General features: G+C 72.2%; 49 protein-coding genes. 29 read left to right on the top strand and 20 right to left on the bottom strand.

Annotated elements, in window-relative coordinates; genetic code table 11:
- Positions 1–588 precede the first annotated feature (588 nt).
- The 6 genes from ACIBVL_RS42430 to ACIBVL_RS42405 are packed head-to-tail and all read left to right on the top strand — an operon-like array spanning position 589 to position 5,877.
- Positions 589–2,049 (top strand): sensor histidine kinase, encoded by a 1,461-nt coding sequence (locus ACIBVL_RS42430; protein WP_399106505.1) that lies wholly within the window; start codon positions 589–591, stop codon positions 2,047–2,049.
- Positions 2,046–2,468, top strand: coding sequence for a roadblock/LC7 domain-containing protein (locus tag ACIBVL_RS42425; RefSeq protein ID WP_399106503.1), 423 nt, complete (start codon positions 2,046–2,048; stop codon positions 2,466–2,468). Before ACIBVL_RS42430 ends, ACIBVL_RS42425 begins: the two co-directional genes overlap by 4 nt.
- On the top strand, positions 2,465–2,827 hold the full coding sequence (locus ACIBVL_RS42420; protein ID WP_399106501.1) for a DUF742 domain-containing protein: 363 nt from the start codon (positions 2,465–2,467) through the stop codon (positions 2,825–2,827). The genes ACIBVL_RS42425 and ACIBVL_RS42420 overlap by 4 nt, the downstream gene beginning before the upstream one ends.
- The gene (locus tag ACIBVL_RS42415; protein WP_399106500.1) at positions 2,799–3,425 is read left to right on the top strand and encodes a GTP-binding protein; all 627 of its coding nucleotides are present in this window, start codon (positions 2,799–2,801) and stop codon (positions 3,423–3,425) included. Before ACIBVL_RS42420 ends, ACIBVL_RS42415 begins: the two co-directional genes overlap by 29 nt.
- Complete coding sequence (locus ACIBVL_RS42410; protein WP_399106498.1) at positions 3,422–4,660, top strand: cytochrome P450; 1,239 nt, start codon at positions 3,422–3,424, stop codon at positions 4,658–4,660. The genes ACIBVL_RS42415 and ACIBVL_RS42410 overlap by 4 nt, the downstream gene beginning before the upstream one ends.
- Complete coding sequence (locus tag ACIBVL_RS42405) at positions 4,657–5,877, top strand: cytochrome P450 (RefSeq protein ID WP_399106496.1); 1,221 nt, start codon at positions 4,657–4,659, stop codon at positions 5,875–5,877. The genes ACIBVL_RS42410 and ACIBVL_RS42405 overlap by 4 nt, the downstream gene beginning before the upstream one ends.
- Positions 5,878–5,995: 118 nt before the next feature.
- Here ACIBVL_RS42405 and ACIBVL_RS42400 read toward each other — a convergent pair whose 3' ends face one another.
- Positions 5,996–7,528: a helix-turn-helix domain-containing protein gene (locus tag ACIBVL_RS42400; protein ID WP_399106494.1), complete on the bottom strand. Its 1,533-nt coding sequence runs from the start codon at positions 7,526–7,528 to the stop codon at positions 5,996–5,998.
- Positions 7,529–7,947: 419 nt separating this feature from the next.
- Positions 7,948–8,124, bottom strand: a complete 177-nt coding sequence (locus ACIBVL_RS42395) for a hypothetical protein (RefSeq protein WP_399106492.1) — start codon at positions 8,122–8,124, stop codon at positions 7,948–7,950.
- Between the two features lie 99 nt (positions 8,125–8,223).
- On the opposite strand from ACIBVL_RS42395, the gene ACIBVL_RS42390 reads away from it, so the two are divergent.
- The 4 genes from ACIBVL_RS42390 to ACIBVL_RS42375 all read left to right on the top strand — a co-directional run bounded on the left by ACIBVL_RS42390 (position 8,224) and on the right by ACIBVL_RS42375 (position 11,659).
- Positions 8,224–8,820, top strand: a complete 597-nt coding sequence (locus ACIBVL_RS42390; RefSeq protein WP_399106490.1) for a TetR/AcrR family transcriptional regulator — start codon at positions 8,224–8,226, stop codon at positions 8,818–8,820.
- A gap of 9 nt (positions 8,821–8,829) precedes the next feature.
- Positions 8,830–9,450, top strand: a complete 621-nt coding sequence (locus ACIBVL_RS42385) for an L-threonylcarbamoyladenylate synthase (RefSeq protein WP_399106488.1) — start codon at positions 8,830–8,832, stop codon at positions 9,448–9,450.
- Between the two features lie 124 nt (positions 9,451–9,574).
- A complete protein-coding gene (locus ACIBVL_RS42380; protein ID WP_399106486.1) occupies positions 9,575–10,330 on the top strand; it encodes a dienelactone hydrolase family protein in 756 nt (251 codons plus the stop codon).
- Positions 10,331–10,474: 144 nt separating this feature from the next.
- A complete protein-coding gene (locus ACIBVL_RS42375) occupies positions 10,475–11,659 on the top strand; it encodes a glycoside hydrolase family 64 protein (protein ID WP_399106484.1) in 1,185 nt (394 codons plus the stop codon).
- A gap of 77 nt (positions 11,660–11,736) precedes the next feature.
- Here the strand turns inward: ACIBVL_RS42375 and ACIBVL_RS42370 are convergent, their stop codons facing one another.
- Entirely contained in the window at positions 11,737–14,142 is a 2,406-nt protein-coding gene (locus ACIBVL_RS42370) for a M4 family metallopeptidase (RefSeq protein ID WP_399106482.1), read from the bottom strand.
- A 323-nt stretch (positions 14,143–14,465) separates the two neighbouring features.
- On the opposite strand from ACIBVL_RS42370, the gene ACIBVL_RS42365 reads away from it, so the two are divergent.
- The 3 genes from ACIBVL_RS42365 (at position 14,466) to ACIBVL_RS42355 (ending at position 17,642) form a co-directional block, all read left to right on the top strand.
- On the top strand, positions 14,466–15,971 hold the full coding sequence (locus ACIBVL_RS42365) for a metallophosphoesterase family protein (RefSeq protein ID WP_399106480.1): 1,506 nt from the start codon (positions 14,466–14,468) through the stop codon (positions 15,969–15,971).
- A 67-nt stretch (positions 15,972–16,038) separates the two neighbouring features.
- Complete coding sequence (locus tag ACIBVL_RS42360; RefSeq protein WP_399106478.1) at positions 16,039–17,100, top strand: LLM class flavin-dependent oxidoreductase; 1,062 nt, start codon at positions 16,039–16,041, stop codon at positions 17,098–17,100.
- 5 nt (positions 17,101–17,105) lie between these two features.
- Positions 17,106–17,642 carry a hypothetical protein gene (locus ACIBVL_RS42355; RefSeq protein WP_399106476.1) on the top strand — a complete coding sequence of 179 codons (537 nt, stop codon included), beginning with the start codon at positions 17,106–17,108 and terminating at the stop codon, positions 17,640–17,642.
- A gap of 3 nt (positions 17,643–17,645) precedes the next feature.
- On the opposite strand, the gene ACIBVL_RS42350 is transcribed toward ACIBVL_RS42355, so the two are convergent.
- Positions 17,646–18,614 (bottom strand): TauD/TfdA dioxygenase family protein, encoded by a 969-nt coding sequence (locus ACIBVL_RS42350; RefSeq protein ID WP_399106474.1) that lies wholly within the window; start codon positions 18,612–18,614, stop codon positions 17,646–17,648.
- Positions 18,615–18,764: 150 nt separating this feature from the next.
- Here ACIBVL_RS42350 and ACIBVL_RS42345 point away from each other — a divergent pair, with 150 nt between their 5' ends.
- The 3 genes from ACIBVL_RS42345 to ACIBVL_RS42335 all read left to right on the top strand — a co-directional run bounded on the left by ACIBVL_RS42345 (position 18,765) and on the right by ACIBVL_RS42335 (position 20,876).
- Complete coding sequence (locus ACIBVL_RS42345) at positions 18,765–19,595, top strand: aldo/keto reductase (protein ID WP_399106472.1); 831 nt, start codon at positions 18,765–18,767, stop codon at positions 19,593–19,595.
- Positions 19,596–19,638: 43 nt separating this feature from the next.
- Entirely contained in the window at positions 19,639–20,223 is a 585-nt protein-coding gene (locus ACIBVL_RS42340; protein ID WP_399106470.1) for a DNA polymerase ligase N-terminal domain-containing protein, read from the top strand.
- Between the two features lie 218 nt (positions 20,224–20,441).
- Positions 20,442–20,876 carry a cupin domain-containing protein gene (locus ACIBVL_RS42335; RefSeq protein WP_399106468.1) on the top strand — a complete coding sequence of 145 codons (435 nt, stop codon included), beginning with the start codon at positions 20,442–20,444 and terminating at the stop codon, positions 20,874–20,876.
- Here ACIBVL_RS42335 and ACIBVL_RS42330 read toward each other — a convergent pair whose 3' ends face one another.
- The 9 genes from ACIBVL_RS42330 to ACIBVL_RS42290 all read right to left on the bottom strand — a co-directional run bounded on the left by ACIBVL_RS42330 (position 20,877) and on the right by ACIBVL_RS42290 (position 29,267).
- The gene (locus tag ACIBVL_RS42330; protein ID WP_399106466.1) at positions 20,877–23,219 is read right to left on the bottom strand and encodes a SpoIIE family protein phosphatase; all 2,343 of its coding nucleotides are present in this window, start codon (positions 23,217–23,219) and stop codon (positions 20,877–20,879) included.
- Between the two features lie 99 nt (positions 23,220–23,318).
- Positions 23,319–23,786 carry a peroxiredoxin gene (locus ACIBVL_RS42325; protein WP_399106464.1) on the bottom strand — a complete coding sequence of 156 codons (468 nt, stop codon included), beginning with the start codon at positions 23,784–23,786 and terminating at the stop codon, positions 23,319–23,321.
- Positions 23,783–24,163: a MauE/DoxX family redox-associated membrane protein gene (locus ACIBVL_RS42320; RefSeq protein WP_399106462.1), complete on the bottom strand. Its 381-nt coding sequence runs from the start codon at positions 24,161–24,163 to the stop codon at positions 23,783–23,785. Before ACIBVL_RS42320 ends, ACIBVL_RS42325 begins: the two co-directional genes overlap by 4 nt.
- A 237-nt stretch (positions 24,164–24,400) precedes the next feature.
- Complete coding sequence (locus ACIBVL_RS42315) at positions 24,401–24,913, bottom strand: MarR family winged helix-turn-helix transcriptional regulator (RefSeq protein WP_399106460.1); 513 nt, start codon at positions 24,911–24,913, stop codon at positions 24,401–24,403.
- A 149-nt stretch (positions 24,914–25,062) separates the two neighbouring features.
- Positions 25,063–26,235, bottom strand: coding sequence for an NAD(P)/FAD-dependent oxidoreductase (locus tag ACIBVL_RS42310; RefSeq protein WP_399106458.1), 1,173 nt, complete (start codon positions 26,233–26,235; stop codon positions 25,063–25,065).
- Positions 26,232–26,435, bottom strand: a complete 204-nt coding sequence (locus ACIBVL_RS42305; protein WP_399106456.1) for a ferredoxin — start codon at positions 26,433–26,435, stop codon at positions 26,232–26,234. The genes ACIBVL_RS42310 and ACIBVL_RS42305 overlap by 4 nt, the downstream gene beginning before the upstream one ends.
- A 55-nt stretch (positions 26,436–26,490) precedes the next feature.
- Positions 26,491–27,720 (bottom strand): cytochrome P450, encoded by a 1,230-nt coding sequence (locus ACIBVL_RS42300; RefSeq protein ID WP_399106454.1) that lies wholly within the window; start codon positions 27,718–27,720, stop codon positions 26,491–26,493.
- A gap of 180 nt (positions 27,721–27,900) precedes the next feature.
- Positions 27,901–28,746 carry a response regulator transcription factor gene (locus tag ACIBVL_RS42295; protein WP_399106452.1) on the bottom strand — a complete coding sequence of 282 codons (846 nt, stop codon included), beginning with the start codon at positions 28,744–28,746 and terminating at the stop codon, positions 27,901–27,903.
- Complete coding sequence (locus ACIBVL_RS42290) at positions 28,746–29,267, bottom strand: MarR family winged helix-turn-helix transcriptional regulator (protein ID WP_399106450.1); 522 nt, start codon at positions 29,265–29,267, stop codon at positions 28,746–28,748. The genes ACIBVL_RS42295 and ACIBVL_RS42290 overlap by 1 nt, the downstream gene beginning before the upstream one ends.
- A 332-nt stretch (positions 29,268–29,599) precedes the next feature.
- Between ACIBVL_RS42290 and ACIBVL_RS42285 the strand changes: the two genes are divergently transcribed.
- The 9 genes from ACIBVL_RS42285 to hemC all read left to right on the top strand — a co-directional run bounded on the left by ACIBVL_RS42285 (position 29,600) and on the right by hemC (position 40,355).
- The gene (locus tag ACIBVL_RS42285; RefSeq protein ID WP_399106448.1) at positions 29,600–30,544 is read left to right on the top strand and encodes an SGNH/GDSL hydrolase family protein; all 945 of its coding nucleotides are present in this window, start codon (positions 29,600–29,602) and stop codon (positions 30,542–30,544) included.
- 32 nt (positions 30,545–30,576) lie between these two features.
- On the top strand, positions 30,577–31,620 hold the full coding sequence (locus tag ACIBVL_RS42280) for a zinc-binding dehydrogenase (protein ID WP_399106446.1): 1,044 nt from the start codon (positions 30,577–30,579) through the stop codon (positions 31,618–31,620).
- Between the two features lie 98 nt (positions 31,621–31,718).
- Positions 31,719–32,870: a histidine kinase gene (locus ACIBVL_RS42275; RefSeq protein ID WP_399106444.1), complete on the top strand. Its 1,152-nt coding sequence runs from the start codon at positions 31,719–31,721 to the stop codon at positions 32,868–32,870.
- Between the two features lie 144 nt (positions 32,871–33,014).
- Entirely contained in the window at positions 33,015–35,204 is a 2,190-nt protein-coding gene (locus tag ACIBVL_RS42270) for an MMPL family transporter (protein ID WP_399106442.1), read from the top strand.
- A gap of 116 nt (positions 35,205–35,320) precedes the next feature.
- Positions 35,321–36,529 (top strand): sensor histidine kinase, encoded by a 1,209-nt coding sequence (locus ACIBVL_RS42265; protein ID WP_399106440.1) that lies wholly within the window; start codon positions 35,321–35,323, stop codon positions 36,527–36,529.
- Entirely contained in the window at positions 36,526–37,239 is a 714-nt protein-coding gene (locus ACIBVL_RS42260) for a response regulator (RefSeq protein ID WP_399106438.1), read from the top strand. The genes ACIBVL_RS42265 and ACIBVL_RS42260 overlap by 4 nt, the downstream gene beginning before the upstream one ends.
- A gap of 75 nt (positions 37,240–37,314) precedes the next feature.
- Positions 37,315–38,298 carry an ATP-dependent DNA ligase gene (locus tag ACIBVL_RS42255; RefSeq protein ID WP_399106436.1) on the top strand — a complete coding sequence of 328 codons (984 nt, stop codon included), beginning with the start codon at positions 37,315–37,317 and terminating at the stop codon, positions 38,296–38,298.
- A gap of 143 nt (positions 38,299–38,441) precedes the next feature.
- Positions 38,442–39,218 carry an NPP1 family protein gene (locus tag ACIBVL_RS42250; protein WP_399106434.1) on the top strand — a complete coding sequence of 259 codons (777 nt, stop codon included), beginning with the start codon at positions 38,442–38,444 and terminating at the stop codon, positions 39,216–39,218.
- 201 nt (positions 39,219–39,419) lie between these two features.
- Positions 39,420–40,355, top strand: coding sequence for a hydroxymethylbilane synthase (gene hemC, locus ACIBVL_RS42245; RefSeq protein ID WP_399106432.1), 936 nt, complete (start codon positions 39,420–39,422; stop codon positions 40,353–40,355).
- Between the two features lie 39 nt (positions 40,356–40,394).
- Here hemC and ACIBVL_RS42240 read toward each other — a convergent pair whose 3' ends face one another.
- The 4 genes from ACIBVL_RS42240 to ACIBVL_RS42225 all read right to left on the bottom strand — a co-directional run bounded on the left by ACIBVL_RS42240 (position 40,395) and on the right by ACIBVL_RS42225 (position 43,190).
- Positions 40,395–40,913 carry a hypothetical protein gene (locus tag ACIBVL_RS42240; protein ID WP_399106430.1) on the bottom strand — a complete coding sequence of 173 codons (519 nt, stop codon included), beginning with the start codon at positions 40,911–40,913 and terminating at the stop codon, positions 40,395–40,397.
- Positions 40,914–41,102: 189 nt separating this feature from the next.
- Positions 41,103–41,951: an ABC transporter permease gene (locus ACIBVL_RS42235; protein ID WP_399106428.1), complete on the bottom strand. Its 849-nt coding sequence runs from the start codon at positions 41,949–41,951 to the stop codon at positions 41,103–41,105.
- Positions 41,911–42,738, bottom strand: coding sequence for an ABC transporter ATP-binding protein (locus ACIBVL_RS42230; protein WP_399106426.1), 828 nt, complete (start codon positions 42,736–42,738; stop codon positions 41,911–41,913). Before ACIBVL_RS42230 ends, ACIBVL_RS42235 begins: the two co-directional genes overlap by 41 nt.
- Positions 42,735–43,190 carry a MarR family winged helix-turn-helix transcriptional regulator gene (locus ACIBVL_RS42225; RefSeq protein WP_399106424.1) on the bottom strand — a complete coding sequence of 152 codons (456 nt, stop codon included), beginning with the start codon at positions 43,188–43,190 and terminating at the stop codon, positions 42,735–42,737. The genes ACIBVL_RS42230 and ACIBVL_RS42225 overlap by 4 nt, the downstream gene beginning before the upstream one ends.
- A 267-nt stretch (positions 43,191–43,457) precedes the next feature.
- On the opposite strand from ACIBVL_RS42225, the gene ACIBVL_RS42220 reads away from it, so the two are divergent.
- The gene (locus ACIBVL_RS42220; protein ID WP_399106422.1) at positions 43,458–44,249 is read left to right on the top strand and encodes an RNA polymerase sigma factor SigF; all 792 of its coding nucleotides are present in this window, start codon (positions 43,458–43,460) and stop codon (positions 44,247–44,249) included.
- 30 nt (positions 44,250–44,279) lie between these two features.
- On the opposite strand, the gene ACIBVL_RS42215 is transcribed toward ACIBVL_RS42220, so the two are convergent.
- Positions 44,280–44,615 (bottom strand): ANTAR domain-containing protein, encoded by a 336-nt coding sequence (locus ACIBVL_RS42215; protein WP_399106420.1) that lies wholly within the window; start codon positions 44,613–44,615, stop codon positions 44,280–44,282.
- A gap of 108 nt (positions 44,616–44,723) precedes the next feature.
- On the opposite strand from ACIBVL_RS42215, the gene ACIBVL_RS42210 reads away from it, so the two are divergent.
- The gene (locus ACIBVL_RS42210) at positions 44,724–45,527 is read left to right on the top strand and encodes a VOC family protein (protein ID WP_399106418.1); all 804 of its coding nucleotides are present in this window, start codon (positions 44,724–44,726) and stop codon (positions 45,525–45,527) included.
- A gap of 63 nt (positions 45,528–45,590) precedes the next feature.
- Here ACIBVL_RS42210 and glgX read toward each other — a convergent pair whose 3' ends face one another.
- Positions 45,591–47,738, bottom strand: coding sequence for a glycogen debranching protein GlgX (glgX, locus tag ACIBVL_RS42205; RefSeq protein ID WP_399106416.1), 2,148 nt, complete (start codon positions 47,736–47,738; stop codon positions 45,591–45,593).
- The gene (locus ACIBVL_RS42200; protein ID WP_399106414.1) at positions 47,735–48,247 is read right to left on the bottom strand and encodes a pep a2; all 513 of its coding nucleotides are present in this window, start codon (positions 48,245–48,247) and stop codon (positions 47,735–47,737) included. The genes glgX and ACIBVL_RS42200 overlap by 4 nt, the downstream gene beginning before the upstream one ends.
- 226 nt (positions 48,248–48,473) lie before the next feature.
- Between ACIBVL_RS42200 and ACIBVL_RS42195 the strand changes: the two genes are divergently transcribed.
- Together ACIBVL_RS42195 and ACIBVL_RS42190 are read left to right on the top strand one after the other, a co-directional pair.
- On the top strand, positions 48,474–48,773 hold the full coding sequence (locus tag ACIBVL_RS42195; protein ID WP_399106412.1) for a DUF5133 domain-containing protein: 300 nt from the start codon (positions 48,474–48,476) through the stop codon (positions 48,771–48,773).
- 83 nt (positions 48,774–48,856) lie between these two features.
- Positions 48,857–49,434, top strand: a 578-nt coding sequence (locus ACIBVL_RS42190; RefSeq protein ID WP_399106410.1) for a maltotransferase domain-containing protein, incomplete at its 3' end; no start/stop codon positions are given.

Genomic DNA, 49,434 nt, shown 5'->3' with positions numbered 1-49,434 from the left:
GTCAGCCGAAGGCCGCCTGCACATAGGGCAGTTACCGACGCGAGTGATCAAGTACGACGAGCCGTTCGAGACCCGAGGTTAAAGATCAAGCTAGGTGGTGCTTCGAAACACCCCGTGCACGTCCGGACGGGCGGGCACGGTCCGCCCGCGGGCGCGCCACTCCGCGACGAGTCGCGCGTAGATCGGAAGACGGCAGGGCAGGCCGCCGCGGGCGAAGGGGGCATACAGGAGGCCGGAGGGGCAGTCGCCCATGGGCGGCGCGGGGGAAGGTCGGTCCATGCCGGGGGAACGCGAGGCTCACGCCGGTGGTACACGCCCATGCCGGCACGCTCACCGGGAGGGGTGACCGCGGCCCCCGTTCGGCGGCACCCGCCGGTCCGACAGTAGGGCCGCCCAGTGGCGCCGCCGGCCGTCGGCTCAACTCGCCCATGGTGCATGGCATTCCCGGCACTCGGCACAGAAGCGAACAGATGCCGAGCAGTTTCGGACCCGAGTCTCGCTCGACCGTGCGAGATCGACCAATGACAGTGTGTACTGTGCTGCGAGCACCCCCCGGAACGACGTCCGACCTCCCTGGAACCCGAATCGATGATCGAATTACCGGATCTGGTGGCCGGCGGCCTGACCGCCGGCACACTGTCCGCGCTCGCCCTGGGCGGCGGGCTGTTGCGGCTGCGACGCCAACGGACCCGGCAGCTCGCGGAGATCGCCGCCCTGCGCACCCAACTGGACGGCACCGTCCGGGCGTTCACGGCCGAGGTCGAGCATCTGGCGGCGCACCGCGTACCCGCCGCCGCCCGGCAGGTCGCCCATCCGCATCTCGACGTGCCCGGCCCCCTCCAGCCGCTGACCGTCGGCACCCCTCTGGGCATCGCCCTCGAGAACGTGCTCCTCGCGCTGCAGTCCGAGGTGGTCGCCCAGCGCACCCGGGTCGACGCCGCGGCGCAGGCCGGGATGCGGGGCGCCACCCGGGAGATCCAGGCGGCTCTGTACCGGCTCCAGGACGCCCTGCGCGTCCTCCAGCAGCGCTATGACGACCCGGAGCTGGCCCAGACCCTGTTCCGGCTCGACCACGAGAACGAGCAGTCGCTGCGCCGGGCGCAGGTCGCCGCCGTGGTGTGCGGGGCCTGGGTGGGACTCGCCCGCGAGGAGTCCCACGTCGTGGACGCGGTGACGGGCGGCCAGGCCCGGCTCGCCGGTTACCAGCGGGTCCGGGTCCACAACCATCTGGAGCCCGGCACAGCCCTGGTCTCGCACGCCGTCGAGCCCGTCGCCGTCATCGTCGCCGAGCTGCTGGACAACGCGCTGCGGCACTCCTCGCCCGACACCGACGTCGTGGTCAGCCTGGAGCACGTCCACCACGGGGTGTGCGTGACCATCGACGACGCGGGCCTGGGGATGACCCGTGACGAACGCGAGCGCGCCCAGCGGCTGGTGGCCGGGGACGAGCCGATCCTGCTGACCGCGCTGGGCGATCCGCCGCGCATGGGGCTGGCCGCGATCGGCCGGCTCACCCGCCAGTTCGACCTGGACGTCGACGTCTCCTCCGCCTCCCCGTACGGCGGGGTGCGCGCGGTCCTGCGGGTCGACAGCCGTCTGATCAGCCGCATCGACCCCGAGCAGCGGCCTCCGGCGGTCAGTGCTCCGCGAACGACCCGCAGGACGGTCCCGGAGCGGGCGGCGCCCTCGCACACGTACGGGACCGAGAACCCGGCCCCCGAGGCCGCCGGGCACCACGGCACGCCGGACGGCGACGGGCTGCCGCAGCGCCGCCGCCGTGTCCGGGCGGCCGTCGTCCCGGAGGAGTCCGCCGCCCGCCCGGCACCCCGGCCGGAGGAGGCCGCCGCCGCGCTGGGCGCGTTGCAGTCCGGGACCGCGGCGGCCCGCGCGGGCGCGGCCGAGGCGCCCGCGGAGGAGCTTCGAGCCGGGACCACGCCGGGCTCCGCCGACCCGGCCAGGGTGGCCGACGACGACACCGGCGACCCGGCCCCGGCGGCCGACGACGACACCGACCAGACCGACCACGTAGAAGGGGGAGCGACCCGATGACCAGCCGCAACACGGGCGACACCGCATGGGTGCTGGAACCGATCCTGCAGGTGCCGCACGTGATGGCCGCCGTCATGCTGACCCGGGACGGGCTCGTGACGGGGTACACCGACGCGCTGTCGCAGCCGTCGGCCGAGCGGGTGGCCGCCATCACCAGCACCGTGCAGGGGGCCTGCCGTACGGCCGCGGCCGCGTTCGCCGACCGGGAGCGCGCGGAGGTACGGCAGATCGTCATCGAGTCCGACCACGGCTACGTGCTCATCGTTCCGACCGATCACGGCACCTGCGTGGCCGCGTACGGCGACGGCGAGGTGCGGCTGGACCTACTGGCGCACCGGGTGCACTCCCAGGTGGCTCGACTGGGCGAGAAGGCCATGGCGGCCGCGCCCCGAGGAGCCGACGACAACGCGTCGGCATGACCGGCCGCCCGGCCGGCCGTCCCCTGGTCCCCGCGTATCTGTCGACGGGTGGGGTGGCCCGGCCCAGCCGCCCCCACATGGAGCGGCTGACAGTGCTCGCTCTCAGCGGCGAGCACCGGCCCGCCGGACTGCCCGCCGCCGAACTCGCCCTGCTGGACGCCCTGGAGGGCGGTTCGCTGGCGGTGGTGGAGGCGGCGGCGCTGCTCAGGCTGCCGGTGTCCGCGGTGCGGGTGCTGGCGGCCGACCTCGTCGACCGGAACCTGGTCCTCGCCCGTGCGCCGATCCCGCCCGCCGGGCGGTTCGACCCCGACCTGCTGAAGAGAGTGGCCGATGGCCTCCGCGCCCTCAAGCACACCTAGTGCCGCCCGTGACACCGCCGGCGTCCATCTTCCGGACACCGCCCGCGACCTGGTGAAGATCCTGGTCGCCGGACCGTTCGGGGTGGGCAAGACGACCCTGATCGACTCGGTCTCCGAGATCCGGCCGCTGCACACCGAGGAGCACATCAGCGAGGCGTCCGCGGAGGTGGACGACCTCGCCGGGGTGCGCGACAAGTCGACGACGACCGTCGCCATCGACTTCGGCCGGCTCAGCCTGCCCGGCGGGGTGGTGCTGTACCTGTTCGGCACGCCCGGGCAGGAGCGGTTCCGGGCGCTGTGGGACGACATCGCCCACGGGGCGCTCGGGGCGCTCGTCCTGGTGGACAGCCGCCGGATCGACGCGTCCTTCGACGTGCTGGGGCTGGTGGAGGAAAGCGGGCTGCCGTACGCGGTGGCCTTCAACGAGTTCCCGGACGCGCCCCGGCACCACGGCGTGGAGCGGCTGCGCCGGGCGCTGGACCTGGAGGCGGCCACACCGATGGTGACGTGCGACGCGCGGGACGCGCACTCCTCGATCGACGCCCTGCTGGCGCTGGTCGACCACCTGATGGCCCGTGACGCCGTGGAGGCCCGGTGACCACCTATCCCCCGGATCGGCGGGACTTCTCGCGCTCGGCGCCGGTGCGACTGTGGGAGGACGGCTTCGCCTCGGATCCGCACCATTACTACGGCGCCCTGCGCGCCCAGGGGCCCGTGGGCTGGGCGGAGCTGGTGCCGGGTGTGCCGGCCTACGTCGTGACGGACCGGCGGGCGGCGCTGGACGTGATGCAGGACGACGAGACGTTCTCGCACGACCCCCGGGCGTGGGAGGAGACCGTCCCGGCCGACTCACCGGTGCTGGGGATGATGCGCTGGCGGCCCAACGCGCTGTTCGCCGACGGGGCCGCCCATGTCCGCTACCGCCGCACGCTCATCGACGTGTTCGACCTCGTGGAGCCGCACGACCTGCGGGAGCGGGTGCATCGGGCGGTGCGGCTGCTCGCGGCCCGCATCGGCCCGCGCGGCGAGGCGGATCTGGTCGGTGACTTCTCCCGGCCGCTGATGGCGCTGGTGCTCAACGACCTGTTCGGGCTGCCGGACCACCAGGGCGACCGGCTCAACGAGGGCCTGGGGAAGATGATGGAGGGCGGCGCGCAGGCGGCCGAGGGCGAGACCCAGTACGTCCAGTACGTCCTGGAACTCATCGCGGCCAAGGCCGAGCGGCCCGGGGACGATCTGCCGAGCCGGCTGCTGGACCATCCCGCGCGGCTCACCCGCGAGGAGGTCACCTGGCAGGTGTTCCTCACCCTCGGCGCCGGCTACGAGCCGACCGCGAACCTGCTGTCCAACACCCTCTCCCGGATCCTGGGCAACCCCGCCTACTACTCCACCCTCACCAGCGGCGCCCGCCCGGTCCTGGACGCGGTGGTCGAGGTCCTGCACCACGAGACACCCCTGGCCAACTACGGCGTCTACTACGCCCGCGAACCCGTCTCCTTCCACGGCGTGTGGCTGCGGGACGCCGTGCCGGTGGTCGTGTCGTACGGGGCCCTGGGCCACTTCGACGAGCAGGAGGTCACCCGTGGCCGGCACCCGAACGACGCCTCGCACCTGTCGTGGGGTGCCGGCCCGCACGCCTGCCCGGTGAAGCAGCACACGCTGCTGATCGTCACCGAGGCGATCGAGCAGCTCACCCAGTGGCTGCCCGACCTCGACCCGGTCCTGCCCCGCGAGCGGCTCACCTGGCGGCCGGGGCCGTTCCACCGCTCACTGACCGCCCTGCCCGTCCGCTTCAGTCCCCGTGCCGCCGACCGTCCAGGAGAACGCTCATGACCGTGACCGACCGCATCGCCCTCGACCCCCTCGGCGCCGACATCGCCGCCGAGAGCGCCCGGCTGCGCGCGCTCGGCCCCGTCGTGCCCGTGGAACTGCCCGGCGGCATCCCCGCGTGGGCACCCACCGGGTACGACACGCTCAAGCGGCTGATCCTGGACCCGCAGGTCAGCAAGGACCCGCGGCTGCACTGGCGGTTGTGGCCGCAGCTGGGCGAACACCCGTCCTGGGGCTGGATCCTGGGCTGGGTCGGCGTGGTCAACATGCTCTCCACGTACGGCGCCGACCACACGCGGCTGCGCAGGCTGGTGGCGCCGAGCTTCACGCACCGGCGCACCGAGGCGCTGCGGGAGCGGGTGGAGGCGATCACCACCGAACTGCTGGACGCACTGGAGCAGCAGGACGGTGACGTGGTGGACCTGAAGGCAGGGCTCGCGCACCCGCTGCCGCTGCGGATCATCTGCGAACTGTTCGGTGTGCCCGAGGAGATGCGGGAGGCCACCGCCCGGCTGATCACGGCGATCATGGACACCTCTGATCCGAGTCCGGAGCACGCCGCGTTCGTGCAGGAGCAGATCGGCACGGTCCTCGGCGGGCTCATCGCCCACAAGACGGACCACCCGGGCGACGACATGACGACCGAGCTGATCCGGGTGCGCGACGAGGACGGGGACCGGCTGAGCGACGAGGAGCTGCTGTACACCCTGCTGCTGGTCATCGGAGCCGGGTTCGAGACGACCGTGAACCTGATCGGGAACGCGGTGGTGGCCCTGCTGGGGAGGCCCGAGCAACTGGCGGCGGTGCGCGGCGGGAAGATCTCCTGGGACGCTGTGGTGGACGAGACGCTGCGCGCACACCCGTCGATCGCCTCGCTGCCGCTGCGGTTCGCGGTGAGCGACCTGAAGGTCGGTGACGTGACGATCCCGGCCGGGGACGCGATCATCACGACGTACGCGGCCGCGAACACGGACCCGGCGCACTACGGTCCCGACGCGGACGTGTTCGACGCGACGCGCGCGGCGGAGGACCATCTGTCGTTCGGGATCGGGGTGCACCGGTGCATCGGCGCGCCGCTCGCCCGGATGGAGGCGCTGACCGCGCTGAGCGCTCTGTTCGACCGTTTTCCGGATCTGCGGCCGGTCGGCGGGGAGCTGGAGCAGGTGCCGTCGTTCATCGCCTTCGGCTGGCAGGAGATCCCCGTCCGGCTGCGCGGCTGACGGCCCGCGCGGGTGCGACCAGTCCCCCGTGCCGGTCGCACCCCGCGGTTCCACGAACCTACGTGCCTGGTGACCGGGTTGTGAATCGTGCCGGTGCCCGCTCGCGGGCGCCGAGGACTCACCTGTGCACAGGTGAGTCCGGATGGCCCGATTCCGGTACCTGCCGGTGGTCCCCGTGCAGGTCCGGCTGGTCGAGGTCGCGGGTCGCGAGGTGGGCGAGGACGACCTCGTAGAGGTCGCTGCCGGCGGCGAGGAGCTGCCGTTCGAGGACGGGTTCGGCGCTGCGCACGTGCTCGCGGACGGTCTGGGCGTGCACTCCGAGGAGGTGGGCGGCGCGTTCGGCGTTGCCGCCGACGGCGATCCAGGCGCGCAGGGTGCGGCGCAGGTCGCGGGCGTCGGAGTCCAGGCGGGCCAGCAGATCCCGCGCCCAGGTGCGCAGGGCGGGACCGGTGAGCAGGTCGCCGAGCCGCACGGGGGCCGGCGCGCCTCCGGTGGGGTCCTCGGCGATGCCGATCTGGGTGTTGAGGGCCAGGTGGACGGTGGCGCGGACGGTGAGATCGGAGAAGTCGGCGCCGAGCAGGTTCTCGACGCGGTCCATGCGGGCGCGGACGGTGTTGCGGCTGACGCCGAGGACCTTGGCCGCGTTGACCGCGGTGAACTCCAGGCCGAGACGGGTGGTGGCGAGGAGTTCGGCGCGGGTGTGGTGCGGGAGGGTGTCGAGGGGGCGCAGCAGCCTGGTGGTCCAGGAGCGCAGCACCTCGGGGTCCATCAGGCGTTCGGGGTGGGTGCGTTCGGCGTAGACGGCCGTCTTGTCGGGGCGGAAGTGTGCGACGGCGAGGGCACTGACGGCCTGTCCGTAGGCGGTGGCGGTGCGGGCGAGGCTCTGGCGGGCGCTGCCGCCGAGGAAGGCGTGGGGGTTGCGATCGCACAGGGCCCGCAGGTCGGCGGCGGTGGTGTCGTCGGGGACGACGACGATGACATGGCCGTCCATGGCGGGGCAGCGGACGACGAGGGCTTCGTCGTGGGTGGCGGCGACGCACTCCTCGGCCAGGCGGTCGCGGTCCTCGGGGGCGCTCTCGACGACGTACACGCAGGCGGTGTCGGTGTCGAGCAGGCCGGGCCACAGGCCGGCGGCGACGCGCCGGGCGGCCACGATGTCCTCGACCATGAGCAGTTGCAGGATGGCCAGGCGCAGGTCGGAGGTGGCGCGGGCGAGGCGGTCCCCGGTGGCGACGGTCTGCTGGGCGCGCAGCAGCAGTTCCAGGACGGTGGCGGTGTGCGTGAGGATGTCGGCGGCGCGCCGGTCGAAGGGCGCCGTACGGCTCACCGCGAGCACACCGGCCGTGCTCGGCCCGGGGAGTTCGACCCTGACGAGACGCAGATGGCGGCCGTCGCCCTCCCAGGCTGCGGAGGCCAGGCGGCCGCAGACGAGGTCGGCCACCAGCTCCTCGTCCAGCGGTATCGGCGCTCCGGCGAGCGGAGTGCCGTGGGCGTCGCGCAGGGACACGGTCGCGTCGACGCTCGCGGCCAGCCAGCCGACGATCTTGCGGATGCCGGAGCCGGTGGGGCGCAGGTGTTCGAGGAGTTCCTGCGCCCATGTGGGGTCGGCGCCGCCCGTCATGTGACGGTTCCCGTCGTCGTGGCCGGCCATGTCGGCGCTCTCCTCGTCCCTCCCGGCCCGCGCGGGCCGAACCAGTCATATCGGTCGGGGACGTTACCTCACGCGGGCCGGGCAGTCGCAGGTCAGTCCCACCGGGGCGGCCGGGCGCGAGGTCATGCCGGCGGCGGCCAGGACCGCCGCGCCCGCGACGCAGAGCCGCCCGGTGACGACGACGGCGTGCGGGCCGTTGACGCGAGCGCGGTCAGTGCGCGGCGGTGTACAGGTGCCGGGTGAGGGACGTCAGCGCGGCCGGTGCGGCGCCCGAGGGCGTCCGGCTCGCCGTAGTGAGGGCCGTCGGGGCCTCGGCGAGACAGGCCGTCTCGAGGTCGCGGACCTCGGCGAGACGGGTGCGCGAGGTGGCCGTGGGACACAGATGCGCGACACGCTTGTCGGCGCTGTCCTGCCGGCGCTCACTTCGCCGGCTTCGGTGAGCCGGGAGGCCAGGGGAGCCGGCCCTCGGGGCGCTTGGGATGCCCGGGGGCGGCCGCGACCCGGCGGCGCAGGGTCCGGTGCAGCGCGGGGAGGCAGACCGCGAGCTCGGAGGCCAGGCGGTCGATGCCGCGGGTGGGCGTGCCGGCGTCGGACACGTGGAGAATAGAACACGTGGAGAATAGATATGACCTCATATGTATGTAAAGAGAGATATTCGCCCCGCGGGCGGCCCGGCCCGGACGTACGATGTGTCCGTGCCCCATCTGCGCGCCGCTCAGAAGGAGATGACCCGCCGGCTGTTGCTGTCGACGGCGCTGGAGCTGTTCGAGGCGCACGGCTACGCGGGCACCACGGTCGACGACATCGCCAAGGCCGCCGGCACCACCCGGGTGACCTTCTACGCCTACTTCCCGTCGCGGACGGCGCTGATGAAGGCGCTCTTCGGCCAGCTCGAGGAACTGTGGGCGCGGGACGGCTCGCCGGATCTGGTGGCCGTCGTGCGCGAGGGCGGCCGGGACGGGATCGCGGCCTGGCTGCGCGCCACCGCGCAGCAGTGGCCCCGGATCCGCCCGTACGTCCTGGCCGCGCACGAGGCGGCGGCCGTGGACCCGGAGGTGCGCGAGCTGGTCGAGGGCCGGCTCGACGGGCTGGTCGCGGATGTCCAGGCGGCCCTCGACCGGGCCGGCCGGTTCGATCCCGGCTCCCGGCGCATGCGCGCCTTCCTCGCCCTCACCCAGCTCGACCAGCTGTCCCGCCACTGGATGCGCCACGGCTGGCAGAGCGACCCGGTGACAGCGCTCGGCCTGCTCACCGACAGCTGGGTGCATCTGCTGGGCCGCCCCACGGCATAAGCTCAGCCAATGGCCAAGTACTACGACGTGCACCCCGACAACCCCCAGCCGCGCACCATCGCACAGGTCGCGCAGGCCATCCGGGAGGACGCGCTCATCGCGTACCCGACGGACTCCTGCTACGCGTTGGGCTGCCGGCTGGGCAGCAAGGACGGCATCGACCGGATCCGGACCATCCGCAAGCTGGACGACCGCCATCACTTCACCCTCGTCTGCCAGGACTTCGCGCAGCTCGGCCAGTTCGTGCGGGTGGACAACGACGTGTTCCGCGCGATCAAGGCGTCGACGCCGGGCAGCTACACCTTCATCCTCCCGGCGACCAAGGAGGTGCCGCGCATGCTCCAGCACCCCAAGAAGAAGACGGTGGGCGTGCGCATCCCGGACCACGTCGTCACCCAGGCCCTCCTCGCCGAGCTCGGCGAACCCCTGCTGTCGAGCACGCTGCTGCTGCCGGGCGAGGAGGAGCCGATGACACAGGGCTGGGAGATCAAGGACGAGCTCGACCACGTGGTGGACGGGGTGCTGGACTCCGGGGACTGCGGCACCGAGCCCACGACGGTCATCGACTTCTCCTCGGGCGAGGCCGAGATCGTGCGGCGCGGGGCCGGCGACCCCTCGCGGTTCGAGTAACTCCCACCACCCCAGGCGCAGGGGGCCCGAACGGGCGGCTCGGTGGTGCATGCAACGATGAGCGCGGACCGGCCCGGCCGGACCGTCGACCGCTCGTCGTGAACCGCGCAGAGAGGCACCCCCCATGACCTCCGTACAGGGAACAGCCGTGGACATCCCCACCGAGGACGGCGTCGCGGACGCCTACCTCGCGCACCCGGGTGACGGGACGCCCCGGCCGGGCGTCCTGTTGTACCAGGACGCCTTCGGACTGCGCCCGCACCTCGAGGCGATGGCCGACCGGCTCGCCGGGGCGGGCTACACCGTGCTGGTCCCCAACGTGTTCTACCGTCACGGGCGCGCCCCGGTCGTGGAGATGCCCGAGTTCATCGACCCCGCCGCACGTCCGGAGATCTTCGAGGCGCTGCGTCCCCTCATGGAGGGCCTCACCCCGGAGCTGATCGTCCGGGACGCCGACGCGTATCTGCGGTGGCTGCAGGAGAGCGCGCTGGTCGCGGACGGCCCGGTCGCACTGACCGGATACTGCATGGGCGCCCGGCTCGTCCTGTACACGGCCGGCGCCCACCCGGACCGGGTCGCGGCGGCGGCCGGCTTCCACGGCGGACGGCTCGCCGTCGACGCGCCGGACAGCCCGCACCTGATGGCCGACCGCGTCACCGCCGAGCTGTACTTCGGGCACGCCGACAACGACCCGTCGCTGCCGCCCGAGCAGATCCAGCTCCTCGAGGACACCCTCACCGCGGCCGGGGTACGGCACACCTGCGAGGTCTACGAGGGTGCCCCGCACGGCTACACGCAGGCCGACACCGCCGCGTACCACGAGGAGGCCGCGGAGCGGCACTGGGCGGCGCTGCTGGACCTGCTGAAGCGGACCTTCTGACCGCCAGGGCGCCCGAGGCCCGGTCACCGCAGCGGGCGCCTCTTTCGTCCGGATCCGTTGACATGAGCACATCGCGGTGCGATTTTGAGAGCGCTCTCACAGGTATGGACCAACCCCACAGGCCTACCCGCTCGGAGGTGGAGAGTGCTCTCCAGGATCACCACCGCACTGCTCGGAGCCGTCGCCCTCCTCGGCGCGCTGCTCACCCTCGGGCCGCCGGCCGGCGCCGCCGTCCCCGACACCCTTCAGCTGAAGATCACCAACAACTCGGGCCGTGCCGACGCCCTCTACGTCTACAATCTCGGCACCCTGCTGACGACGGGTCAGCAGGGCTGGGCGGACGCGAACGGAACCTTCCACGCCTGGCCGGCCGGAGGCAACCCGCCCACTCCCGCGCCGGACGCCTCCATCCCCGGCCCGGCCGCCGGCCAGTCGGCAACCGTCCGGATCCCCAGGTTCTCCGGCCGGATCTACTTCTCGTACGGCCAGAAACTCGTGTTCAGGCTGACCACCGGCGGTCTGGTACAGCCGGCCGTGCAGAACCCGAGCGACCCCAACCGGAACATCCTCTTCAACTGGTCGGAGTACACACTCAACGACTCGGGCCTGTGGCTGAACAGCACCCAGGTCGACATGTTCTCCGCGCCGTACGCGGTCGGGGTGCAGCGTGCCGACGGAAGCACGGTCAGCACCGGGCATCTCAAGGCGGGCGGCTACAACGGGTTCTTCACCGCCCTGCGCGGTCAGCCCGGCGGCTGGGCGAACCTGATCCAGACCCGGTCCGACGGCACCGTGCTGCGGGCACTCTCCCCGCTGTACGGGGTGGAGACCGGGGCCCTTCCGGCGAACGTCATGGACGACTACGTCAACCGCGTCTGGCAGAAGTACGCCACGACGACCCTCACGGTGACGCCGTTCGCCGACCAGCCGGGCACCAGGTACTACGGCCGGGTCTCGGGCAACGCACTGAACTTCACCAACGCCTCCGGCACGGTCGTCACCAGCTTCCAGAAACCGGACGCCGCCAGCGTCTTCGGCTGCCACAAGCTGCTCGACGCCCCCAACGACGCCGTGCGCGGCCCCATCTCCCGCACCCTGTGCGCGGGCTTCAACCGGTCGACACTCCTGGTCGAGCCCAACCAGCCGGACGCCACGACGGCGAACTTCTACCAGGACGCGGTGACCAACCACTACGCCCGCAAGATCCACGCGCAGATGGCCGACGGGAAGGCGTACGCGTTCGCCTTCGACGACGTCGGACAGCAGGAGTCGCTCGTCCACGACGGCTCCCCGCGCCAGGCGTATCTGACGCTGGACCCGCTGAGCTGAACGCGACGACGTCCCGCGCGCGGGGGGAGCCTGCGTGCGGGACGTCGGTCGGGTGGTGCGGATCAGGTGGTGCCGGATCAGCCGGTCGTCACGGCGGTGTCGTCGATGACGAAGCTGGTCTGCAGCGAGGAGTCCTCGACGCCGGAGAACTTCAGGCTCACCGTGGAGCCCGCGTAGGAGCCGAGGCTGAAGGACTTCTGGACGTACCCGGAGGCCGCGTTGAGGTTGGAGTACGTGGCCAGGGTGGTCGACCCGGCGGTGACCGTCAGCTTGTCGTACTGGGTGCTGGTGGTGGTCTCGGCGGTGTCGATGTGGACGTAGAAGGTGAACGTGGTCTTGGTGCAGCCGCTCGGGATCGTCACCGACTGGGACAGCGTGTCGGTGTGGGTCGAGCCGTAGCCGTCGAGCCACGCCTTGTAGGAGCCGGTGCGGGCCGCCTGGCTGCTGGAGTTGGTGATGACGCCGCTGGAGGCGGTCCAGGTGGTGCTGCCCGACTCGAAGCCGGCGTTGCCCAGCAACTGCGTCGAGGTGCAGGAGCCGCCGCCTCCGGAGGAGCTGACCGTCCAGGTGAAGGAGGCGGTCCCGGTGGCGCCGGTGCTGTCGGTCACCGTGACGGTCGTGCTGTAGGAGCCGGCCGTGGTCGGCGTGCCGGAGATCAGACCGGTGGAACTGCTGATCGACAGACCGGTGGGCAGTCCGGTCGCGGCGTACGTCAGGGAGCCGCTGTTGGTGCTGCCGGCCGAGATCTGCAGGCTCACCGCGCTGCCGACGGTGGCGGACTGGCTGCCCGGGTTGGTGACCGTGACGCCGGTCGACGGGACCGTGATGTGGCTGCCCACGTTGATGCCGGCGAACGCGTTGCCGACCCCGGCGTACTGGGTGGAGCTGGAGCCGTACAGCGCCGCGGCCGCGTTCAGGGCGGCGGTGCGGGCACCGGCGTAGTTGGTGCTGGACGTCATGTACGTCGTCAGCGCCTTGTACCAGATCTGCAGCGCCGCGGCCCGGCCGATACCGGCGACGGCGACACCGTCGGAGGTCGGGCTGTTGTAGGTGACGCCGTTGATCGTCTTGCTGCCGCTGCCCTCGGAGAGCAGGTAGAACATGTGGTTCGCCGGGCCCGAGGAGTAGTGGACGTCCAGGTTGCCGACGCCGGAGTACCAGCTGTCGGCGGAGCCGCCGTCCTTGTCGGGCTCGTCCATGTAGCGCAGCGGGGTGCCGTCGCCGTTGATGTCGATCTTCTCGCCGATGAGATAGTCACCGACGTCCGAGGAGTTGGCTGCGTAGAACTCCACACCGGTGCCGAAGATGTCGGAGGTGGCCTCGTTCAGACCGCCCGACTCACCCGAGTAGTTCAGGCCCGCGGTGTTGGAGGTGACACCGTGCGTCATCTCGTGCCCGGCCACGTCCAGCGAGGTCAGCGCGTGGGTGCTGCTGGTGCCGTCGCCGTACGTCATGCAGAAGCAGTCGTCGTCCCAGAAGGCGTTGACGTACGCCGAGCTGTAGTGGACGCGCGAGTAGGCGGCGACGCCGTCGTTCTTGATGCCGCTGCGGCCGAAGGTGTTCTTGTAGAAGTCCCAGGTGACCTGCGCGCCGAAGTGGGCGTCGACACCGGCGGTCTGGGTGTTGGAGCCGGAGCCGGTTCCCCAGGTGTCGTCGGTGTCGGTCATCAGGGTGCCGGTGCCCGACGTGCCGTTGTTGAGGCTGTACGTCTTGTGGCCGCCGCGCGTGGTGTCGTACAGCTGGTACGTCGAGCCGGACAGCGTGGTGCCGATGGTGACGGTGCCGCTGTACTGGCTGTTGCCGGTGCCGGTCTCGACGCCCTCGAACTGGGAGAGCTTCGCGCCGGTGAGGGCGTCGGTGATGACGTGCAGCTTGCTGGGCGTGCCGTCGTCCTGGAGGCCGCTGACCACCGTCTCCCAGGCGAGCTTCGGCGTGCCCTCGCCCGCCCAGATCACCTTGCGGGCGCTCTTGGCGGCGGGGTCCTTCGCGTCGAGCGCCTTGGCGGCCTTCAGGGCCTTGGTCTGGGCGGACGCCTTGCTGTACGTGGCCGTCGTCGACTTGACCGAGACGGTACGGCGGTTGTTGTTGAAGGTCGTGCTCACGGTGCCGGCGGCCAGCGAGGCCGGGGGCGTGTGCACGACGAGGTCGCCGCCGAGGACGGGCAGACCGGCGTAGGTGCGCTCGTAGCGTGTGTGCACGGTGCCGTCGTTGTCCTTGACGACGTCCTTGACGACCAGCTTCTCCTTGGCACCGAGGCCCAGGGTCTGCGCCGTCTGCGTCTTCTTCGCGTCAGCGTTCTTGATCAGCGTCGTGCGCTGGGCGGGCGTGAGGTCGGCGGACAGGCCGCCGGTGCGCAGGGGGCTGGGGTGGGGGGACGCGGGCTTCGCGGCTGCCGGGACCGACTGGACGCCGAGGGCCAGAAGGGCGGCGGTGGAGAGCAGGGCTGCTCCGGCCGCGGTCCGCTTGCGGGGGTTGGGTCTCACTCGTTCTCCTACTGCGGCGGCCGCGGGGTACGGCCGGTGACAGACCGGGCAGACGGGTGTGCTGTCCGGGACGAGCTGAGTGGTGCGGGACCGTGAAACATCTGAGGGCGACGTGCCGCTGGCGTGCGGCAGTTGGGAGGGAGAATGACAGGCTTGACGGTGGCATGTCAGCCTCAGTCGGGTGCTTCGAGGGTTATCCCTCGGTGCCGGGCCCGGCCGTGGCGGCCACCCCCGCCTTTCTGTGAGTGAGCTGTACGTTCGCCGGTCGCGGGCTCGGCGGCCCCGGGTGCGCGCCCAGGGTGGATCATTGCTACGGTGCGCCCGTGTCTGACTCCTCACGTGATACCGCCGCGGGCGCCGGCTGGGGCGAGACCGAACCCGGTACCTACCGACAGTTGATGCCGGCCCGGGTCGAGAAGATCTCCTGGCTCGATCCCCGCATGCTGTGGGCCGCCCGCAACGGCGTGCTGGCCTCCTGGTTCGGGGACCCGACCGGCCGTACGCGCGGCCGGTGGGTGGCGCAGCGGGAGGCTGCCGGGGTGCCCGCCGACAAGGTGATCCGGCGCACCGACCCGGACCGCTTCTCCTTCATGGTCATCGGCGACACGGGCGAGGGCGACGATCCCCAGTACGCCGTCGTCCCGGGTTTCCTGAGGGTAAGTCAGGACACCTCTTTCACCGTCCTCGCCAGCGACGTCATCTACCCCGTCGGCGGCACGGACGACTACGGCACCAAGTTCTTCCGCCCGTACCGCGATTACCCGGCCCCCGTCTACGCGATACCCGGCAACCACGACTGGTACGAGGACCTGGGCGGCTTCATGCGGGTCTTCTGCGACGACGCCCCGCCCCTGCCCGCCGAGCCGGCGCCCCGCCCGCTCACCCGTTCCTGGCTGCGCTCCCTGCTGTGGCACCGGCCGCCCGCGCACGACGGGCAACGCCTCGCCGAGGCGCGGAAGCTGCGCTCGGCCGCCGGCCAGCAGGCCGTGCAGCCGGGACCGTACTGGGCGATCGACGCCGGGCCGGTGCGGATCATCGGCATAGACACCGGTCTGCTCGGCACCCTCGACGCCCAACAGGGCGCCTGGCTGCGCGAGGTGTCCCAGGGACCGCGGCCGAAGATCCTGGTCACCGGGTCGCCCCTGTACGTCGACGGCGAGCACCATCCGTGCCCGATCGAAGGGGGCGGCACCGTCGACGACATCGTCCGGGCGCCCGAGCACCACTATGTGGCCGCGATCGGTGGTGACATCCACAACTACCAGCGCTATCCCGTCCGGTTGGCGGACGGCCGCACCCTGCAGTACGTCGTCTCGGGCGGCGGTGGCGCCTTCATGCACGCCACGCACACCATCCCGCGCGTCCGCGTCGCCGGCGTCACGGAGCGGGAATTCCGCTGCTATCCGCTGCGCGGTGACTCCCTCGCCTTCTACAGCAGGCTCTACGGCCGCCGGCTGCGCCTGCGCCGCTTCTTCGCCCTCACCGAGGCCGAGGCGCAGGCGGTGGTCGCCGAGCGCCTCGGCATCCCGCCGACCCGCGCGCCGGGCCCGGAGGTCCGGGTCACCCGCCGGATCCGGTGGATAGCGGGCCTGCTGGGCACCGGCAGCCGCCCGGACCGCCGCAAGCGGTTCCGGCTGCCCGTGCGCAAGATCTACACCCAGCTGTTCTCACCGAGCTCGGCGACGTACAGCCCGCCGTTCTTCAAGTGCTTCCTGCGCCTGGACGTCACCCCGGAGTCGGTCCGCCTGCGCTGCCACGCCGCCACGGGCAACCTCGCGCAGGAGCTCAGCCCTCCGGTGGAGGACGAGGTCACCATCCCGTTGATCTGATCACACGTCTGCGATGTTCGCCTGACACAATCGGGGCAGCACCGACGCACGACCGCTGGAGGAGCCCGTGCCGCCGATCTCACGCCCGTTGCGCAAGCTGGGCTTCCTCACCATCGGACTGTTCGACGGGGACGACCCGCGCCGGGGACACGAGACCACTCTGGAGATCGTCGAGCTGGGCGAGCGGCTCGGCTTCGACAGCGCCTGGGTGCGCCACCGCCATCTGCAGTACGGCATCTCCTCCCCCGTCGCCGTCCTGGCGGCCGCCTCGCAGCGCACCCGCCGGATCGAGCTCGGCACGGCGGTGATCCCGCTGGGCTGGGAGAACCCGCTGCGCCTCGCGGAGGACCTGGCCACGGTCGACGTCCTGTCCGGGGGCCGGCTCAACCCCGGGGTGAGCGTCGGCCCGCCGATGCACTTCGAGCAGGTCAAGGACGCGTTGTACCCGGACACGGCCGACGCCGAGGACTTCGGCTACGAGCGGGTGCGGCGGCTGCTGGACTTCGTGCGGGGCGAGCCGGCCACCGACTTCAGCGAGGTCGAGGGGGTCGAGGCCACACGGCGGCAGCCGCAGATGGAGTACAGCTCGGACCGGGTGCAGCCGCATTCGCCCGGCCTGGGCCGCCGCATGTGGTACGGCGGGGGAAGCGTGAGCTCGGCGAAGTGGGCCGGGGAGCACGGCATGAACTTCCTGACCAGCAGTGTCGTCAAGGCCGAAGGACCGGACGACACCCGGGACTTCGCGGAGATCCAGCTCTCCCACATCCGCGCCTTCCGCGCCGCCCACCCCGACGGCGAGGCCGCGCGCGTCTCCCAGGGGCTCGTGGTCATCCCCACCGACTCCGCCTCGCCCGAACAGCGCGCGAAGTACGAGGAGTTCGTCGCCAAGCGGCTGCCGCGCACCGCGTCCCCGCAGGGTCCGGCCCGGCTGCTGTTCGCGCCGGACCTGGTCGGCACCTCCGAGGAGATTGCCGAGCGGTTGTCCGCCCACGCGGCGTTCCGCGAGATCGACGAGGTGGCCTTCGCGCTGCCGTTCACCTTCGAGCACGAGGACTACGTACAGATCCTCACCGACATGGCGACGAAGCTTGGTCCGGCGCTGGGCTGGCGGCCCACGGCGGAGGCCTGACGGCCGTGTCGGATCCTGATCTGCGGGGCCGGTGGTCCGGGCCGGGGCGGCGGCCCCGGTTCCTCGCCCACTGCGAGGACGACGACGCGCCGGGCACGGGTCACGCGCTGTCGAAGGGCGGGACCCTGTGCGGCATTCCGCGGGACCGGGTCACGGTGTACCGCAGCCCCTTCGATCCGACCGGGGAGACGGCCTGCCCCGGGTGCAGGGCCCAGGTGGTCGGAGACCCCGAGCCCAGCGTGGAGGAACGCCTGCGGCACCGGGTCCGGGGGGCGGTCCCCGGCCGCCCGCGGGAGGAACTGCTTGCGGCGCTGCGGCAGGGGGCGGAGGTCGGGCTCTGGGTCGACGGACCGGCGCAGGACCTGGTACGGCACTACGCGCGGCGCGAGCGGATCGTCGAGGGCGGCGAACTCGTCGAGGCCGTGGTGCGCGCGGACCGGCGCCTGGGGCTGGCCCGCGTGGTCCACGGCACCCGCGAGTTCGTCGTGTTCATCCCGGAGGACGGACGCCCGTTCGTGACCCGCGCCGAGCCCGGGCCGTGAGGCTCACCAGCGCCCCGGCTCCGTCCCCGTCACCGGCTCCGACGGCTTGCCGTCCACCCCGACGGGCACGTCGCCGGTGAGCATCACCCGGTGCATGGTGCGCGGAAAGCCAAGGTGGGCGTTGTCGCCGGGGGCGAGGTGGATGGTGGCCCGGTTGTCCCAGAAGGCCACACTGCCGGGCTCCCATCGGAAGCGGACGGTGTACTCGGGACGGACCGCCTGCTCCAGCAGCATGTCGAGGAGCGCCCGGCTCTCGGCCCGGGAGACCTGGGCGATCTGCTCGACGTAGTAGCCGTTGACGTACAGGATCCGCTCTCCCGTCTCCGGGTGGACGCGCACCAGCGGGTGCAGTGAGGCGACCTGGTGCTCGAGCAGGTGGCGGACGTAGGCGTCCTCGCCCGGCCTCGGCTGGTAGCCGACGCCGAGCCGGTGCTCGGCCCTCAGCCGGTCCACGAACTCCCGGACGGGCGCGGACAGTCCCGCGTACGCGGCCGCCAGATTGGACCAGGTGGTGTCGCCGCCGTAGGGCGGTACGGTCTCGGCGCGCAGGATCGTCGCGGCCGGCGGGTCGATCCGGGCACCGTGGTCGCAGTGCCAGCCGCGCAGCAGGGTGTGCCGGCGGCGCTGGAGCCATTCGTCGTGCTCCATGCCGAACTTCCCGCCCAGTTCCAGCCGGTCGGCGGTGGTCTCGATCTCCGGGAAGTCCGGCGGCGAGGCGCTGCCGCGCCTGGGGAGCACGACCGGCTCACCGAAGCGTCGTGCGAACGCCACGTGTGCGGCGTGGTCGAGGCGCTGGTCGCGGAAGAACACCACCTTCCAGCGCAGTACGGCCGCCCTGATCGCGGCGACCTGGGCGTCGTCGAGGCCGGCGGCCAGGTCGACGCCGTCGATCTCGGCGCCGATGTGGCCGGCGACCGGTTTCACCTCGACCCCGGCCGTCTCCGTCACCTGGCTGTCGAAGTCCGTCGTCATGCCCGCTCCGCTCGTCGTGCGTACGCCTGCAGGAAGATCGTGACAGCGATACCGGGACCTGGCGACAGGGCCTCGGCTCGGTGCGGTTGATCGATGCTCGCCTCATCCGTGAGGCTGGGAGGACGAGACAGCCCAGAGGAAGGTCCGACGGTGACCCACATCCCGGTGCACACGCTCAACGACGGCACACAGCTCCCGGCCTTCGGGCTGGGCACCTGGCCGATGGACGACGCGCAGGCGGAGGAGGCGGTGGCCGGCGCGCTGGGCCTCGGCTACCGGCTGATCGACACGGCGACGAACTACCGCAACGAGAGCGGGGTCGGCCGCGGGGTGGCGCGCGGCGGGGTCCCGCGCGAGGAGATCGTGGTCACGACCAAGCTCCCGGGCCGCCACCACGGCTACGAGGAGACCCTCGCCTCGTTCGAGGAGTCCCGTGGGCGCCTCGGCCTCGACTACGTGGACCTGTACCTGATCCACTGGCCGCTCCCCCGGGTCGGCAAGTACGTCGACTCCTGGCGGGCCATGATCAAACTTCGTGAGGAGGGCCTGGTCCGCTCGATCGGCGTCTCGAACTTCACCCCCGAGCACGTCGAACGCCTGGAGAAGGAGACGGGCGTCCTGCCGGCGGTCAACCAGATCGAGCTGCACCCCCTCTTCCCGCAGGACGCGCTGCGCGCCTTCCACGAGGCGAAGGGCATCGTCACCGAGAGCTGGAGCCCGCTGGGACGGGGCTCGGCCCTCCTGCAGGACCCCACGGTCGTCTCCGTCTCAGAGGCCCTCGGTGTCACCCCGGCCCAGGTCGTGCTCCGCTGGCACATCCAGCTCGGCGCGGTCCCCATCCCGAAGTCCGCCGACCCCGGGCGTCAGCGCGCCAACCTCGACGTCTTCGGGTTCGAACTCGGCCGGGCCCAGATGGAGGTGATCGCGGAGCGCGCACACCAGCGGCTGGGCGGGGATCCCGAGGTGCACGAGGAGTTCTGAGCAGGGGCACGGGGTACCCGGGGGCCGCGGGAAGGAGGGCCAGGTGAGTGAGCGGCTGAAGGAGTACCGGGGCAGGCGGGACTTCGGCAGGACCGGGGAGCCGGAAGGGCAGGGGGGCGGGGGCGGCGAGGAGCCGCGGTTCGTCGTGCAGATCCATGACGCGCGCACCCTGCACTTCGACTTCCGGTTGCAGGTGGGGGACGTACTGAAGTCGTGGTCGGTCCCGAAGGGGCCCTCCGCGCGGCCGAAGGACAAGCGGCTCGCCGTGCCGACCGAGGATCATCCGCTGGAGTACGAGGAGTTCGAGGGGGTCATTCCGGAGGGCGAGTACGGGGGCGGGACGGTCATCGTGTGGGACCGGGGGACGTACGAGCCGCTGAGCGGTGCCGACGGCTTCCAGGAGGCCCTGCGGCGGGGGCACGTGTCGTTCCGGCTGCACGGGGAGAAGCTGCGCGGCTCTTACGCGCTCACCCGGTTCCGGGGCGGGAAGGACGGCGGCGATGACGAGGACGAGGCCTGGCTGCTGGTGAGGTCCGGTGGGAGCGCCCGTCGCGGCACGCCGGATCCGCGGCGGGCGCGCTCGGTGCGGACCGGACGGACGCTCGCCCAGGTGGCCGCCGGCGGGTGAGAGACGGTGACGGGCTCCACACGGGCGGCGAGGGGCGCTCCAGTCGGCGAGGAGGGCGAGGGTCTCTTCCCGTGGTCGGCCACGCCGTCGGCGGAGAGGGCGACCTGCCCGGGGCCCGGGACGGGTGATCCCCGGAATTCGGCGCGAACAGGCCTGCTGTGCCTCTATGTTCGCAGCGGCATGTCGTCGCTCACGATACGAGCCAGGAGGCCCTTCGTATGCGCATCGCGTTCCGCACCGCCCTGTCCGGCGCGGTCGTCGCCGCCACCGTCCTCGCCGGCGGTACCGCCCACGCGACCCCGCCGGGACCCGGAGTGACCGGCAAGGTGATCTACCAGACCACGATCGGGGACACCGACTACACGCTCCGGGAGGTCACCGTCCCGCCCGGCCAGGCCACCGGCTGGCACTACCACGACGGGCCCGTGTACGGGTACGTGAAGCAGGGAACGCTCAGCCACTACCACGCCGACTGCGCCGTGGACGGCGTCTATCCGAAGGGCACCACCGTGCGCGAGCCGGGCGGGCCGAGCGACGTCCACCTCGGCCGGAACCTGGGCGGCACCACGCTCGTCCTCGAGGTGCTCTACATACTGCCGCACGGCGCACCGTTCTCCGAGGACGTGCCGAACCCGGGCTGCCCGTTCCAGTGATCACACCGGCGGCAGCACCTGCTCCGCCCAGATCGTCTTGCCCCGGTCCGTCTGCCGGCTGCCCCAGCGCTGGGTGAGCTGGGCGACGAGCAGCAGGCCGCGTCCGCCCTCGTCGAAGGCGTGGGCGCGGCGCAGGTGCGGGGAGGTGGAACTGCCGTCGGAGACCTCGCAGATGAGGCTGCGGTCGCGGATCAGCCGGAGCTGGATGGGTGGTTCGCCGTAGCGGATGGCGTTGGTGACGAGTTCGCTGACGACGAGTTCGGTGACGAAGGCGCTCTCTTCCAGTCCCCATGAGGTGAGTTGCCGGGTGGCGGCCTGGCGGGTGGCGGCGACGAGTGCCGGGTCGGGGTCCACGTCCCAGGTGGCGACCCGGTCGGCGCCGAGTGCGCGGGTGCGGGCCAGCAGGAGGGCGACGTCGTCGCCGGGTTCCTCCGGCAGGACGGCCTTGAGCACGGTGTCGCAGAGGGCGTCGAGGGTGGCGGCCGGCGCGGTGAGGGCGCTGCACAGTTCGGTGGTGGCGCGGTCGACGTCCCGGTCGCGGTCCTCGATGAGGCCGTCGGTGTAGAGGGCGACGATCGCGTTCTCGGGCAGTTCCAGCTCGACCGCCTCGAAGGGCAGTCCGCCGACGCCGAGCGGGGGTCCGGGGGTCAGCCGGATGAGCTCCGCCCGGCCGTCGGGCAGGAGGAGGGCCGGGGCGGGATGGCCGGCGGCGGCGAGGGTGAGCCGGCGGCTGACGGGGTCGTAGACGGCGTAGAGGCAGGTGGCACCCAGTTCCGCGACGTCGTCGCCGCCCTCCTCGTAGCCCGCCAGGTGGGTGACGAGGTCGTCGAGGTGGGTGAGGAGCTCGTCGGGCGGCAGGTCGACGTCGGCGAGGGTGCGGACGGCCATGCAGAGGCGGCCCATGGTGGCCGAGGACGGGATGCCGTGCCCGACGACGTCGCCGACGACGAGGGCGACCCGGCTGCCGGAGAGCGGGATGACGTCGAACCAGTCGCCGCCGATACCGGCCGTGGAGCCGCTGGGAAGGTAGCGGTGGGCGACCTCGACGGCCGCCTGGCCGGGCAGGCCGCGCGGCAGGAGGCTGTGCTGGAGGGCGAGCGCGGTGGTGCGTTCGCGGGCGAAGCGGCGGGCGTTGTCGATGCAGACGGCGGCCCGGCTGGCGAGTTCCTCGGCGAAGACGGCGTCGTCGGCCTCGTAGTCGTCCGGGTGGTTCATACGGACGCCTACCAGCACGCCGAGGGTGGTGCCGCGGGCCCGCAGCGGGACCGAGATCATCGAGTGGACGCCGCGGCGGAAGGCGCGGCCCTCGGGAGCGCGGGCGTTGCGCTCGGCGAGCCAGTGCATGAAGTCCGGCTCGCCCGCCTGGCTGAGGATGGCGCGTTTCTCCCGAAGGGCCCGTGCGGGCGGGCTGTCGGGCGGATGCGTGTCGGTGCCCCCGAGGGGGACGGCCGCCTCGGGGGTCCCCTCGTGGGCGGAGCCGTGGGCGACGCGGCGCAGCACGATCTCGCCCTCGAGCAGGGGCGGCGGTTCCTCGGCCCCGAGGACCCAGTCGAGCAGGTCCACGCTCAGGAAGTCGGCGAACCGGGGGACCAGGAGTTCGACCACTTCCTCGGTGGTGCGCACCACGTCGAGGGTGGTGCCGATGGAGGCCGCCGCCTTGTTCAGCAGGGCCAGGCGCTGGCGGGCGAGGTACTGCTCGGTACTGTCGAACGCGGCCAGGGCGACCCCACTGACCTCTCCGGAGTCCTCCCGGACGGGCCACATCTCGGTGGTCCACGCGTGCTCCCGATTGAGGGCGGGGGCGCCGGTGAAGCTCTCGTAGCGGATCGGGCGGCCGGTCTCGGCGACGTGACGGAGGTGCCAGTTGAAGCCCCGGCTGTGCTCGGCTTCCTCAACGGTGTCGGGGAAGTGGCGGCCCAGCAGGACGTCCTCGGAGACGCCCATGACCTGGCAGGCGACCTCGTTCAGGCGCAGGTAGCGCTGCCGGGGGTCGAACACGGACATCGACATGGACGCCTGCTGGAAGGCGCGCCCGGCCAGGGTCGGTTCCGGGGCGGCGGGCCGTTCGGCGGTGAGGGTCCAGCCCGTGGGCTCCCCGTCGGGTCCGAGCACCGGGCAGGCCGTGACGGTGAGGGCCACGGGGCGACCGTCACGATGGCGTACGACGACGGGCCGCCGCCATGCCCCGGCCGGGAGCGGTGTGAGGTCCTCGGCGAGCAGGTCGGCCGCCGCCCGTCCCACGGCCTCCTCGGCCGGATGCCCTGTCAACAGCCGGGCACCCTCGCTCCAGCCCGTCACGATGCCCTGGGCATCGATGACGGCCGCAGCGACGACATGCTCCATGTCGTCCAGAATGGTCCCTTTGTCCCGGGGCATCAACCGCGACGGGCCGGTGGTGGGCGGCGCGACGGGCCGGTGGCGGGCCGAGGGGCCCCGGGGCCGTCAGGCGCGGTGGGCGCGCAGCGCCTCCAGGGCGCGGTCGGCGTGGGTGTTCATGCGCAGCTCGCTGCGGACGACCTCCAGGACGGTGCGGTCCTGGGCTATGACGAAGGTGGCGCGCTTGGTGGGCATCAGGGAGACGCCCCGCTTCACGCCGAATCGTTCCCGCACGGTTCCGTCGCTGTCGGACAGCAGGGTCATGCCGAGGGTGTGACGGCCGGCGAATTCCTGCTGGCGGTCGACGGAGTCCCCGCTGATGCCGATCGGCCGGGCGCCAACGGCGGCGAACTCGGCGGCGAGGTCGCGGAAGTGGCAGGCCTCGGCGGTGCAGCCGGGGCTGAGGGCGGCCGGGTAGAAGAAGAGGACGACGGGGCCGTCGGCGAGCAGTTCCGTCAGGCTGCGGACCGTGCCGGTCTCGTCCGGGAGCGAGAAGTCCTCGATCTTGTCGCCGGTCTCCAGCGTCTTCGTCATGGGCGTCCTTCCGTGCTGTGCGCGACGCTGCGGGCCCACAGCACGAGGGGTACCTGCAGGGGCAGCCGGCCGAACGCGGCTGCCTTGTGGGGGGTGGGACGGTCGCGCCAGTCCAGCGCCATCTTGACGTTGGCGGGGAAGACGCCGACGAAGAACGCGGCGGTGGCCACGGCCGCCGCCTTCCGGGTCCGGGGCAGCGCCACACCGGCCGCGAGCGCCAGCTCGGCGACGCCGCTGCCGTACGTCCAGGCCCTGGGTGAGCCCGGGAGGGCGCGCGGGACGGTCGCGTCGAACTGGCGTGGGGCGGCGAAGTGGGCGACCCCCGCGGCGGCGAGCAGACCCGCCAGCAGCAGGGGCGAGCGTTCGGACCGGGACAAGGTTCCTCCTCTGATGTCCTGGCGCCCGACATTACTGGACGGTAGAGGGACGTCCGGAGGCGGGGGTACCAAGGCGGGGCCACCCAACCGCCTTGTCCGTGACCGCCGATGGAGGCCTGATCAGACCTCGTGCCGGTGCCGGCCAGGCGTGTACCCGCAGGACCGCCGGAAGACGTCGATGAACGCGCAGGCGGGCAAGGTCGTGCCGAATTCGCGACGGAAGGGACGGCGAGGGGATCAGGCGCTGAGCGTCGGCTGCTCGCTCTCCTCGTCGACGGTGTAGGAGAGGAAGTCGTCGACCATGCGATGGAACAGCGAGGCGAGCTGGCCCAGCTCCTTTGGGGACCAGTCGGACAGGGCGAGCTGCATGCCGCGGGCGCCCGCGTCCCGGACCCGGTCGACGGCCTCGCGTCCGGCGTCGGTGAGCTGGATCCGCTGGGCCCGGCCGTCGTCGGGGTCGGGGACGCGGGTGACGTATCCCGCCTTCTGCAGCTGCTGCACCGTACGGGTCACATGGGAGGCCTCCACGCCGAGGCGCTGGGCCAGCTCCCCCGGCCGCAGCGGCTCGGAGTCGGCGACCTGTCGCAGCAGCGCCACGGCGGCGCGGTCCAGGGGAACGCCGGCCATCGCCATCAGCCGGTCGTGCTGGCGGGCGCGGGTGCTCAGATAGGTGATGCGGGTGAGCGCGCGCTCGATCTCGATCACTTCCGGGGAGGCGACGGCGGGCAGGGGGAGCGGTTCGGTGGACATGCGACCCACTTTACCATCTTGTTGCGTAACTCAAGTAAGTTACTGCGTGCGTTTACCCACATCTACTCCCCAGGGATGACGCCCGGGAAGAGCAGGGACCCCGGCAGGCTCGCACCGCCTGCCGGGGCCCGTCCCTCGCCCTCTCTCCGTCACGCCGGTACGCGCACGCTCTCCCCCCAGGCCGCGCCGGCCGCGATCGCCTGCCGCCACAGGCGGATCGCCTTCGGCGGCATGCCGACCGCGAGCGCCCCCGTCACCCGGTCGCCCGTGCGGTACGCGGCCACGAACCGGCGTTCGGCGAGGTCGCCGTCGACGACGGCCACCTCGTCGTGGCCGCGCAGGAAGCCGTACGCCTGGATCTTCATGTCGTACTGGTCCGACCAGAAGTACGGCACCGGCGCGAACGACCTGCGCGCGTGCGGGGCGGCGAGCAGGTTGCGGGCGGCGGCCATGCCCTGCTCGGCCGCGTTGGTGCGGTGCTCGATCCGCATCGTCGTGCCGAACAGCGGGTTGTACCAGCGGGCCACGTCCCCGGCGGCGTACACGCCCCGGGCGGCCTCCAGGTGCTCGTCGCAGACCACACCGTCACCCACCGTCAGCCCGCTCCCGGCCAGCCAGTCGGTGTTGGGCACCGATCCGACCGCGACGAGCACCTCCTCGGCCTCCACGACCTCTCCGTCGCCGAGCAGCACGCCGTCCTCGGTCACCTCGGTGACGGTGACCCCGCAGCGCAGGTCGACGCCCCGGTCGCGGTGGGCCTGCGACAGCACCCGTCCGACGTCCTCGCCGACGGCGTGTGCCAGCGGCACCGCCGCCGGTTCCAGCAGGGTGACCCGCGCCCCCAGCCGCCAGGCCACGGCCGCCGCCTCCGCGCCGAGGAAGCCGGCGCCGACGACGACCAGACGAAGCCCCGGCTGCAGCCGCTCCCGCAGAGTGAGCGCGTCCTCCAGGGTGCGCAGGACGTGCGCCCCCTCGCCGGGCAGCCGGCGCGGACGCACCCCCGTGGCCAGGACCAGCCCGTCGTACGGCAGTTCGCAGCCGTCGGCCAGCCGGAGCCGCTGCCCCGCCACGTCCAGGCCGGACGCGGCGGCGCCGAGCCGCAGGTCGAGGTCGAGGGCGGCCAGGTCCTCGGGGCGGCGCAGCCGGAGGCGGTCCTCCTCCCATTCCGAGGCGAGGAGCTGCTTGGACAGCGGCGGGCGGTCGTACGGGAGGTGGGGTTCGTCGCCGACGAGGGTGAGGGTGCCCTCGTAGCCTTCGCGGCGGAGCGTCTCGACCGCCGCGAGTCCGGCGGCCGAGGCTCCGACGACCACGATCCGGTTCACTGCTCGACCAGTCGGATCGCGGCGGCCGGGCAGACGGCGACGGCCTCGCGGACGTCGTCGAGGAGTTCCGGAGCGGGCTGCTCCTCCAGCAGGATCGCGATGCCGTCGTCGTCCTGGTCGAAGACCTGCATGGCGGCGACCACGCACTGCCCCGAGGCGACGCATTTGTCGGCTTCCAGCTCCACCTTGTGGGAGGTCATGGGATTCCCCTTCTTCACGTTCGGTTGTGGTCGTGCCGCGCGGGACGGGGAACCGTCACCAGGTGACCGGCAGGGAGTGGACGCCGTAGATGAAGGCGTCGTCCTTGAAGCGGACCTCGTCGAGCGAGCCGGCGAGCCTCAGGGTCGGGATGCGCCGGTAGAGGGTGCCGTAGACGACCTGGAGCTCCATGCGGGCCAACGGCTGGCCGAGGCACTGGTGGACGCCGAAGCTGAACGCGACATGGCGACGGGCGTCACGGGTGATGTCGAGCCGGTCGGGGTCGGGGAAGACCTCCGGGTCGCGGTTGGCGATCTCGTTGACCATGATCAAGCCCTCGCCGGCCCTGATCACCTGCCCGCCGATCTCGATGTCCGCGGTGACCGCGCGGCGCCGTCCCAGATGGGTGATGTTCAGGTAGCGCAGCAGCTCCTCGACGGCGGACACGACGAGCTTGGGGTCGTCGGTGTCCCGCAGGAGTGCCAGCTGGTCGGGGTTCTGGAGCAGGGCGAGAGTGCCCAGCGCGATCATGTTCGCGGTGGTCTCGTGACCGGCGAAGAGCAGCAGCAGCGCCATCTCGGTCGCCTGCCGGTGGTCGATCTCACCGGCGCGGACGCGTCCGGCGATGCCGGACAGCAGGTCGTCCTGCGGATCGGCGAGCCGCTTGCCGATGAGCCCGCCGAGGTAGACGGCGATTTCCCCGCTCGCCTGTCGGCGTTGTTCGGGGGTGGCGTCCCGGTGGACCATGGTCTTGGTGTTGTCCTGGAAGAACGCGTGGTCGTCGTAGGGCACGCCGAGCAGTTCACATATCACCAGCGAGGGGATGGGGAGCGCGAACGCCTCCACCAGATCCACCGGCTTGGGGCCGGCCAGCAGCTCGTCGACGAGGCCGTCCACGATGTTCTGCACGACGGGGCGCAGGGCTTCCACCCGCTTGATGGCGAAGGGCGCCGTCACCATCCGGCGCAGCCGGGCGTGCTCCGGGTCGTCCAGCATGATGAACCCGAACTTGCTGTCGCCCCCGCCGTCGGCCTTGGGCGGGTAGCCGGGGGTGTCGGTGTCCGCGCTGACCCGGGGGTCACCGAGAAGGGCGCGCTGGTCGGCGTGGCGGGTCACGAGCCACGGTTCACTGCCGTCCCAGAGGCGCACCTTCGTCAGCGGCGCCCGTTCCTGGAGCTCCTTGAGGGCGGGCGGCGGATCGAACGGGCAGCGGGCCGCCCTCGGCATCGGGAACTCGGGGAGGGGGTCCGGGGTTTCGGGCACCGGGCCGGTCAGGGTGTCGGCCATGGCTCTCCTTGGTGGTGGGGGGAGGGGGACGCCTCGACCAGTGCATGCGAACAGGGGGACGAGGCCTCGGTGGACGCATGCAAACAGAGGGGGCTGACACGTTGCGGTCAGTTCCCTGACATAAGCCTGACGTGACCCGGATCACCTCGACAACGCGCCCACGGTGAGAGGAAGTCGTTGTCAGCCGTGCCCCTCCGCGTCCCCCAGCCAGTACCCGAAGCCCCGGCGCGTGTGGATCAGCGCCGGGGCGTCGCGGTCCACCTTGCGCCGCAGACGGGAGACGAGCTGCTCGATCGCGTTGTCGCCGCGGAAGTCGCCCCACACGTACCGGCTGATCTGCTCCTTGGACAGCACCCGGTGCGCGTTGACCAGGAGGTGGCGGAGCAGGCGGTACTCGGCGGGGGTGAGTTCGAGGGCACGGGGGCCGCGCCAGGCCTGGCACAGCGTGTCGTCGAGGACCAGGTCGTCGTAGCGCGGGGAGTGGCCGGGGCGGCCGGGGGCGGTGCCACGCAGGAGCACCTGCATCCGGGCGAGGACCTCGGCCACCCGGAACGGCTTGGTGACGTAGTCCCCCTCCCCCAGACCGAGTTCGGGCAGGAGGCTGCCGAGGGAGTCGTACGGGGCCAGGTAGAGGACCGGCGGCCGGTGGGCGATCACCGGGCGGCCGGCGCGGGCCATGCCCACCAGGTCGGGCAGGGCGGTGTCGACGACCAGCAGGTCGAAGCGGTCGGCGTCGAGCCGGGCCAGCGCGTCCGCGGCGGAGTCCGCGAGGCGGATCCGGTAGCCGGCCAGCTCCAGGGTCGTGGCGAGCAGTTCGGCGGTGTCCGGCTCGCCGGCGAGGACCAGGACGTGCTGCCCGGCGCCGCGGGCGAGCGACGGCCTGTCGGCCGGGATGCCGTGCGGGGACGAGACCGTCGGCGGGGGGCTCGGGCGGGATAACGGCCCGGTGGGGTCGGCTCCGCCCGACGGGTGGGCGGGGCCGACGGCACGGCGTCCGTCGCGTCGTGAGGGTCGTGGTGCCCGCATCAGGATGTGTGCCCTTTCCCGCCGGAACCGGCGGCGTCGACGATGTCGGCCGGATCCGCCCGCAGGACGTCCGCCATACGGCACACCAGACGGGCCAGCAGCCGCAGTTCGGCCGGCGACCAGTCCGCGAGGACCAGCTGCATGCCGCGTGCGCCCGCGTCCCCGAGCCTCGCCACGGCCTCCTCGCCGAGCGGGGTGAGAAGGATGCGCCGGGCGCGGGGGTCGTCGGGGTCCGGTGTCCGGGTGACGTACCCGGCCCGCTGGAGCCGCTGCACCTGGCGGGTGACGTGGGAGGCCTGTACGGCGAGCACCTGGGCGAGCTCCCCCGGGCGCAGCGGGTCGTGCTCGGCGATCCGGCGGAGCATCGCGACGGCGGCCCGGTCGAGCGGTACGCCCGCCAGGGAGGCCAGCCAGTCGTGCCGGCGGGCGCCGGCGCTCAGATAGGCGACACGGGTGAGGGCCCGCTCGATCTCGACCGCTGCGGGCGAGGCGGGGGGCACTGCGGGCGGTGAGGGGGACATGGGTGACACCCTACCTTTCTGCTTGCCTAACTCAAGTAAATCTCGTCGCTTGCTTGACTCAAGTAATCCATATGTGTTTGCCTAACTCAAGCAAGCCGGTGGCCGGTCGTCAGAGACCACCACCGCGAGCACCCGGCCGTCCCTCCCGTTTGGGCGCGGCCGTACCGACCGGAGCCCCCCGAGCGGAGGCGGCTCCCAGGCGCCGAACCCGTGGGGACGGGATCGGCGCGGTCCCCGGGCCCGGCTGCCGACTCACTCCCCCATGTCGGCACCGGGCCCGGGGACACCTCCACCGGCCTGGAGCCACCGGGACGACAGACAGGACCCCGCCCATGAAGACCCCTGTACGAGCCGCGCTGGCCGGGGCGCTCACCTGCAGTGTCCTCACCACCGCGATCGTGATCGGCCGGCACGACGACGCGACCGGACCCGCGCCGCGCGGCCCGTACGTCGCTCTGGGCGACTCCTACACCGCCGGTCCGGACATCCCGGACCGGGCCGGCACCCCCGCCGGCTGCGACCGCTCCGACCGCAACTACCCGGCGCTGGTCGCCCGCCGCCTGAACCTGTCCCCCGGGGACTTCCGCGACGTCAGCTGCAGTGGGGCGACCCTGGCGGACCTGAGCGGGCCGCAGTCCACGGATCGGGGCACGAACCCCGCGCAGCTGTCCGCCCTCGACGGGCGGACCCGGCTGGTCACCCTCGGCATGGGCGGCAACGACATCGGCTTCGCCTCGCTGGTGCGGACCTGCGTGAAGTCGGATGTGCTCACCTTCGCGCTGAAGAGCCTGAAGGGGGAGAGGACGGCCGCCGGGGACGCGCCCTGCCGCGACCGGTACGTCTCCGGCGGCACCGACGAGATCCGGCGGCGGATCGACACGGCGGACGAGCGGCTGGCGAAGGCCCTCGCCGAGGTCGGGCGGCGGGCGCCCGAGGCGCGGGTGTACGTCGTCGGCTACCCGGCGATCCTGCCGCAGCGCACCACCGGGTGCGGCGGCGAGATGGGCCTCGCCGCCGGTGACATCACGTACCTGCACGAGAAGGAGCGGCAGCTCAACGCGATGCTGCGGAAGCGGGCCGGCGAGGCGGGCGTCGGCTACGTGGACACGTACACGCCCTCCGTCGGACGCGATGCCTGCGCCGGCCGGGAAGTGCGCTGGATCGAGCCCCTCGTACCGCGCGCCCCGGCCGCCCCGGTCCACCCCAACGAGCGTGGCGAGCAGGGCATGGCGAACGCCGTCCTGAAGACTCTCGGCGCCCGACCGTCCCACCGATGACCGAACAACCGAAACCCGGAGAGGTCTCCCCCATGAGCACCATGAAGTCCGTCCAGACCGGCGGAGTCGACAAGGTCGAGGTCGTCGACGCCGAGCGGCCGGTGCCCGGCCCCAGGGACGCCCTGGTCCGGATCCGCGCCTGCGGCATCTGCGGCACCGATGTCACGTTCCTGCACATGGGCGGCATCCCCGCCCGCGCCCACCTGGGCGGCGAACCGGTCCCGGTGGCGCTCGGCCATGAGCCGGCCGGTGAGATCGTGGAACTCGGCGCCGAGGTGGAGGGCCTGAACATCGGCGACCGGGTGGTCGTCAACCCGCAGGACGCGCCCACCGGCATCATCGGCTGCGGCGGCAGGTACGGCGGGATGAGCGAGTTCCTGCTGATCGAGAACGCCGAGGTCGGCAGGAGCGTCGCCGTCTTCCCGGACACCGTGCCCTTCGACGTGGCCTCGCTCAACGAGCCGATGGCGGTGTCCCGGCACGCCGTCAACCGCTCCGAGGCCAAGCCCGGTGACAAGGTGGTCGTGTTCGGCGCCGGGCCGATCGGTCTGGGCGCGGCGATCTGGCTGAAGCTGCGTGGGGTGGAGCACGTGGTCGTCGTCGACGTCATCCCGTCCCGGCTGGAGAAGGCACTGGCCGTGGGTGCGGACGCCGTCGTCGACTCCGCGCAGGAGGACGTGGCCGCGCGCCTGACCGAGCTGCACGGACAGAGCGCCAACGCGCTCGGCCAGCCCAGGCCGGGCACCGACGTCTTCGTCGACGCGGCCGGTGTGGCCGCCGTCTTCAACACCGTGGTGAACTCCGCCAAGTGGGGCGCGAAGCTGGTGATGGTGGCGGTGCAGAAGAAGGGCTCCGAGATCGACCTGGGCGGCATGCTCCGCAGCGAGCTGACGCTGATCGCCTCCCAGGGCTATCCGACCGAGATCTTCGAGGTGACACCCGAACTGGTCGAGCACCAGGAGCGGTTCGCCCGGCTGATCAGCCACCGTGTGCCGTTCTCCGAGGTCGACCGTGCCTTCGAACTGGCACTGACGCCGGGCGCGGCGGAGAAGGTCGTCGTCACGCTGGAGGACTGAGCACGACAGACGGACGACCGAGCACGACAGACGGCCGCCGGGTGTTCCCCGGCGGCCGGTGCCCCTTTGCCCCCTCTTCACCCCGGGAACGGCACTCCATGCGCGCGACCCTGCGACAGACGGCGCGGGCCACGGCCCACCTCGTGCTGGCCGCCGCCCTGGCCTTCGGGTCGTATCTCTTCATCACCGTCCTGCTGATCACCGCCACGGGCGCGGTCACGATGGTCGGGATCTGGCTGCTGCCCGAGACCGTGCTGCTGATCCGGCGGATCGCCGGGGCCAAACGGCGGTTGACGGCCTCCTGGACCGGCCGGCCGATCCCGGAGGCGTACGCGCCGGTCACCGGTCCGGTGCGCGAGCGGCTGCGGACGGCCGTACGCGATCCCGGCACCCTCACCGATGTCCGCTGGATGGCCGCGTACTACGCCTACGGCTGGCTGACCTTGCTGATGCTGCCGCTGTGGCCGGTGGGACTCGTCGTCGACGGGGTGTGGAGCGGGCTGCTGGGCCGCGAGGCGCTCGTCCTGCCGTTGATCGTGCGGCTGGCCGATGTGGAGGCGGGCTGGTCGGCCGCGCTGCTGCGGCCCTCCCCCAAGGCGCTGCTGGCCAGGCGGGTCGAGCAGCTCACCGCGACCCGGGCGGACGCGGTCGCCGCGCACGGCGCCGAACTGCGGCGCATCGAGCGGGACCTGCACGACGGTGCCCAGGCTCGCCTCGTCGCCCTGTCGATGCGCATCGGGCTGGCCCAGCGGGCGTACGGCGCAGACCCGGACACCGCCCGCAAGCTGCTCGCCGACGCGCAGGACCAGGCCGAGGAGGCGCTGACGGAGCTGCGGCACGTGGTCCGCGCCATTCATCCGCCGATCCTCACCGACCGGGGGCTGGCGGGGGCCGTACGGGCGCTGGCGGCGAGCAGCGGTCTGCGGGTGAGCGTACAGGCGGACGATCTGGAGGACGGGGCGCGGGCGCCGGCGGCGGTGGAGGCGGCCGCCTACTTCGTGGTCGCGGAGGCGCTCACCAACGCCGCCAAGTACAGCGGGTCCGACCGGGCGGAGGTCCTGCTGGCCCGCTCCCGGACCGGAGTGAGCGTCCGGGTGCGGGACGAGGGGTGCGGGGGCGCGGACGAGAGCGCCGGGTCGGGGCTGCTCGGGATGCGGCGCCGGGTGGCCGCTCTCGACGGGACCGTACGGGTGAGCAGTCCCGTGGGCGGGCCGACGGTGGTGGAGGTGGAGCTGCCGTGCGTGTGGTGACCGTACCCCTGGGGGACGACGGGTGCGGTGCGCCGTACTGCGTTCTCAGTACGGCCGATTGTCGGCAGCCGCACGACGACGCGGGGGTGGGGCGGCCGGGAGCCTGGGGCGGTACTCGAGATCAGATGGGGAGACCTCCGTTCCATGGCCGTATTTCTCTCTCGACTGGGCCGGCTGGCCTTCCGCCGACGATGGCTGGCGATCCTGCTCTGGGTGGCGGTGCTGGCCGGTGCCGGCGCGGCCGCCGCCGCCGCGCCCGCCGTCGAGGACCCGGGCAACTCGATGCCCGGGATCGAGTCCCAGAAGGCGTTCGACCTGTTGGAGCGGCGCTTCCCGGGGACGAACTCGGACGGGGCGTCCGCACGGGTCGTGTTCGTCGCACCGGACGGGCAGAAGGTCACCGCCGCCGGGCACCGCGAGGCGATCGAGGCGTTCGTCGCGGAGGCGGCCGACGGCTCGCAGGTGGCGAGCGCGACGGACCCCTTCGGCGCGAAGGCGGTGAGCGCGGACGGTTCCACCGCGTACTCGACGGTGTCCTTCAAGGAGAAGGCCGACGACCTCACCGACGCCGGCAAGGACCATCTGCGGGCCGCCGTCGACCGGGTGCGGGACTCGGGGCTGACGGTCGAGGTGGGCGGTACGGCGCTGGCGACGCAGCCGGCGGCGGGCGGGACCGGTGAGGTGATCGGCATCGGGATCGCCTCGGTGGTGCTGCTGGTCACGTTCGGATCGCTGGCCGCCGCCGGGCTGCCGCTGCTGACCGCGGTGATCGGCGTGGGCATCGGCATGGCCGGGGTCCTGGCGCTGGCGAGCACCTTCGGACTGTCGGAGTCCACCGGCACGCTGGCGACCATGCTGGGCCTCGCGGTCGGCATCGACTACGCGATGTTCGTCGTCTCCCGCTACCGGGAGGAGCGCGCCAAGGGCCTCGCGCCGCAGGAGGCGGCCGGGCTCGCCGCGGGCACCGCCGGTTCCGCGGTCGTCTTCGCCGGGCTCACCGTGATGATCGCGCTGGCCGGTCTGTCGGTGGTGGGCATCCCGATGCTGACCAGGATGGGCCTCGCGGCGGCGGGCGCGGTCGCGGTCGCCGTCCTGATCTCGCTGACGCTGGTGCCCGCGCTGCTCGGCTGCTGGCCCAACGCGGTGCTGTCCCGGGCCACGCGCCGCACGGGCGGCTTCACGGACGGCGGCGAACGCAACGCCGGCAGCCGCTGGGCGCGGTTCGTACTGCGCCGGCCGGTGGCCGTGCTGCTGCTGAGCGTGGTGGGCCTGGGCGCTCTCGCCCTTCCGGCGCGGGACCTGCAGCTCGGCATGCCGGGCGACGACCAGAAGTCGACGTCCACCACGGAGCGCCGGGCCTACGACGCGCTCGCGGCGGGCTTCGGGCCGGGCTTCAACGGGCCGCTGACGATCGTCGTGGACGCCGAGGGCGCCGACGACCCGAAGACGGCGGTGACGGTGATCTCCGGGACGATCGCCGACGAGAAGGGCGTGGTCTCCGTCTCGCCGGCCCGCTTCAACCCGGCGGGCGACACCGCGGTCTTCTCCGCCACCCCGGCGACCGGTCCCAGCGACAGGAAGACGCAGGACCTGGTCAACGCCATTCGCGACGACCGCCCGGGCATCGACTCGGACACCGGGGCGACCTTCGCGGTCACCGGCACCACGGCCGTGAACATCGACGTCTCCGAGAAGGTGCAGTCGGCGCTGATCCCGTACCTGATGGTCGTGGTCGGCCTGGCCTTCGTGCTGCTGCTCGTCGTCTTCCGGTCCGTGCTGGTGCCTTTGAAGGCCGCCCTCGGCTTCCTGCTCTCGGTCCTCGCGGCCCTCGGCTCGGTGGTCGCGGTGTTCCAGCAGGGCCACGGCGCCTCGCTGCTGGGCGTCACGGAGACCGGGCCGATCATGAACATGATGCCGATCTTCCTGGTGGGGATCGTCTTCGGACTGGCCATGGACTACGAGGTGTTCCTCGTCGCCCGGATGCGGGAGGCCTACGTCCACGGGGACCGGCCGCCCCAGGCCGTGGTGACCGGCTTCCGGCACAGCGCAAGGGTCGTGGTGGCCGCCGCGCTGATCATGATCGCGGTGTTCTCCGGGTTCATCACCGCGGACGAGTCCCTGATCAAGATGATCGGTTTCGGTCTCGCGGCGGCCGTGCTGCTCGACGCGTTCGTCGTGCGCATGGCGTTCGTGCCGGCGGTTCTGGCCCTGCTCGGCGGGGCGGCCTGGTGGCTGCCGAAGTGGCTCGACCGGACGCTGCCCGTCGTCGACGTGGAGGGCGAGTCCCTCACCCGTGAGGCGGCCCCGGCGGAACGGGAGACGGCCCCTGTCTGACCGTTTCCCCGGCTCTCCGGGGAAGGGCCGCCCGAGCCTTCGTGCCGGGCGGCCCCCGCCCGTCGCGTGCGACGGGCCTCGTCCACCATGGGACCAGCCCCCGACCGGAGAAGCCGATGATCATTCCCTGGCAGCGGTACGCGGACGACCACGCCCGTACCGTCGACACGATGACGGCCGCCGTGCTGTTCGCCGCCTTCCTGTGCGGGAGCGAGATCGCCATGCCCCGCTCCGCCCAGCCGAACGCGGCGCTCCCGACGATCGTCCTCGCGGCCGTCGCCTGTGGGACGCTGCTGCTGTGGCAGCACACCCGACCCCGTACGACGGTGGCGGTGACCGCGTGCTGTGTGGCGGGCGCCAGCGCGGTGGGCCATCTGATCACCCCGCTCCTGCTGGGGCCGACGATGCTCGCCCTGTACCGGGTGGCGGTGACCGCCCGCCGCCGCACGACGCGCCGGTGCTACCTCGCGACCGTCGCGCTGGTCGTCCCGGCGGCCCTGGTCCTGGACCCGGTCGACCACCCGTGGGTGATGAAGACGATCAGCCCGGCGGTCTGGCTGCTGTTCCCGGTCGTCACCGGCAGCCTCGTCCGGCTCCAGCGGCGCTATGTGGAGGCCGTCCAGGCCCGTGCGGAGTACGCCGAGCGCGGCCGCGAGGAGGAGGCGCGGCACCGGGTCGTGGAGGAGCGGGTGCGCATCGCGCGCGAACTGCACGACGTGGTCGCCCACCATCTGGCCCTGGCCAACGCCCAGGCGGGCACGGCCGCGCACCTCGCGCGCACCCACCCCGACCAGGTGCAGCGGATCCTCGACGACCTCGCCGGTACGACGGCGTCGGCGCTGCGCGAACTGAAGGCCACCGTGGGCCTGCTGCGCCAGGCGGAGGAGGGCGACGCGCCCCTCGCCCCGAGCCCCGGCCTCGGACAGCTGTCCGAGCTGACGGAGACCTGCGCCTCGGCGGGACTGGATGTGCAGGTCGCCCTGGAGGGCACGCCGCGGCCGCTGTCGCCCGGGGTGGATCTGACGGCGTACCGGATCGTGCAGGAGGCGCTGACCAACGTCACCAAGCACTCGGCGGCGCGGACGGCGCAGGTGCGGCTGAAGTTCGGCCGCGACCGGCTGACGATCACCGTCACCGACGACGGCACCGCCGTGCCCTTCGACGCCGCCGACAGCCGGGGCTTCGGACTGATCGGCATGCGCGAGCGGGCCCAGTCGGTGGGCGGCGCCCTCCAGGCCGGGCACCGTCCCGAGGGCGGTTTCCAGGTCACCACCCGGCTGCCCCTCTACTCCGACACCCCGGCACTCCGAGAACGGACCCCATGACCATTCGCGTGCTCCTCGCCGACGACCAGGCCCTGCTGCGGGCCACCTTCCGGATCCTGATCGACTCCTGCGACGACATGGAGGTGGTCGCCGAGGCCACCGACGGCGCGGAGGCGGTCGCTCTCGCCCGCAGCCACCGTCCGGACCTGGTCCTGATGGACATCCGTATGCCGGGCACCGACGGCCTGGCCGCCACCGCCGCCGTCTGCGCGGACCCGGACCTGTCCGGCACGCGTGTGCTGATCCTGACGACCTTCGAGATCGACGAGTACGTCGCGCGGGCGCTGCGGGCGGGTGCGAGCGGCTTCCTCGGCAAGGACGTCACCGCCGATGCGCTGCTCGACGGCATCCGCACGGTCGCCGCCGGCGAGTCCCTGCTCTCCCCGCTCGCCGCCCGCTCCCTCATCACCCGCTTCCTCGCCTCCCCCGCCGAGGGCGCCCGCCTCGCCTCCCCCGACGACCTCGCCGCGCTGACCGCGCGCGAGCGGGAGGTGATGGCCTGGGTGGCCGAGGGCCACTCCAACGAGGAGATCGCGGAGAAGCTCTTCGTCAGCCCCCTCACCGTCCGCACCCACGTCCACCGCGCCATGACCAAACTCGGCGCCCGCGACCGCGCCCAACTGGTCGTCATCGCGTACCAGTCCGGCCTGGCCCAGGCCGCGCCCCCGCCGTCGGACACCCGACACCGCTCGGGCTTCTCGGGCGACTGAGCCCCGCCGCCTCCGTTCAGGGGAAACGGCCGGGCGACGCGCGTGGCAGGTGGCGTGCGTGTCGACAACTCACCCATGCCCCTCCCCGTGATCTCCCCCATGCTCGCCACCCCCGGCACCCTCCCCCCGCCCGCCCAGGAGGCGCGCTGGGCCTATGAGACCAAGCAGGACGGGCAGCGGGCCGTGGTGTATCTCGCCGGGGACGGGAGTGTCGGGCTGCGGGCCCGGTCGGGTGAGGACATCAGCGGTGCGTATCCCGAACTGCGGCCGCTGGGCGCGGCGCTCGGTGCGACGGCCGCCGTGCTGGACGGGGAGGTGCTGGCGCTCGACGAACAGGGCCGGGCCGACTTCCAGTTGCTGCAGTCACGGATGGGGCTGGTGCGGGCGCCGGTCAGGGCGGCGCGGATGGCGGCGGCCCAGCCCGTGCACCTCGTGCTGTTCGACGTGCTGCACCTCGAGGGCCGCTCCCTCCTCCGCCTCCCCTACGCCGAGCGCCGGGCCCTGCTGGAGGCGCTCGGGCTGGAGGGGCCGTTCTGGTCGACGCCGGGCGCGCTGGTGGGACACGGGCGGGAGGCCCTGGAGGCGACCCGCGCGCACGGGCTGGAGGGCCTGGTCTGCAAGCGGCTGGACTCGGTGTACGAGCCCGGGGTCCGCTCCCGGGCCTGGATCAAGATCCGGAACATGCGTACCGCCGATGTGCTGATCGGCGGCTGGTCGCCGGGCAGGGGGTGGTTGACCGGGCTGCCCGGGGCCGTACTGGTCGGCCAGCGGACCGGCGCGGGCCAACTGCGCTACGTGGGCAGCGTCGGCACCGGCTGGAGCGAGGCCGAGCGCACCGAACTCACCGCGCTGCTGCGGACCGTGGCGACCGACGTCTGTCCCTTCGACGCCGTACCGCCGGTTTCCGGCGCCCACTGGGCCGTGCCCCGGCTGGTCGGCGAGGTCCGCTACAGCACCCGTACCCGGGCGGGGCTGCTGCGCCAGCCGTCGTGGCTGCGGCTGCGCCCGGACCTCACCCCCGAGGAATCGGCGGCCGACCTTCCGGACACTTCCGCCTGACACGGCACCAGATGACCAAGTATTGGGCTGTGCTTCATCACTGATACGCCTCCACAGTCTTGGCGTGTACGCGCAAACCGGGGAAGCTGAACCTCCCTTTCCCCCACAGCCGTTCGGCTGCGCCCGGATCACAAGGAGACGCAGTGTCGTCACCCACGTTCAAAGCCCACCGCAGGAGATGGCTCACCGGACTCGCCGGTGCCGCCGCGCTCGTGCTCGGCGCCCCCTCGGCCGCCTTCGCCGCTCCTCCCCAGGCGCTGCCCCAGAACGCCGAGGCGGCGGAACTGACGTACCGGCCCGGGTTCGACTACGACACGGACGGCTGTTACTCCACCCCCGCCATCGGCCCGGACGGCACCGTCAACGGCGGTCTGAAGCCGACCGGTTCCCTCAGCGGCGACTGTCACGACGCCTCCGACCTGGACAACACCAACAGTTACTCGCGCTACAAGTGCAACAACGGCTGGTGCGCGTACATGTACGGCCTGTACTTCGAGAAGGACCAGGCGGTGGCGGGCAGCAGCATCGGCGGGCACCGGCACGACTGGGAGCACGTCGTGATCTGGGTGCAGAACGGCACGGTCCAGTACGTCTCGACGTCCAACCACGGCTCGTTCACGGTGCACGCCGCGTCCGAGGTCCGCTTCGAGGGGACCCACGCGAAGATCGTCTACCACAAGGACGGCATCAGCACCCACTGCTTCCGGCTCGGCAACTCCAACGACGAGCCGCCGGAGAACGACAAGCACACCTGGCAGTACCCGCCGCTGGTCGGCTGGAACGGCTACCCGTCGGGCCTGCGCGACAAACTGAGCGCGTACGACTTCGGCAGCGCCAACTTCGGCCTGAAGGACGCCAACTTCGTGAACCACCTGTCGTCGGCGAAGCCCTCGGGGATCGCCTTCGACCCCAACGCGTAGCCGCCGGTGCGGGGATCGGTCCCGGCCCAGGACCCCGGCCGCCCCCGGGTTCCGCCCGTGGCCGATCCCCGTCCGCCTTCCATGGCGGCCGGACGGGACGCGGATCTCTACCCCTTCGGCCGGTGTCCGACACCCTGATCGGCGGGCGGAAACCGGGGAAGGCGCGCGGTGCGGTGGCCGTGAGGGTCTATCGTGTCCCGCATGTCCGTCCCGGAACTGATTCGTATCGTCTCCCGCGACTCCCCCATGGCGCTGGCCCAAGTGGCGCGTGTCCGCGCGGAGTTGGCCGCCCTGCATCCCGGTGTGCGCACCGAGGTCGTCCCCGTGAAGACGACCGGCGACAAGTGGATGGGCGACCTGTCGAAGGTCGAGGGCAAGGGCGCGTTCACCAAGGAGGTCGACGCCGCGCTGCTGGCCGGTGAGGCGGATCTGGCGGTGCACTGCGTCAAGGACGTCCCGGCGGACCGGCCGCTGCCCGCGGGGACGGTGTTCGCCGCCTTCCTGAAGCGGGACGACATCCGGGACGCCCTGGTCCATCCGGGTGGTCTCCCCCTCGACGAGCTGCCGGACGGCACCCGGATCGGCACCTCCTCGGTGCGCCGGGTCGCCCAGCTGGCCGCGACGCATCCGCACCTGGAGTGCGTGCCGTTCCGCGGCAACGCCAACCGGCGGCTGGAGAAGCTGGCGGCGGGCGAGGCGGACGCGCTGCTGCTCGCGGTGTCCGGCCTGGAACGTATCGGCCGGACCGACGTGATCAGCGAGGTGCTGTCGCCGGAGACGATGATGCCGCCGATCGGCGCGGGCATCCTCGCTCTGCAGTGCCGCCAGGGCGACACCGACCTGATCGACGCCGTCAGCGGGCTCGGCGATCCGGCCACCCACCGGGAGGCCACGGCGGAGCGCATGTTCCTGCATGTGCTCCAGGGCCACTGCAACAGTCCGATCGCCGGGTTCGCACGGGTGGACCGCAGCGGCGAACTGTCCCTGCGGGCGTGTGTCTTCACCCCGGACGGCAAGGTCCGGCTCAACGCGCACGAGTGGGCGGGCCGCCTCGACCCGGCGACGCTCGGTACGTCCGTGGCGGTGGCGTTGCTGCGTCAGGGCGCGCGGGAGATCATCGACGGCATCCCGCACTGAGGCGCCGGGAACACCGAGGGCACCGGGACGCGGACCGCGTCAGGCGGTGCCCTCTTCGGCTGCCTGGTCCCGCAGGAAGGTGCTGATCTGGTGGGCCAGGCTCTCCCGGGCCGTACCCGCCGGCGCGGACCCCTCCTGCAGTCCGATGCCGCCGGTCCACAGCCGGCGCTCGGCCCACTCGTCGTCCACGCGCAGCTGGACCTGCACGTCCACCTGGCCGAGCGCGGCCTCGGGTCCTGCGGCGTAGAGGACGGCGGTGGCGCGGCGCAGCGGGTAGACGTCGAAGCCCTCGATGAACTGCGAGTTGCGCCAGTCGATGAACGCGCTCTCGCCGTCGGGTCCGATCCGCACGTCGATCTGCCCGTCCTCGAGGTGGATCGTGGAGTGTCCGGCACCCCGGTTCTCGACGGTCACCCGGAGGCGGAAGTACGTCAGGCCCTCCGCGGCGTCGTCGCGTCCCCTCGGCGGCTCGGACTGCTCCAGCCGGTGGACACGGACACGCAGACCGGCATGCTCGTCGTACTCCTGCCAGTCCCCGACCACGTTCGGCTCGTACACAGTCCACCTCTCGACTTCTACGGGCTGCTTCCTATCCGTGCGCTCAGCGCACTGTCAAATGAGCAGAATGCGCTGTGGCCAGGGGGTTCACCCCTTTTGATCGTCGATCAAGCCGTGCGCAGGAAGAATCCGCCCGCGGCGGTCGCGGGGCGGTCCGCGGGCGTGCCGCACATCACGTCGCCGGCAAGATCAGCGGGCGAGCCGGCCGAGCAGTGCGGAGGCGGCGGTGATGCCGAGCACGGCGGCCAGAATCAGTACACCGAAGTCGAGGGCGAGATGGTCGGGCGTGCCGAGGAGGAGTCCGCGCAGGGCGTCCACCTCGAAGCTGAGGGGGTTGACCCTGCTGACGGTCTGGAGCCAGCCCGGCATGATGTCGACGGGGTAGAGGGCGTTGGAGCCGAAGAACAGCGGCATGGTGATCGCCTGGCCGATGCCCATCAGGCGGTCGCGGCTGAGGACGATGCCCGCGATGGTCATCGACAGACAGGAGAAGAAGGCCGAGCCGAGGACCACGATCGCGGCGACCCCGAGCAGTTTCAGCGGGTTCCAGGTCAGGGCGACACCGAGCAGCGCCGCGATGACCACAACCACGACCGCCTGGATCACCGACTTCACCCCGGCCGCGAACGCCTTGCCGGTGATCAGCGCCGAGCGCGGGGTGGGGGTGACGAGGAGCTTGTTGAGGACGCCGGCGTCGCGCTCCCAGATGATCTGGATGCCGTAGAAGATGGCGATGAACATCGCGGACTGGGCGATGATGCCTGGCGCCAGGTAGTCGATGTAGGGGATGCCGTGGGTCGGGATCGCCTTGATGCGGGTGAAGGTCTGGCCGAAGATCAGCAGCCAGAGGGCGGGCTGGACGGCCCGGGTGTACAGCTCGGTGCGGTCGTGGCGCAGTTTCTGCAGTTCGACCGCGCACAGGGCGGCGATCCGGGCGGGAAGCAGCCGCCAGCCCGCGCGCGGCTCGGGCGGCCGTAGGAGCAGGCTGATTCCGGGGTCAGCCGACGCGCTGAGCGGTGCGGCGGGTGCTTCGGACATCGCGGAAGTCTCCTGAACTGTCGTCGAGGCCGCTGCCGGCGACGTCCCGGAAGACGTCCTCCAGGGTGGGCAGCGGGTCGGTGGCGGCCACGCCCCGGCCGGCACCGAGCCCCCGCCGGAGATCGGTCGGGGTGCCGAGGGCGCGGATGCGGCCGCGGTGCATCAGGCCGACCCGGTCGCAGTACTGCTCGGCCTCGTCCATGTAGTGCGTGGTCACCAGGACGGTCATGCCGGTGGCCTCGCGTACGGCGGTGATGTGCTCCCAGACGCCGGTGCGGGCGATCGGGTCGAGGCCGATGGTCGGCTCGTCGAGTATCAGCAGCCGGGGTGCGCTGACCAGGGCCTGGGCGAGTTCGAGGCGGCGGACCATGCCCCCGGAGTAGGTGCCGGCGAGCCGGTCGGCGGCGTCCGTGAGGTCGACGGCGTCCAGTGCCTGGGCGACGCGTTCGGCGCGTTCGCGGCGGGGCACGTCGAAGACGCGGGCGAAGAGGGCGACGTTCTCCCGGCCGGTGAGGTTCTGGTCGGCGGACAGCTGCTGGGGAACGTAGCCGAGCAGGCGCCGCACGGCCATACGGTCGTGGGCGGCGTCCCGGCCGAAGACGGTGACCATGCCGGGCGGGACGGGCAGCAGGGTGGTGATGCAGCGGATGGCGGTGGTCTTGCCCGCTCCATTGGGCCCGAGCAGACCGAAGACCTCACCCTCCGCGACGGTCAGGTCGAGCCCGTCGACGGCCCTCGTGGCCCCGAAGGCGTGGGCGAGTGATGTGCAGGCGACGGCGGCGTTCATGACTCCTCGGCCTCCCCGTGCAGGCTGACGGCGAGGGTGCGCAGCGCCGGGAGGGCGGCGCGCAGGGCCTCCCGGTCGGCGGCGTCGAGTCCGGTGACGTGCCGGCGGACGAGCGCGGCGCGCCGCTGCTTCCAGTCCCGCAGCCGGGTCTCGGCCGCCTGGGTGAGCAGCAGCCGGACGGCACGCCGGTCGGCGGGGTCGGTCTCGCGGACCAGGTGGCCGTCCCTGACCAGATGGTTGACCAGGGTGGAGACGGAGTTGCCCGCGAGGTGCAGTTCCTTGGCGGCCTCGGAGACACCGATGCCGGGCCGGGTCTCGACGAGCCGCAGCAACTCGACCTCGGCGCCTCGCAGCCGGGGGACCGTCAGCCCGGCGCGCAGCCGGCGCCTGAGCAGCCGCTGGATGCCGACGAGCGCGTCGGCGAGTTCTTCCGGGAAGGTCTCCTCGTCCACATCACCGAGATTAGCTCTGAAGCAGAGGTAATAACCCAAAGAGAAGACAAAGACGGTGAAGCCTAGAATGGAGACCGGATAAATCAGGACAACTGTTTCAGAACGACCAGCAGTGGGAATGGGCAGGGAAGTGCTTCGGAACGGAGGCACGTCCGTGGGACCCCGCCGAGCGGGCCGCCCCGGCCGATCGCCGAACCGTCCGAGCGCGCGCTTCCCCACGGGGCCTGTCCCATCCATCGGCACCCCTTCTTCCGGAAGGCGCGCGAGATGCGTACCACCGTCAGAAGCAAGCAGCACCCCCACGACGACGCCCCGGACACCGCCGACTCCTTCGCCCGCCTCGCCGGCCTGCCCGACGGACCCGAGCGGCAGGCTCTGCGGGACGAGCTGGTCCGGGTCTGGCTGCCCATGGCCGAGCGGATCGCCGTGCGCTTCCGCGGCCGCGGGGAGGCCCTGGAGGACCTCTACCAGGTCGCGGCCCTCGGTCTGGTCAAGGCCGTCGACCACTACGACCCGGACCGCGGCCGCGCCTTCGAGGCGTACGCGGTACCGACGATCACGGGCGAGATCAAGCGTCACTTCCGCGACCACATGTGGACGCTGCACGTCCCGCGCCGGGTCCAGGACCTGCGCAACCGGGTGCGGCACGCCGCGAAGGAACTCTCCCAGACCACACCGGGACGGGCCCCGACCGTCGCCGAGATCGCCGCGTTCGCGCAGCTGAGCGAGGACGAGGTGAACGCCGGGATGGAGGCGCTGGAGTGCTTCTCCGCGCTGTCGCTGGAGGCCGAGATGCCCGGCACCGACGGCTACGCGCTGACGGACGCCCTCGGCGGCTCCGATCCCGGCTACGACACCGTCGTGGACCGCGTCGCCGTGGCGCCGTCCCTGCGGGCCCTGCCCGAACGTGAACGGACCATCCTCTACCTGCGGTTCTTCCAGGGCATGACCCAGAGTCACATCGCCGAGCAGCTGGGCATCTCGCAGATGCACGTCTCACGGCTGCTCAGTGCCTGCTTCGCCCGGCTGCGCGAGGAGGTCGTCGCCGAGGCGAAATGAGTGCCCGGAGCCCGGTCGGCGGTCCGCGGCTCACTCCAACGGGGGCGCGCCCGGAATCCGGGTGGGGCCGTGCTGGTCCAGGAGGGCCTCGAGCTCCACCCGGATCCGGCCGGGCATCTCGCCGCTGCGGCCCCAGATGAGGATCGGCTCGCAGACATTGCGCAGCTTGATGTTCGTGTGCTGCGAGACCTCGCGCAGGATCACCCATCCCTCGTCCGGCGTCACCCGCCCCAGGGCGACCATCACGCCGATCGCCTGGTCCACCACGGCATGGGAGGCGACCGCCTCCTTCAGCTGGCCGGCCTCCCTCCGCAGCTCGAAGATCCTGGCCGTTTCGTCGCCCGGGTCGTGCGGTACTCGTGCCACCTCTCCATCGTGCCACCGGGTCACTCGGCAGGCGCCCGGGCCGGTCACGGCCGGACACTGGTGGAAGACCGCATGCCTGCCGCCGGCCGACTCAGGAACGCGAGCACCATGAACGATCAGCCGTCCTCCACCCCCGGTGCGAAAGAAGCCCTCTCCACGCACTCCGTGTTCGGCGCGCCCTGCTGGGTGAGCCTGACCAGCCGCGATCTGGAGGCCACCCAGGAGTTCTACGGGGCCGTCCTGGGCTGGCGGTGGCGTCGCGGCACCCTGGGCGACCACTTCCGTACGGCGCTGGTCAACGACGTTCCCGTGGCCGGGATAGCGGCCGTCGCCGCGATGTGGCAGATGGCGGTGGCCTGGACGCCGTACTTCGCCGTGCCCAGCGCGGACGAGGCCGCCTCCCGGACCCGGGAGCGCGGCGGGACGGTGGCCGTGGGGCCGATCTCGCTGCCGCCGGGCCGGGCGGCGCTGCTGGCCGACCGGGAGGGCGCGACCTTCGGGGTCTGGGAGGGAAAGCTGATGGGCAACTGGGAGGCGTGGCGACAGGCGGCTCCGTCCTTCATCAGGCTCCACACCCGCGACGCCTTCGACTCCGCGATCTTCTACGGCGAGATCCTCGACTGGGCCACGGACCGCCCCGGATGCTGCGAGGTCCGCTACGAGAGCGGCGAGGTCGTGCTGCGCAGCGGGGACGACATCGTGGCCCGGATCGAGTCGGGCGCGCTGGAGGCGGCCCCCGATCCGACGATCCGGCCGCACTGGCAGGTCCACTTCGCCGTCGCGGACGTGCCGGGCTGCGCACGGGCCGCCGAGAAGCTCGGCGGCAGCGTGCTGCGCGAGACGGCCGACGAGGCGATCCTGCGGGACCCGGACGGCGCCCAGTTCACGGTGACCTCGCACCGCCAGCGGTGACCCTCCGCCGGTCGGGCCGCGCTTCACGCCGTCGGTCGGCCGCGGCGCCTTGTGGCCGGTCCCCTATTCAGAGCGGCGTGGGGGTCGGGTCAGCACGATCAGGCTGCGGGACTCCACCGTGACCTCCGCGCCGGCCTTGTACTCGCTCTCGTCGCGGCCGCCGTCGGGGTCCGCCGTGTCGACGCACACCGTCCAGCGCTCCCCGTAAGCGGCGCCGGGGAGGCGGAACGCGACGGGTTCCCAGTAGCTGTTGAACAGCAGCAGGAACGAGTCGTCGATGACGGGCCGGCCCCGGTGGTCCGGTTCGGCGATGGCGTCGCCGTTGAGGAACACGCCGACGCTGTGGGCGTCGGAGCGCTGCCAGTCCCGGTTACGCATCTCGCGCGCGTCCGGCTGCAGCCACACCAGGTCCGGCAGCGGCTGCCCGGCACGGGTCACGGTCTCGCCGTGGAAGAAACGGCGCCGGCGCAGCACGGGGTGGGCGGCGCGCAGGGCGACGAGCCGCCGGCAGAAGGCGGTCAGGCCCCGTTGCTCGTCGGTCAGCCGCCAGTCGATCCAGGAGACCTTGTTGTCCTGGCAGTAGGCGTTGTTGTTGCCGCGCTGGGTGCGGCCGAGTTCGTCGCCGTGACTGATCATGGGGATGCCCTGGGAGAGCAGCAGCGTGGCGAGGAGGTTGCGCTGCTGGCGGGCGCGCAGCTCCAGGACGTCCGGGTCGTCGGTGGGGCCCTCCACCCCGCAGTTCCAGGAGCGGTTGTGACTCTCGCCGTCCCGGTTGCCCTCGCCGTTGGCCTGGTTGTGCTTGTCGTTGTAGGAGACCAGGTCGCGCAGGGTGAACCCGTCGTGCGCGGTCACGAAGTTGACGCTGGCGCGCGGCCGGCGCCTGCTGTGGGCGTACAGGTCGGAGGAGCCGGTCAGCCGGGAGGCGAACTCGCCGAGCGAGTGCGGCTCGGCGCGCCAGAAGTCCCGTACGGCGTCGCGGTACTTGCCGTTCCACTCCGACCACAGCGGCGGGAAGTTGCCCACCTGGTAGCCGCCCTCGCCGACGTCCCAGGGCTCGGCGATCAGTTTGACGCGGCTGATGACCGGGTCCTGCTGGATCAGGTCGAAGAACGCCGACAGCCGGTCCACCTCGTGGAACTGCCGGGCCAGGGTGGCCGCGAGGTCGAAGCGGAAGCCGTCGACGTGCATCTCCGTCACCCAGTACCGCAGTGAGTCCATGATGAGCTGGAGGACGTAGGGGTGGCGCATGAGCAGGCTGTTGCCGGTGCCCGTGGTGTCGTAGTAGTGGGACCAGTCGCCGTCCACGAGCCGGTAGTAGGAGGCGTTGTCGATGCCGCGGAAGGAGAGGGTCGGGCCTTTCTGGTTGCCCTCGGCGGTGTGGTTGTAGACGACGTCGAGGATCACCTCCAGCCCGGCCGCGTGCAGCGCCCTCACCATCTCCTTGAACTCGGTGACCTGTTGCCCCCGGGTGCCCTGGGCGGCGTAGGCGTTGTGCGGCGCGAAGAAGCCGATGGTGTTGTAGCCCCAGTAGTTGGACAGGCCCCGGTCGATCAGCACGCCGTCCTGCACGTACTGGTGGACCGGCATCAGCTCGATCGCCGTCACACCCAGCGAGGTGAGGTGCTCGGTGACCGCCGGGTGCGCGAGACCGGCGTAGGTGCCGCGCAGGGCGCGCGGGACGTCGGGGTGGGTCCGGGTCAGTCCCCGGACGTGGGCCTCGTAGATGACGGTATCGGCGTACGAGCGCCGGGGCGGGGCGTCGTCGCCCCAGTCGAAGCCGGGGTCGGTGACCACGCCGAGCAGGGTGTGCCCGGCGCTGTCCGCCGGGTCGGGACGGTCCCCGGCGCGCTCGAAGAGGGAGGCGTGGTTGTCGGTCTGGCCGTCGACGGCACGCGCGTAGGGGTCCAGGAGCAGCTTCGCCGGATTGCACCGGTGTCCGGCGGCCGGGTCCCACGGCCCGTGCACGCGGTAGCCGTAGCGCTGCCCCGGGCCGGTCCCGGGCAGATAGCCGTGCCAGACGAAACCGTCGACCTCGGTCAGCGGGACCGTCCGGCGGCTGCCGTCGTCGTCGACCAGGACGAGTTCCACGCGCTCGGCGACCTCGCTGAACAGCGCGAAGTTGGTGCCTTTCCCGTCGAAGTCGGCACCCAGGGGGTAGGGGTGGCCGCTCCAGGCGGGCACCCCTGCCCTCCGGTAGGGCCGTGAGGTCACCGGGCGTCCTCCAGAACGCCGTTCGCCTGGTCAGCAGGCGCGGCCAGGGCGGCCACCGGCAGTTCGCGCGGCACTTTCAGGCCCTCGCGCAGGCTGGGCTCAGGCGCGGTGGGCACCAGTGGCACGCGCTCGCCGGCCCGGGCGCGCTGCGAGAACCAGATGACCTTGCTGCCGGTGTCGGTGGCGCAGCACCCCCAGCCGTCGCTCATCGCGGCGATCCGCTCCAGGCAGGCCCGCAGGTCCTGGTCCGGGCGGAGTTCGCGGTCGTTGCCGCCGATGGCCGTGATCAGATGCTGGCCGTTCCACCACATCTCGATGGAGGTGGACTTGTCCGTCGCGTGCTCGTCGATGGCCTTCAGCAGCATCTCGGCGCCGCCGCAGACGGGATCGACAAGGTTCTCGAGGTCCCAGTACTTCAGGTGAGCGGCCAGGATGCGGTTGACCTGTGTGACGCGCTCCGGACTGACGTCCACGTCGAGGTGGTAGTAGCAGGGCACTGCGGTCTTCATCGTCGTTCGCTCCTCACCGGCGAGGCTCCCGCTCCGCGGGCCCTCACGGGCCGAAAATGCGGAGGGTGAGCGCTGATCGCTTCTGAGTCACCTCCACAGTGCGGGCGTTAGTCCGTTCGTGCAACACGAGCGCACTCCCGAGGTGATTGAAGATCCAACAAGACGCTGGGTGTCGGCGCGTGCACCATGAGTGGAACATTCATCGAGCCCGAAAGGTGACTGCGTCATGCTGCTACCGGCCAAGACCGAGGTCGCCAGGCAGTTGCGGCGGTACCGGGCGTGGGAACGCGTCATGCTCGCGTCCCCCGCCGACCGCGCGGTGCGGGCCACCTTCGAGGACTCGGGTTACACGTTGTGCGTGCTGATGGGCAAGCGTTGCGCGCGCGAGGCCGCAGACGCGGCGGAGCGTTATCTGCACACACCGCTGGCCGCCTACCTCCAGGAGCAGGACGGGCGTCCCCGGCCGGCCACGCCCGTGCGGCGCGCTGCCCGGCCGGCGGTCCGGCCCTCTCCCGCGGCGCGGTAGCGGTGGCCCTGTTCCCGCGCGGGAACGGGAGCCGGGCGGCGGGCCCGGCGGACAACACGAACACCAAGACGAAGGTGAGACACATGAGTTCGACCCCTGTCATCGGCCGTGTCCCGGTCCGCGAGGTGCGGCCCGCGGTGGAGGGCGGAAGGCGCCCGGCCAAGGCCGTCGCGGGGGAGTCGTTCCTGGTGACAGCGACCGTGTTCGGCGAAGGGCACGACGCCGTCGCCGCCAACGTCGTGCTGCGCGGCCCCAAGGGCCGTCGCGGACCCTGGAGCCCGATGCGTGAACTCGCCCCCGGCACGGACCGGTGGGGCGCCGAGGTCACCCCGGACCTGCCGGGCCGCTGGACGTACCGCGTGGAGGCCTGGAGCGACCCGATCACCACCTGGCGCCGGCACGCGCAGATCAAGATCCCGGCAGGCATCGACGTGGGGCTGGTCCTGGAGGAGGGCGCCGGGCTCCACGAGCGGGCGGCCGACGGCGTACCGAAGGGCCGGGCCCGGACGACGCTCCTGAAGGCGGCGCGTGCTCTGGGCGACGGCAACCTCTCGGCCTCGGCCCGCCTGGCGTCGGCGCTGACACCGGAGGTCGACGCGGTCCTGTCCCGGTATCCGCTGCGGGAACTGGTCACCTCCTGCGAGCCGTTGCCGCTCCTCGT

Origin of the sequence: Streptomyces sp. NPDC049687 (assembly GCF_044465285.1) — a bacterium.
Taxonomy (GTDB): domain Bacteria; phylum Actinomycetota; class Actinomycetes; order Streptomycetales; family Streptomycetaceae; genus Streptomyces.
This window is presented reverse-complemented; position numbering and strand designations above follow the sequence as displayed.

Excerpts from the sequence above, each read along its gene's own strand:
- ACIBVL_RS42430 (WP_399106505.1), top strand. The coding sequence starts at position 589 with ATGATCGAATTACCGGATCTGGTGGCCGGCGGCCTGACCGCCGGCACA.
- ACIBVL_RS42425 (WP_399106503.1), top strand. The coding sequence starts at position 2,046 with ATGACCAGCCGCAACACGGGCGACACCGCATGGGTGCTGGAACCGATC.
- ACIBVL_RS42420 (WP_399106501.1), top strand. The coding sequence starts at position 2,465 with ATGACCGGCCGCCCGGCCGGCCGTCCCCTGGTCCCCGCGTATCTGTCG.
- ACIBVL_RS42415 (WP_399106500.1), top strand. The coding sequence starts at position 2,799 with ATGGCCTCCGCGCCCTCAAGCACACCTAGTGCCGCCCGTGACACCGCC.
- ACIBVL_RS42405 (WP_399106496.1), top strand. The coding sequence starts at position 4,657 with ATGACCGTGACCGACCGCATCGCCCTCGACCCCCTCGGCGCCGACATC.
- ACIBVL_RS42400 (WP_399106494.1), bottom strand. The coding sequence starts at position 7,528 with ATGGCCGGCCACGACGACGGGAACCGTCACATGACGGGCGGCGCCGAC.
- ACIBVL_RS42385 (WP_399106488.1), top strand. The coding sequence starts at position 8,830 with ATGGCCAAGTACTACGACGTGCACCCCGACAACCCCCAGCCGCGCACC.
- ACIBVL_RS42380 (WP_399106486.1), top strand. The coding sequence starts at position 9,575 with ATGACCTCCGTACAGGGAACAGCCGTGGACATCCCCACCGAGGACGGC.
- ACIBVL_RS42350 (WP_399106474.1), bottom strand. The coding sequence starts at position 18,614 with ATGACGACGGACTTCGACAGCCAGGTGACGGAGACGGCCGGGGTCGAG.
- ACIBVL_RS42335 (WP_399106468.1), top strand. The coding sequence starts at position 20,442 with ATGCGCATCGCGTTCCGCACCGCCCTGTCCGGCGCGGTCGTCGCCGCC.
- ACIBVL_RS42330 (WP_399106466.1), bottom strand. The coding sequence starts at position 23,219 with ATGGAGCATGTCGTCGCTGCGGCCGTCATCGATGCCCAGGGCATCGTG.
- ACIBVL_RS42325 (WP_399106464.1), bottom strand. The coding sequence starts at position 23,786 with ATGACGAAGACGCTGGAGACCGGCGACAAGATCGAGGACTTCTCGCTC.
- ACIBVL_RS42315 (WP_399106460.1), bottom strand. The coding sequence starts at position 24,913 with ATGTCCACCGAACCGCTCCCCCTGCCCGCCGTCGCCTCCCCGGAAGTG.
- ACIBVL_RS42305 (WP_399106456.1), bottom strand. The coding sequence starts at position 26,435 with ATGACCTCCCACAAGGTGGAGCTGGAAGCCGACAAATGCGTCGCCTCG.
- ACIBVL_RS42300 (WP_399106454.1), bottom strand. The coding sequence starts at position 27,720 with ATGGCCGACACCCTGACCGGCCCGGTGCCCGAAACCCCGGACCCCCTC.
- ACIBVL_RS42295 (WP_399106452.1), bottom strand. The coding sequence starts at position 28,746 with ATGCGGGCACCACGACCCTCACGACGCGACGGACGCCGTGCCGTCGGC.
- ACIBVL_RS42290 (WP_399106450.1), bottom strand. The coding sequence starts at position 29,267 with ATGTCCCCCTCACCGCCCGCAGTGCCCCCCGCCTCGCCCGCAGCGGTC.
- ACIBVL_RS42285 (WP_399106448.1), top strand. The coding sequence starts at position 29,600 with ATGAAGACCCCTGTACGAGCCGCGCTGGCCGGGGCGCTCACCTGCAGT.
- ACIBVL_RS42280 (WP_399106446.1), top strand. The coding sequence starts at position 30,577 with ATGAGCACCATGAAGTCCGTCCAGACCGGCGGAGTCGACAAGGTCGAG.
- ACIBVL_RS42275 (WP_399106444.1), top strand. The coding sequence starts at position 31,719 with ATGCGCGCGACCCTGCGACAGACGGCGCGGGCCACGGCCCACCTCGTG.
- ACIBVL_RS42270 (WP_399106442.1), top strand. The coding sequence starts at position 33,015 with ATGGCCGTATTTCTCTCTCGACTGGGCCGGCTGGCCTTCCGCCGACGA.
- ACIBVL_RS42265 (WP_399106440.1), top strand. The coding sequence starts at position 35,321 with ATGATCATTCCCTGGCAGCGGTACGCGGACGACCACGCCCGTACCGTC.
- ACIBVL_RS42260 (WP_399106438.1), top strand. The coding sequence starts at position 36,526 with ATGACCATTCGCGTGCTCCTCGCCGACGACCAGGCCCTGCTGCGGGCC.
- ACIBVL_RS42255 (WP_399106436.1), top strand. The coding sequence starts at position 37,315 with ATGCCCCTCCCCGTGATCTCCCCCATGCTCGCCACCCCCGGCACCCTC.
- hemC (WP_399106432.1), top strand. The coding sequence starts at position 39,420 with ATGTCCGTCCCGGAACTGATTCGTATCGTCTCCCGCGACTCCCCCATG.
- ACIBVL_RS42235 (WP_399106428.1), bottom strand. The coding sequence starts at position 41,951 with ATGTCCGAAGCACCCGCCGCACCGCTCAGCGCGTCGGCTGACCCCGGA.
- ACIBVL_RS42230 (WP_399106426.1), bottom strand. The coding sequence starts at position 42,738 with ATGAACGCCGCCGTCGCCTGCACATCACTCGCCCACGCCTTCGGGGCC.
- ACIBVL_RS42220 (WP_399106422.1), top strand. The coding sequence starts at position 43,458 with ATGCGTACCACCGTCAGAAGCAAGCAGCACCCCCACGACGACGCCCCG.
- ACIBVL_RS42210 (WP_399106418.1), top strand. The coding sequence starts at position 44,724 with ATGAACGATCAGCCGTCCTCCACCCCCGGTGCGAAAGAAGCCCTCTCC.
- ACIBVL_RS42200 (WP_399106414.1), bottom strand. The coding sequence starts at position 48,247 with ATGAAGACCGCAGTGCCCTGCTACTACCACCTCGACGTGGACGTCAGT.
- ACIBVL_RS42195 (WP_399106412.1), top strand. The coding sequence starts at position 48,474 with ATGCTGCTACCGGCCAAGACCGAGGTCGCCAGGCAGTTGCGGCGGTAC.